33 protein-coding genes and 1 tRNA gene (1 of these 34 running past the window's edge) are annotated in these 57,671 nt (G+C 71.8%); 13 read left to right on the plus strand and 21 right to left on the minus strand.

Going from position 1 to position 57,671, the window contains the following annotated elements; translation table 11 throughout:
• Window positions 1-303 precede the first annotated feature (303 nt).
• The 6 genes from ACWCP6_RS25085 (at window position 304) to ACWCP6_RS25110 (ending at window position 7,119) form a co-directional block, all read left to right on the plus strand.
• Window positions 304-379 (plus strand) — tRNA-Arg (locus ACWCP6_RS25085).
• Between the two features lie 106 nt (window positions 380-485).
• Window positions 486-1,619: a gala protein gene (locus tag ACWCP6_RS25090; RefSeq protein WP_450934787.1), complete on the plus strand. Its 1,134-nt coding sequence runs from the start codon at window positions 486-488 to the stop codon at window positions 1,617-1,619.
• Window positions 1,616-3,418, plus strand: a complete 1,803-nt coding sequence (locus ACWCP6_RS25095; RefSeq protein WP_450934788.1) for an ankyrin repeat domain-containing protein — start codon at window positions 1,616-1,618, stop codon at window positions 3,416-3,418. Before ACWCP6_RS25090 ends, ACWCP6_RS25095 begins: the two co-directional genes overlap by 4 nt.
• Entirely contained in the window at window positions 3,415-4,620 is a 1,206-nt protein-coding gene (locus tag ACWCP6_RS25100) for an AAA family ATPase (protein WP_450934789.1), read from the plus strand. The genes ACWCP6_RS25095 and ACWCP6_RS25100 overlap by 4 nt, the downstream gene beginning before the upstream one ends.
• Before the next feature lie 11 nt (window positions 4,621-4,631).
• Window positions 4,632-5,816: a vWA domain-containing protein gene (locus ACWCP6_RS25105; protein WP_450934790.1), complete on the plus strand. Its 1,185-nt coding sequence runs from the start codon at window positions 4,632-4,634 to the stop codon at window positions 5,814-5,816.
• A 361-nt stretch (window positions 5,817-6,177) separates the two neighbouring features.
• The gene (locus tag ACWCP6_RS25110; RefSeq protein ID WP_450934791.1) at window positions 6,178-7,119 is read left to right on the plus strand and encodes a DUF2690 domain-containing protein; all 942 of its coding nucleotides are present in this window, start codon (window positions 6,178-6,180) and stop codon (window positions 7,117-7,119) included.
• Here the strand turns inward: ACWCP6_RS25110 and ACWCP6_RS25115 are convergent.
• Window positions 7,094-7,579, minus strand: a complete 486-nt coding sequence (locus ACWCP6_RS25115; protein WP_450934792.1) for a peptidoglycan-binding domain-containing protein — start codon at window positions 7,577-7,579, stop codon at window positions 7,094-7,096. The two genes, ACWCP6_RS25110 and ACWCP6_RS25115, sit on opposite strands and share 26 nt — an antisense overlap.
• 183 nt (window positions 7,580-7,762) lie before the next feature.
• On the opposite strand from ACWCP6_RS25115, the gene ACWCP6_RS25120 reads away from it, so the two are divergent.
• From ACWCP6_RS25120 to katG, 5 genes are all read left to right on the plus strand, one after another.
• Window positions 7,763-8,791, plus strand: a complete 1,029-nt coding sequence (locus ACWCP6_RS25120; RefSeq protein WP_450934793.1) for a DUF2690 domain-containing protein — start codon at window positions 7,763-7,765, stop codon at window positions 8,789-8,791.
• A gap of 599 nt (window positions 8,792-9,390) precedes the next feature.
• Complete coding sequence (locus ACWCP6_RS25125) at window positions 9,391-11,889, plus strand: SpoIIE family protein phosphatase (RefSeq protein ID WP_450934794.1); 2,499 nt, start codon at window positions 9,391-9,393, stop codon at window positions 11,887-11,889.
• Window positions 11,890-12,175: 286 nt separating this feature from the next.
• Window positions 12,176-13,621, plus strand: a complete 1,446-nt coding sequence (locus ACWCP6_RS25130) for a glyceraldehyde-3-phosphate dehydrogenase (RefSeq protein ID WP_450934795.1) — start codon at window positions 12,176-12,178, stop codon at window positions 13,619-13,621.
• A 693-nt stretch (window positions 13,622-14,314) separates the two neighbouring features.
• Window positions 14,315-14,752: a Fur family transcriptional regulator gene (locus ACWCP6_RS25135; RefSeq protein ID WP_450934796.1), complete on the plus strand. Its 438-nt coding sequence runs from the start codon at window positions 14,315-14,317 to the stop codon at window positions 14,750-14,752.
• A gap of 33 nt (window positions 14,753-14,785) precedes the next feature.
• On the plus strand, window positions 14,786-17,017 hold the full coding sequence (gene katG, locus ACWCP6_RS25140) for a catalase/peroxidase HPI (RefSeq protein ID WP_450934797.1): 2,232 nt from the start codon (window positions 14,786-14,788) through the stop codon (window positions 17,015-17,017).
• Between the two features lie 147 nt (window positions 17,018-17,164).
• Here the strand turns inward: katG and ACWCP6_RS25145 are convergent, their stop codons facing one another.
• The 5 genes from ACWCP6_RS25145 to ACWCP6_RS25165 all read right to left on the minus strand — a co-directional run bounded on the left by ACWCP6_RS25145 (window position 17,165) and on the right by ACWCP6_RS25165 (window position 22,707).
• Window positions 17,165-18,883: an acyl-CoA dehydrogenase family protein gene (locus ACWCP6_RS25145; RefSeq protein WP_450934798.1), complete on the minus strand. Its 1,719-nt coding sequence runs from the start codon at window positions 18,881-18,883 to the stop codon at window positions 17,165-17,167.
• Window positions 18,884-18,944: 61 nt separating this feature from the next.
• Window positions 18,945-19,511 (minus strand): PadR family transcriptional regulator, encoded by a 567-nt coding sequence (locus ACWCP6_RS25150; RefSeq protein ID WP_450934799.1) that lies wholly within the window; start codon window positions 19,509-19,511, stop codon window positions 18,945-18,947.
• A 248-nt stretch (window positions 19,512-19,759) separates the two neighbouring features.
• A complete protein-coding gene (locus tag ACWCP6_RS25155; RefSeq protein WP_450934800.1) occupies window positions 19,760-20,806 on the minus strand; it encodes a DUF2804 domain-containing protein in 1,047 nt (348 codons plus the stop codon).
• A gap of 49 nt (window positions 20,807-20,855) precedes the next feature.
• On the minus strand, window positions 20,856-21,962 hold the full coding sequence (locus ACWCP6_RS25160; protein ID WP_450934801.1) for a S8 family peptidase: 1,107 nt from the start codon (window positions 21,960-21,962) through the stop codon (window positions 20,856-20,858).
• A 319-nt stretch (window positions 21,963-22,281) separates the two neighbouring features.
• Window positions 22,282-22,707, minus strand: coding sequence for a contact-dependent growth inhibition system immunity protein (locus ACWCP6_RS25165; RefSeq protein ID WP_450934802.1), 426 nt, complete (start codon window positions 22,705-22,707; stop codon window positions 22,282-22,284).
• Between the two features lie 185 nt (window positions 22,708-22,892).
• On the opposite strand from ACWCP6_RS25165, the gene ACWCP6_RS25170 reads away from it, so the two are divergent.
• A complete protein-coding gene (locus ACWCP6_RS25170; RefSeq protein WP_450934803.1) occupies window positions 22,893-24,197 on the plus strand; it encodes an AMP-binding protein in 1,305 nt (434 codons plus the stop codon).
• Between the two features lie 79 nt (window positions 24,198-24,276).
• Here ACWCP6_RS25170 and ACWCP6_RS25175 read toward each other — a convergent pair whose 3' ends face one another.
• Entirely contained in the window at window positions 24,277-26,259 is a 1,983-nt protein-coding gene (locus ACWCP6_RS25175) for a BTAD domain-containing putative transcriptional regulator (RefSeq protein ID WP_450934804.1), read from the minus strand.
• A 55-nt stretch (window positions 26,260-26,314) separates the two neighbouring features.
• Window positions 26,315-27,676, minus strand: a complete 1,362-nt coding sequence (locus ACWCP6_RS25180; protein WP_450934805.1) for a salicylate synthase — start codon at window positions 27,674-27,676, stop codon at window positions 26,315-26,317.
• Between the two features lie 1,911 nt (window positions 27,677-29,587).
• On the opposite strand from ACWCP6_RS25180, the gene ACWCP6_RS25185 reads away from it, so the two are divergent.
• A complete protein-coding gene (locus ACWCP6_RS25185; protein ID WP_450934806.1) occupies window positions 29,588-30,253 on the plus strand; it encodes a TetR/AcrR family transcriptional regulator in 666 nt (221 codons plus the stop codon).
• Window positions 30,254-30,401: 148 nt separating this feature from the next.
• On the opposite strand, the gene ACWCP6_RS25190 is transcribed toward ACWCP6_RS25185, so the two are convergent.
• From ACWCP6_RS25190 to ACWCP6_RS25250, 13 genes are all read right to left on the minus strand, one after another.
• Window positions 30,402-31,211: a thioesterase II family protein gene (locus ACWCP6_RS25190; RefSeq protein ID WP_450934807.1), complete on the minus strand. Its 810-nt coding sequence runs from the start codon at window positions 31,209-31,211 to the stop codon at window positions 30,402-30,404.
• A gap of 7 nt (window positions 31,212-31,218) precedes the next feature.
• The gene (locus ACWCP6_RS25195; RefSeq protein WP_450934808.1) at window positions 31,219-32,934 is read right to left on the minus strand and encodes an ABC transporter ATP-binding protein; all 1,716 of its coding nucleotides are present in this window, start codon (window positions 32,932-32,934) and stop codon (window positions 31,219-31,221) included.
• On the minus strand, window positions 32,931-34,772 hold the full coding sequence (locus ACWCP6_RS25200; protein WP_450934809.1) for an ABC transporter ATP-binding protein: 1,842 nt from the start codon (window positions 34,770-34,772) through the stop codon (window positions 32,931-32,933). Before ACWCP6_RS25200 ends, ACWCP6_RS25195 begins: the two co-directional genes overlap by 4 nt.
• A 231-nt stretch (window positions 34,773-35,003) precedes the next feature.
• Window positions 35,004-36,104 (minus strand): Gfo/Idh/MocA family oxidoreductase, encoded by a 1,101-nt coding sequence (locus ACWCP6_RS25205; RefSeq protein ID WP_450934810.1) that lies wholly within the window; start codon window positions 36,102-36,104, stop codon window positions 35,004-35,006.
• Complete coding sequence (locus ACWCP6_RS25210; RefSeq protein WP_450934811.1) at window positions 36,101-41,632, minus strand: amino acid adenylation domain-containing protein; 5,532 nt, start codon at window positions 41,630-41,632, stop codon at window positions 36,101-36,103. Before ACWCP6_RS25210 ends, ACWCP6_RS25205 begins: the two co-directional genes overlap by 4 nt.
• Window positions 41,629-46,182, minus strand: coding sequence for an amino acid adenylation domain-containing protein (locus ACWCP6_RS25215; RefSeq protein WP_450934812.1), 4,554 nt, complete (start codon window positions 46,180-46,182; stop codon window positions 41,629-41,631). The genes ACWCP6_RS25210 and ACWCP6_RS25215 overlap by 4 nt, the downstream gene beginning before the upstream one ends.
• 888 nt (window positions 46,183-47,070) lie before the next feature.
• Window positions 47,071-48,912, minus strand: coding sequence for an asparagine synthase (glutamine-hydrolyzing) (gene asnB / locus ACWCP6_RS25220; RefSeq protein WP_450934813.1), 1,842 nt, complete (start codon window positions 48,910-48,912; stop codon window positions 47,071-47,073).
• 63 nt (window positions 48,913-48,975) lie between these two features.
• Complete coding sequence (locus tag ACWCP6_RS25225) at window positions 48,976-52,920, minus strand: amino acid adenylation domain-containing protein (RefSeq protein ID WP_450934814.1); 3,945 nt, start codon at window positions 52,918-52,920, stop codon at window positions 48,976-48,978.
• Between the two features lie 464 nt (window positions 52,921-53,384).
• Complete coding sequence (locus ACWCP6_RS25230) at window positions 53,385-54,866, minus strand: ABC transporter ATP-binding protein (protein ID WP_450934815.1); 1,482 nt, start codon at window positions 54,864-54,866, stop codon at window positions 53,385-53,387.
• Complete coding sequence (locus ACWCP6_RS25235) at window positions 54,863-55,633, minus strand: energy-coupling factor transporter transmembrane component T (RefSeq protein ID WP_450934816.1); 771 nt, start codon at window positions 55,631-55,633, stop codon at window positions 54,863-54,865. Before ACWCP6_RS25235 ends, ACWCP6_RS25230 begins: the two co-directional genes overlap by 4 nt.
• A gap of 5 nt (window positions 55,634-55,638) precedes the next feature.
• The gene (locus ACWCP6_RS25240; protein WP_450934817.1) at window positions 55,639-56,253 is read right to left on the minus strand and encodes an MptD family putative ECF transporter S component; all 615 of its coding nucleotides are present in this window, start codon (window positions 56,251-56,253) and stop codon (window positions 55,639-55,641) included.
• A gap of 105 nt (window positions 56,254-56,358) precedes the next feature.
• Window positions 56,359-57,159, minus strand: coding sequence for a thioesterase II family protein (locus ACWCP6_RS25245; RefSeq protein WP_450934818.1), 801 nt, complete (start codon window positions 57,157-57,159; stop codon window positions 56,359-56,361).
• A gap of 6 nt (window positions 57,160-57,165) precedes the next feature.
• Window positions 57,166-57,671 carry the end of an ABC transporter ATP-binding protein gene (locus ACWCP6_RS25250; RefSeq protein ID WP_450934819.1) on the minus strand. Its footprint extends 1,210 nt past the window's final position, so 506 of the gene's 1,716 nt are visible here — the last part of the coding sequence; the start codon falls outside the window, past its right edge — the gene reads right to left on this strand; its stop codon occupies window positions 57,166-57,168.

Consider the following 57,671-nt stretch of genomic DNA (forward strand, 5'->3'; position numbering starts at 1 on the left):
TGGTGGAGGTCATGAACCACTGCGCGGCCGCGCTGCATCGGGAGGCTGCTGTGCCGGGCGCGTTCGGGCCTGCTGGGCCCGGCCCTCGTCACGGGCCTTCGCCCCGGCCCGGGCCGTGTCGTTCCGGCCGCGGCCCCCACTTCGGGAGCAGGGCCCCCGCCCCGGGCTACGACCCCCGCCCCGGACCACGGCTTCCGCTGAGGGCCGTGCCCAACGCCGGAGCCGCGCCGTGCCGGTGACGCCGGGACGGCTTCGATGCGCTGATCGAACATACGGACGGAAGCCGCTATGATCTCCGGCGGCAAGGCTGTAGCGCAGAGGTCGTCGCGCCCTAGCATCGAGCTGGAGGACGTCGGTTCGAATCCGACCAGCCTTGCCACCCTTGTCGTGGAGGAAAGTCGATTGGTGTCGGTCCGTCCTGGGCGGGCGGGGGGCGATGCCGCCCTCGGCGAGCGGGACACCGGCGACGAACCGGTGGAGTGGTGATGACGCAGCCGACACCCGTGCGCTGCCCCGCGATCGAGCACCCGGACATCCCGCTCGGCGATCCCGCCGGCCTGGATCCGCTGCTGGACCGGCTGCGGTCGGCGCGCCGCGTCGAGGCCGACGAGGCCTTCCCCGTCGGCACCCTGCGCGCGGACGGGCGGATCGACCTGTGCAAGCAGGGCCTCGGGCCGGCCGGCGCCGCCCGTCTGATGCCCGTCGCGGCGGCGTCGCCGCACGCCACGCACGTCCTGCTGGGCACCAACTCCATCGGCGACGACGGCGCCGCCACGGTCGCCGCTGCACTCGTCGAGGGACACGGCCTGCGCACCCTCTACCTCGGCTGCAACCGCATCGGCGGCGCGGGCGTCACCGCGCTCGCCGACGCGCTGTCGACGGACGACACGGTCCGAGCCCTGTGGCTCAAGCGCAATCCGGTGGGCGACGACGGCGTCCGCGCCCTCGCCGCGATGCTCCGCCGCAACACCTCGCTGCGCACGCTCGATCTGGTCAACAGCGGCCTCACCGTCGACGGCCTGCGCACCCTGCTCGGCGCCCTCACGGGGCGGCCGCGCCCGGTGGAACGCCTCTTCCTCGGCGGCAACGGCCTCACCGCCGACGCGGCCCCACTGCTGGCGGCCCTGATCCGCGAGGCGGGCGTACGCGAGCTCTATCTGCCCGCCAACCGGCTCGGCGACGAAGGCGCCGCCGTACTCGCGGCCGCGGCCGACGCCGCACGGCCGGTGCGCCTCGGCCTCGGCGGCAACGGGATCGGCCCCACCGGCGCACGGGCCCTCGCGGACGCCCTGCCCGGGATCGAGGCGCTCGACCTGGGCCGGCCGCTGTCGGAGCGGAGCCTCGGTGCCCCCGCCAACGCCACCGGCGACGAGGGCGCACGCGCGCTCGCCGCCGCACTGCCGGGCAGCCCGCTGCGCCGGCTGGAGCTTCGGCACACCGGGCTCACCGGCCGGGGTGCGAAGTCCCTCCTGGCTGCCGTGCCCGACGGCTCGCCCCTGGAGTACGTCGGTCTGGGGCCCGGCCTGCCCCGCAAGGTCAAGCGGTCCTTCGCCGGGCGTCTGCGGCCGGCGGGCGGGGCCCACCCCGACCTGCGCGCGATAGGGAGTGTCTACCGTTGAGCTCCCCTGCCGAACGTGACTGCCTCCCGCCGGACGAGGCGGCGAGCCGACGACGGATCCGCCGCTACGCGGTGCCGCGGTGGATGATCGAGCGCGCGACCGAATGCCGTCTGGCGGGCGACTGGCGTGGCGCGTGCGCGGCGGCCCGCGTGGACGTCATCTTCGATCCGGCGGACGTCGCCGAGCGCTGCGGCCACGACGTCGCCGCGGCCCTGGCGGAGGACCTCCGCCACCTCGCCCCGGACCTGCTGCGCTGGCATCTGCCGCGGGTGCTGGGCGGCCGGACCACGCTCGACACCGGCAGGACCGTCGTCCTCGCGCGCTACCGCCGGACGGGCTCCGACGAGAGCCCGCGCGCGACGTCGTATCTGCACGTCACCACGCCCCCGATGCTCGAGGGCCCGCAGCGGATCGCCCTGCGTTTCAGGACGGTCCCCGACGAGGGGAGCGACAGCGCCCTCGAACTCTCCAGGGCGGACTGGAGCCACGCGCGGCACCTCTGGGACGCACGGCACACCGCCGAACTGCGGGAGCGCTGCGGCGGCGGCGCGGACCGGCCGCCGTTCTTCCACGCCGACGCCACCCCGCTCGGTACGGACGAACTGCCCGCGTGCGACCCCGGCGACGGTGACCCGGCGGCACGCGCCGAGTGGGTCACCCTCCTGCACCAACGGGGTGAGATCCAGGCCGCCTTCGCCGCGGCCGGGATCGAGCTCGACCCGACGCCGCCGACGGCCCCGGCCTGGTACCGGGCGGATCCGGAACGGCTCGTCGGCGGGCTCCCGCTCAATCTCACACGCCTGGAACCGGAGGTCCGGCGGCTGGCGGCCGCGGGGACCGGCGAGCGGTTCCTCATCGCGTGCGACTGGCGGGCCTCCCTTCTCCTCGAACCGACGGGCTCCGGCCCCGGCGGCGGGCTGAGGGCGAGGCTCGTCGGCCGGGACGAGGCCAAGGACGAGCCCCACCTCGCCGATGCCCTCTGGCGCAGGCTTCCGGACCTCGATCTGCTGCGCCTCGGCGGAGTCCGGCCCGAACACCTCCATCCACTCGTCCGGGAGGCGCTGTTCCCGGGGCTCGGGGCCGACGGCGGCCAGGCCGGCCCGCCCGGGCCCGAGGCTCCCGCACCCGTGCGGGTGCGGTGCCGGGGCGCCTGGCACGAGGTGTCCTTCCGCCCGGGCGGCCTGCTGCGGATGCCGCACAGCGACGAGGAGCAGCAGCGCGAACGCGCCCTGCGCGCCTTCGGCGGCGCCGTCACCGGCTGCTTCGCCGTGGAACAGACCTGGGCCTCGGGGTCCGGCCGGCTACCGAAGGCACTGCGCGCCCAGCGGCGGGACCTGTTCCTGCGGGCCCAGCACGGCGACCTGCCCGGAGTCCTCGAGCTCCTCGACGCGGGCGTCGACCCCCGGGTACGGGACGCCGGCGGGCGCAGCCTGCTGCATGTCCTGCACCTCATCGACCACGAGCAGCTGCTGCCGCGGCTGCTGTCGGAGGGGCTGGACCTCGAGGCCCGCGACCGCCGGGACCGTACACCGCTGTTCGTGGCGGTCAACGACGGCGGCTCGAAGGCTCTCGTGGAAGCGCTGCTCGCCGCCGGGGCGCGGATCGACGTGACCGACGAGTCGACGCTGTCGCTCGCCCAGGTCGTCCGCCGGTACAAGCGCACCGACCTCGCCTTCCTCCGCGAGCGCGTGGAGGAGGAACATCCGGACATCGGCTCCGACTGGTGGGACGAGTGGATGGACGAGAAGGACGAGTACGACCAGGACGACGACACCGCCGGCGAGGACGAGGACTCTTGAGCGCGACCCGCACCACCCGCACCGCGCCGGGCCCGCTGGCCGCGGCGGACGACCTGAACGGCAGGCTCCGCACCCGGCGGACCGAGCCCGCCGAGAACCCCCAGCTGGAGGCGCTCGCGCTCGCCGTGACGGCCAATCAGCCCGTGCTTCTGTGGGGCGAACCGGGTATCGGCAAGTCCGCCGGCCTGGAACAGCTCGCCACGGGGCTCGGCCTGCCGCTGGAGACGGTCATCGCCAGCGTTCACGAGCCGTCCGACTTCGCCGGCCTGCCGATCGTCGGTGACGACCCGGCGGTGACCGGTGTGCCGATGGCCCCGCCCGACTGGGCGGTCCGGCTGGCCCGCGCCGGAGAGGGCCTGCTCTTCTTCGACGAGCTGTCCTCCGCACCGCCCGCCGTGCAGGCGGCGCTGCTGCGGGTCGTACTCGAACGCCGGGTCGGCAGCCTGGTCCTGCCCGAAGCGATCCGTGTCGTCGCCGCCGCCAACCCTCCGTCGAGTGCGGCGGACGGCTGGCATCTCAGCCCGCCGCTCGCCAACCGCTTCGTCCACCTCGACTGGACCCACGATCCCCGCACCGTAGCCCGCGGCATGGCCGGCACCTGGCCGGAGGTGACCGTCCCGGTGGTCGATCCCGCCAGGGTGCCCGGTGCGGTCGCGCGCGCCCGGGGCGCCGTCTCCGGTTTCCTCACCGCCCGGCCGGGACTCGTCCACCACATCCCCGCCGACGCCGAGAGCCGGGGCCGGTCGTGGCCGTCCCCACGGACATGGGAGATGGCGCTGCGGCTCCTCGCGGCCGGGTACGCCACCGGGGCCGGCCGCGAGGCGGTCGCCGCCGCGCTCACCGGTGCCGTCGGCGACGGCGCGGGCATCGAACTGCTGTCGTACCTGGAACACCTCGATCTGCCGGACCCCGACCGGGTGCTCGCCGACCCCGACGCGTTCGCCCTGCCCGAACGCGGCGACCGTCAGCTGGCGTTCCTCATCGCTGTCGTCGCCGCCGTCCAGAGCGACCTCACCCGGTCCCGCTGGGAGGCCGGATGGGCGGTGCTGGCCAAGGCCGTGGACGCGGGTGTGCCGGACGTGGCCGCCCGGGCCGCCACGGACCTCGCGGCGATGCGCCAGGCGGACTGGCCGGTTCCGCCGGGCATCGACGCGTTCCTGGGCCTGCTCCAGTTGTCCGGGGCCCTGCCCGGCAGCCGGTGAGGCGTGCGGGCATGGCGGAATCCGCAGGTCCGCTCGACCGGACCAAACTGCTCGCCGCCCGCTACCGGGCGGCGGGCGAACGGCCGTATCTCGCCTCGGCGCTGTACGCCCTGACCATCGTGGAGTGCGCCGACGTGCCGACGATGGGAGTGGACCGGCACTGGCGCTGCTACGCCTCGCCCACCTTCGTCGACGCGACACCCGTGCCCGAACTCGCGGGGGTCTGGGTGCACGAGGTGGCGCACCTGCTGCGCGACCACCACGGCCGCGCCGGGCGGCTCCCCGCGGCCGCTCAGCGCGACTGGCACCGTGTGAACGTCGCCCAGGACTGCGAGATCAACGACGACCTCCTCTCCGACGGGTTGCGGCTGCCCGCCGGGCGGGTCGAGCCCCGCCTCTTCGGGCTGCCCGACGGGCAGTTCTTCGAGGTCTACCTGGACCGGCTGCCGCCCGAGGTGCGGTCACCGGACTGCGGATCGGGCGCGCACGGCCGGCCCGCCCCCTGGGAGCTGCCGGGATCCACCGGTCCTGCCCGGCTGGGCGAGGTCGAGGCACAGGCGCTGCGTCGGCAGACCGCCGAGGCCATGCGCGCGCACCGGCGCGGTCGCGGCACCCTGCCCGCCGGCTGGCAGCGCTGGGCCGAGGAGATCCTGGAACCCACGGTCGACTGGCGGCAGGCGCTCTCCGGTGCGGTGCGGGAAGCGGCCGCATGGGCCGGCGGGGCGGTCGACTACACCTACCGCCGGCCGTCGCGCCGCACCCCCGCGCTGCGCGGGGTCGTCCTGCCCAGCCTGCGGCGTCCGCTGCCCCGGGTGGCCGTCGTGATCGACACCTCCGGCTCCATGGGCGACGCCGAACTCGCCGCCGCCCTAGCAGAGGTGACGGGTGTCCTTCGTGAGGTCGGCGTCCGGGGCAACCGGGTCACCGTGCTGGCGTGCGACGCAGATGTGCACGCCGTGTCCCGGGTGACGGCCGCCGAGCAGATCACCCTCGGCGGCGGTGGCGGCACGGACATGCGCGTCGGCATCTCCTCCGCTCTCGCGGCGCCGGACCGCCCGAACGTCGTGATCGTCCTCACCGACGGTTTCACGCCCTGGCCCGACGAGGTCCCCTCCTGTCGTCTCGTCGCGGCTCTGATCGGCCAGGGCGCCCCCGAGCCGCCCGGCTGGGTGGAGACGGTACGCGTCGGCACCTGACGGCCGAGCGGCCGTACGGTCACGCGAGCGGGACGGCCGTACCGCTCCATCAGCCGGGGCACCGGAGGTGCGCTCGGAGTTCACCGGCGGAGGTGAGTCGGGTGAACTCGTCCTTGCCGACGCCGCCGAACTCCCGTCCGGCGGACCGGGGCCGTGTCGTCGGGCCCGGGCGGGACCGTGCAGTCGGGACGGGCCCGGTACGAGGGCTGTGCGGGAGGAGACACCACGGGGCGCCCAGCGCCCTGAACTGCGGGGACTTCGTGGAGGGTGCTGCACGGGCGGGACGCTGTCCGTAGCGTGGAGCGGGACAGGCCTGTGGCACACGCCGTCCGGCGGGCGGGCCTGACGGGAAGGGGGGCCGATGAGCCGCAGGCCGCCGTTGCCGGGCGAATTGCCCGTCCAGGTACGCCGATTCGTCGAGGAGTTACGGCTCCACAAGGACCGGTCGGGGCTGAGCCTTGCCGCGCTCGCCGCCAAGACCGCGTACAGCAGAGCCTCCTGGCACCGGTGCCTGAACGGGCGCGCTCTTCCGCCGTGGCCGCCCGTCGACACACTCGGCCGGCTCGTGGATGCGGACCGGGCACGGCTGCGGGTGCTGTGGGAGTCGGCGGCGGAGACCTGGAAGGCCGCGGAGCAGGACACCAAGTGCCGCACAGGCGGGGCGGGTCGGGGGACGGACGGTGCGGAGGACCGCAGCGGTCGAGGGGCGGCCGACGGCGGGCCGTCCGGCTTCGTCGGTCCGGCGCGCGGCGGGCGCGGCCCGCGCAGGGTGCGGGTGGCCGCCGTCGGCGCCGTCGTCGCCGCGGCGGCACTCGCGGTCGTGATGGTCGTACGTCCCTGGCAGGACGAATCGCGCACCGCTGCCGGGCCGCCGGGGGCACCGGCGGGCGATCCTCCGTGGCCGTGGGCGCTGCGGCCGGCCGGGACGAGGCCGGAAGGCGCCGACTGCCGCGGCCGGGCGTGCCGGGGGCGTGATCCGTTCCGGGAGGGCTGCGACCGCGACGGCACGACGGTGCACACGCTCACCGCGTTCGGCAGAACGCTGTCCTTGCACTACAGCCCGGCCTGCCGGGCGGTGTGGGCCGAGGTCAGTCCCGCCCGGGGGACGACGCGGCTGCTGGTCACCGGGTCGGGGTCCGGCGTCACGGTACGGACCGCGCACGACGGGCAGTCGCACACCGCGATGGCGGACGCCGGCCCGGACGCGGCGCGGGCCAGCGTGGGAGTGGCGGGCCATCAGCTCGGCGTGACCGCGCACGACAGCTGGGCCGATCCCGTCAACGACGGCAGCGGGCGAGCGTGACCGTGTCCGTGCGCAGCGGGTGGAAGCGGCCCACGTCCCACACCTCGTACACGCCGTCCCGGTCCCGGCGCAGCGGCAGGTCGTACCGCTCGCCGCGGTAGACCGTCCAGCCCGGGGTCGCGGTCAGGCGTCGTCCGGCGAACCCGTAGGTGGTGGGTCCGACGACGCCGTCGGCCGACAGCCCGTGGTTGCTCTGCCAGACCCGGGTGGCCGCGCGGGTGGCGGCGTCGTAGGTGCAGGTGATCGCCGACTGCGGAAGATAGCCGTCCGCCCAGAGCACGGCCTGCCACAGTCCGGGCAGGTCGCTGCGCACCTCCCGCCGGTCGCCGAGCCGGTCCAGGGTTCGCCAGTCGTCGGCGAGCGTGCCCGAGCCGGTGATGTAGGGCGCAGGGTGCGGCTGCGGCGCCGCAGCGGGTTCGCCGGCCGTGCAGGCAGCCGCACACAGCAGCGCGCACGCCATGGCCCTCACTGCCGTCCGGCCGCCCGCCCCGGTCCTCACGTCACCGTCATACCGCCGTGGTCCGGCCGGGGTGCCGCCGTGGCGCAAAAACCTCGCTTCCGCGACGTATATGGGCCTTTGGGGGACGACTACGGCCTCGGGTCGGGGAAACTGACAGGGCCACACATCATTCGGGGGACTGAGATGGCCGACCGGAAGTCGTTACCAGAGGGACTCGATCCGGATGTGGTCGACCTCGTCGAGCAACTGAGGCGGTTGAAGGACCGCAGCGGGATGAGCCTCGCGGCGCTGGCGGAACGCACGCTGCACAGCAAGTCGTCCTGGGAGCGGTACCTCAACGGCAAGGCACTCCCGCCGCGCCGGGCGGTGGCGGCACTGGCCTCGGTCACGGGCGCCGACGCGGCACGGCTGGACGCCCTGTGGGACCTGGCGGAACGGGCCTGGAGCGGCCGGGACGCACCGGAGGGCCCACGGCCGGCCGAGCCGGACCGAGGGGCCCCGGAACCCCACCGGCCGACGCAGCAGCCCGACCCGCAGACACCGGGACCCGGCCGAGGGGACCCGGGGTCGGAGCGGCAGGCGCCCCGGCGGGGCCATCGGCCGCCGGAGGGCGGCCGGCGCTCACCCGCTCCGCTCCTCGGAGCCCTGCACAAGCCGTCGAGGGCGGCCGTCCGCTGGAGCGCCGCCCTGGCCGTCGCACTGCTCCTGACCGTGGGCACCGTCGCGCTCGTGACCCGGTCGTCCTCCGACCGCTCCCCGTCGCGCTCCGTCGCGGACCACGGCGCCATGTCCCAGCCGACGACACAGCAGCTCGATACGCGCTGTTTCGCCGACAGCTGCACCGGCCAGGACCCCTCGGACGCGGGCTGTGCCGGGGATGCCTGGACCGCGGCCCTCACGCGCGCCGACGGCGTGTACGTCGAACTGCGCTACAGCGACTCGTGCAAGGCCGCCTGGGCCCGGATCAGTTGGGGCGACGTCGGCGACGTCGCCCGCGTGGTCGCGGCGAAAGGCGCAACCCGCCAGAACAAGGTGCACTACGACACCGACGTCTACAGTCCCATGGTCGCGGCGGACGCCCCGTCCGACGCCAGGGCCTGCACGCTGCTCGTGTCCGGGGCGCGCGGCTGTACGGGGCCGGGCGGCACCCAGCGGCTCACGGAGCCACCGGAGCCACCGGTTTCCGCGACACCGCCGCGCCGCGGCCGCTGACGCGACGGTCGTGTCGGCGCACGGCCGGGAGCGGGACCCGGCGCGTTCGTGTGCGCCGGGCGCGATGCCCGTGTGCCGGGCGCGACGCGCGTGCATCGTCAGGGCGGGAGCCGTCGTCCGACGGTCGGCCGTAGGCCGCGAGGGGTTCCGACCACGTGACGCGGTCCCCACGGCCTGCCCGTCCCCACCGCGTGACATGTCCCCGCGGCTCGGCCTGCCCCCACCGCTCGGCATGTCCTGGCCGTCCGGCATCTCTCGCCGGGGGCGAGCCCGCTGGAGAGCGGGTGAGGAGGCGGCCCGTAGGCGGCGAGCGCCCGTGGCCGGACCGTCGGCGCTCACAGAGCTCACGGGCCCCCCTGGGGTCGGCCGGTGGGAGGGGACGGCGACGGTGGGTCGACTGTGCCGATGGTGGGCAGCGGTGCCCGCACGGCCGAGCGCGGGGCGGCGGCGCCACGCCGCACCTCACGGAGCGTTTCCCGGCGCGACGAACGGTGACGACCTCACCTTGACACCTTCCGGCATACCGGGATACATGGGGATGCATGGGTCGGCGTGGGTCGACGGAGCATGCCGGGCGACGGGTCGCCGGTGACCGGCCGGTGAGTCACGACCTGCTCTCCGCCGCAGTGGCCGGTGCGGTCCGGGGGACCGACGCGCACGCCGCGAGCCTCTTCCTGCGCTCACGCGACCGCAGCTCGATCGTGCTCGTGGCGGTCTGCGGGACGCCCCCGTCCCTCCTCGGCGACTGGCGGCTCATCCCCGTGAGCAGCGGTATCCCGGTAGCGGTGGCCTACCGCTCGGGGCGCACCGTGCATCTGGCCGACGCGGCCGAGACCGCCCAACGGTTCCCGCAGCTGGCGATGGCGCTGCCGTACGCGTTCGGCTCGGCCTCGGTGCCCGTCCGTGCGGGCCCCGACGTCTTCGGCGCGCTGGCCGTCGTATGGCCCGCACCGCCCGGGACCACGGGGCTGCCGAGGACCCAGCTCCGGTATCTGCGCCGGATGGCCAACCGTCTCGGCGCGGCGCTCGCCGTGCTCGAAGCCCACGGCGAGCTCCCCGACCCGGACGGGCGGACGGTCGCCGTCGAGGTTCCGGCTCCGTCCCCGACAGGTGTGCGGGTCGGGCTGTTCGACTGGCATCTCGACAGCGGCGCGCTGGTGTGCGACGACGAGCTCTGCGCGATCTTCGGCCTCGCACCGGGCGAGTTCGACGGGCGGGCCGCCACGCTTGCGTCCCGGGTCCACCCAGCGGACCTCGGCGCCTTCCGCGGCGCGGCAAGGCAGGCGGCGCACGAGGGCCAGGTACTCGCGCAGCGCATCCGGGTCCGGGGGCGGGACGGCCGGGTGCGCCACGTGCAGTTGTGGGGCCGCGTACCGGCGACCGCGGACGAGGAGGCACGTAGGCACCTCATCGGCGCCGTCCTCGACCCCGGGGCCGGCGACCGGGCAGTCGCCGCCGTGGAGAGGCTCGGGGACGGCATGGGCTCGCTCGACCCGGACGGCAGGCTCATCTATGCCAACCGCGGCCTGGAACAGCTCCTCGGGGTCCACCGCGAGGACCTCCTCGGGCAGCGCCTGTGGGACGTCCTGCCGTGGCTGTCGGATCCCGCCTACGAGGACCGGCACCGGGCCGCCATGGTGTCGCAGCAGCCCGTCTCCTTCCTGGCCTGCTGCCCGCCCGACCACTGGCTCTCCTTCACGCTCCACCCGGCCGCGGACGGCGTGACCGTGAAGCTCGTCGGCACGGGACGTCCCTCCGCGGCCGGGGCGCGCCCCGGCGCACCGGTCCGGAACACGGTCCCCGCCCCGGCGGGGAACGCGGCACCGCCCTCCCCCACTCCCCCCGCCTCGGCCAGGCCCGCCCGCCTGGGCGCGATCTACCACGTCCTGCAGCTGAGCAGCGCGCTGACCGAGGCGGTGACCTCCCAGGAGGTCTGCACGGTCGTCGCGGATCAGCTGCTGCCGGCCTTCGGCGGCCAGCACCTGGCGATCTACGCGGTCCGGGAGGGGCGGATGCACCTGGTCCCCCACTCCGTCCGCCGGCCGGGTTTCCTGGACTGGCTGGAAGGGACACCGCTCTACGCCCACCTGCCCGGGACGGAGACACTGACCTCCGGCGTCCCGCTGTTCATCGAGTCGCAGCGAGACCTCTGCACCGACTATCCGGGGACGCCCGCGGACGGGGTGCAGTCCTGGGCGTACATCCCGCTGATCGCCTCCAGCCGGCCCGTCGGCACCTGTGCGCTGGGGTTCGACGACACCCACCAGTTCACCGCCGACGAACGGGGCATGCTCAGCGCACTCGGCAGCCTGATCGCCCAGGCACTGGAGCGGGCCCGGCTCTACGACGAGGAGTTCGCCGTCGCCCGCGGTCTCCAGCACGCCCTCCTCCCGCACCGGCTGCCCGCCGTACCGGGCGTCCGCATCACCGGCCGCTACCTGCCGGGCACCGGCGGCATGGACATCGGCGGCGACTGGTACGACGTGATCAGGACCCCGCAGGGGACGGCCCTCGTCATCGGGGACGTCGAGGGGCACAGCGTTGCCGCCGCCGCGACGATGGGACAACTGCGCAGCGCGGTACGGGCCTTCGCCATGGCGGGGCAGCGTCCCGGCGAGGTGGTCTCGGGCACCAACCGGCTGCTCGGCGACCTCGACGCCGAACTCCTCGCGAGCTGCTGCTACATCGAGCTCGACTCCGGCACCGGGACCGCTGTCGCGGTCCGCGCGGGGCACTGTCCGCCGCTCCTGCGCCGCACCGACGGAAGGACGCGGGTGCTCGGCCTGGAGGGCGGACCGCTGCTGGGCATCGACCCCACCGCCGACTACCCGGAAACCCGACTGCGCCTGGCGCCGGGCTCGGTGCTCGCCCTCTACACCGACGGCCTGGTCGAGGAACCCGGCATCGACGTCGACGTGGGAATCGACCGCCTCCGCACCAGCCTGGCCCACGGCCGCGCGGACACGCTCGACGAGCTCGCCGACCGCCTGCTCGGCGAGGCCCGCCACTCCACCCACCGCGCGGACGACATCGCCCTGCTGCTCACGGAGTACACACCCGGGGACGCCCCGCCGGGGACGTTGGGCCACCGGCACTGACGGTCATGGCACCGACTCCAGCCGCCGGCCTGCCCGTCCGTCGGCCGACTCCAGCCGCCGGCCTGCCCGTCCGTCGGCCGACTCCGGCCGCCCGCCTGCCCGTCCGTCGACCCGTCCACGAGAAACTTCGCCTCGAAAAAAGGGGACAAAATACCGCAGGACGCACATCTCAACCCGCACAGCGCCGCATCCTGCGCCCCGTCACAGCCGTGAGGTGACACCGACTGCATGATCGAAGTGACAGGGGTTTAGCATATGAGCACCGCCTAGCTCGAAAGATAATCCTGTGACTGTCAACGACGACTCGTTCACCAACTGGAAGAACCGCGAGGAGATCACGGAGTCGATGATCCCGCTCATCGGGAAGCTGCACCGGGAGCGGGACGTCACGGTCCTGCTGCACAGCCGCTCCTTGGTGAACAAGTCGGTGGTCAGCATCCTCAAGACCCACCGCTTCGCCCGGCAGATCGCCGGTGAGGAACTCTCGGTCACCGAGACGATGCCCTTCCTGCAGGCCCTCACCACGCTCGACCTCGGCCCCTCCCAGATCGACATCGGCATGCTCGCCGCGATGCACCGCAGCGACGACCGCGGCCTGTCGGTTGAGGAGTTCACCGCCGAGGCCGTCGTCGGAGCCACGGGCACCAACAAGATCGAGCGACGCGAGCCGCGCGACGTCGTCCTGTACGGCTTCGGCCGCATCGGCCGCCTCGTCGCCCGCCTGCTCATCGAGAAGGCCGGCTCGGGCAACGGTCTGCGGCTGCGTGCCATCGTCGTCCGCCAGGGCGGTGACCAGGACATCGTCAAGCGCGCCTCGCTGCTGCGCCGCGACTCCATCCACGGCCAGTTCCAGGGCACGATCACCGTCGACGAGGCGACGAACACGATCGTCGCCAACGGCAACGAGATCAAGGTGATCTACGCCAACGACCCCTCCGAGGTCGACTACACGGCGTACGGCATCCAGGACGCCATCCTGATCGACAACACGGGCAAGTGGCGCGACCGCGAGGGCCTGTCGAAGCACCTGCGCCCCGGCATCGACAAGGTCGTCCTGACCGCGCCGGGCAAGGGCGACGTCCCCAACATCGTGCACGGCGTCAACCACGACATGATCAAGCCGGACGAGCAGATCCTGTCCTGCGCGTCCTGCACCACCAACGCGATCGTCCCGCCGCTGAAGGCGATGGCGGACGAGTACGGCGTGCTGCGCGGCCACGTGGAGACCGTCCACTCGTTCACCAACGACCAGAACCTGCTGGACAACTACCACAAGGCCGACCGTCGCGGCCGCTCCGCGCCGCTCAACATGGTCATCACGGAGACGGGTGCCGCTTCCGCCGTCGCCAAGGCGCTGCCCGACCTGAAGGCGCCGATCACCGGCAGCTCGATCCGCGTCCCGGTGCCGGACGTCTCGATCGCGATCCTCAGCCTGCGGCTCGGCCGCGAGACCACCCGCGACGAGGTCCTCGACTACCTCCGCAACGTCTCGCTCACCTCGCCGCTGAAGCGCCAGATCGACTTCACCACGGCCCCCGACGCGGTCTCCAGCGACTTCATGGGCTCGCGCCACGCCTCGATCGTCGACGCCGGCGCCACCAAGGTCGACGGCGACAACGCGATCCTGTACCTCTGGTACGACAACGAGTTCGGCTACTCCTGCCAGGTCATCCGAGTCGTCCAGTACGTCTCGGGCGTGGAGTACCCGACCTACCCGGCCCCGGTGGCCTGACCCCGGCGGACCACGAAGGCGGATCCCGTCCGCCACCCTCCGTAGGCCAGAGGCTGTTCCTGACCTGACCTTCGGAGTCACCGGCGAGGCGCATACACGTTGAGGGCCGCCACCCAGCACCATGGGTGGCGGCCCTCAGTGGTCGTCCACAGGCTCGGACCCTTCCCAGAGGGTTTCGACAGCGGCTCGCCCGCAGTGCCCCCGGGACGCGAGCCGCGGCCTCGCGAGCCCACTGCTGCACTGGGGCCTTGCGATGCCCGTCTGGTCACTCGGCGCGCGGGGCCTTCCGCGCACACGGAACGGCGGCCCGCCCCCGGACTCTCCCCGGCCCGGCTCGCCACGACCGGCCCCTCCCCCGCCCGGATCTCCCCGGAGGCGTCCAGCGAGCCGGCCGTCGTGTCGGGCAGAGCCCGGGGCTCGTTCCGGGGCATCGTCATGCCATGCGCCGAAAGCCATGCCCCGCGGCCTCCGTGCCCTCCGCGCCCCCGCGCCCCCGCGCCCCCGCGCCCCCGCGCCCCCGCGCCGAAAATGCGGTACCACCTGGACGTATCCCGGATCACCGCCGAGCGGACCAGGCCGGGCGGGGTGCGGGCAGGGTGGACTGGAGCGGGGCGGATGTCTCCGACAGCGGCACGGGACTTTAGCCGTTCGTTTGCTTGAATCACTCCTGTTTACGGGAGTAGGTTCGGTGCCATGACCGCATCCCGGACTCCGAGCACGGCCGAGGAGCTGCGCGGCGTCGGCCTGAGGGTCACGGCGGCCCGCGTCGCGCTGCTGGAGACCGTACGGCGCGGTGACCACCTCGGCGTCGAAGCGATCGCCTCCGGAGTGCGCGATCGCGTGGGCCATATCTCCCTGCAAGCCGTGTACGACGCCCTCCACGCGCTCACCGCGGCGGGACTCATACGCCGCATCGAGCCGGCCGGCAGCCCGGCCCGGTTCGAAGGACGCGTCGGAGACAACCACCACCACGTCGTGTGCCGGTCCTGCAGCACCGTCGCCGACGTGGACTGCGCCGTCCACGAGGCGCCCTGCCTGACCGCATCCGACGACCACGGCTTCTCGATCGACGAGGCCGAGGTCATCTACTGGGGCCTGTGCCCCGACTGTTCCACCGCTCGAAGTTCCTGAGCTTGTAATCCGCCTATTTCCGGAAGGATTGCCATGTCCGAGAACCACGATGCAGTCGTCGTAGACCCGAAGACCGAAGAATCAGGTGGCTGCCCGGTCGCCCATGGGCGCGCCCCTCACCCGACGCAGGGCGGCGGAAACCGCCAGTGGTGGCCGGAGCGGCTCAATCTGAAGATCCTTGCCAAGAACCCCGCCGTGGCGAACCCCCTCGGCGAGGGTTTCGACTACGCCGAGGCATTCACCTCCCTCGACCTCCCGACGGTGAAGCGGGACATCGCCGAGGTGCTGACGACCTCGCAGGACTGGTGGCCTGCCGACTTCGGCCACTACGGCCCGTTCATCATCCGGATGGCCTGGCACAGCGCGGGTACGTACCGGATCAGCGACGGCCGCGGCGGTGCCGGGGCCGGCCAGCAGCGCTTCGCCCCCCTGAACAGCTGGCCGGACAACGGCAACCTCGACAAGGCCCGCCGACTGCTGTGGCCGGTCAAGAAGAAGTACGGCCAGAACCTGTCGTGGGCCGACCTCATGATTCTCGCGGGCAATGTCGCCCTGGAGTCGATGGGCTTCAAGACGTTCGGCTTCGCCGGCGGTCGTGAGGACGCGTGGGAGCCCGACGAGGACGTCTACTGGGGCCCCGAGACCACCTGGCTCGGCGACGAGCGCTACACCGGGGACCGGGAGCTCGAGAACCCGCTCGGCGCGGTCCAGATGGGCCTGATCTACGTCAACCCGGAAGGCCCCAACGGCAATCCGGACCCGCTCGCCGCGGCCCGCGACATCCGTGAGACGTTCCGCCGGATGGCGATGAACGACGAGGAGACGGTCGCCCTGATCGCGGGCGGTCACACCTTCGGCAAGACCCACGGTGCGGGTCCGGCGGAGAACGTGGGCGCCGACCCCGAGGCCGCCCCGATGGAGCAGCAGGGCTTCGGCTGGAAGAACAGTTTCGGCACCGGCAAGGGCGCCGACGCGATCACCAGCGGTCTCGAGGGCATCTGGACGAACACCCCGGTCACGTGGGACAACAGCTTCCTCGAGATCCTCTTCGGCTACGAGTGGGAGCAGTTCAAGAGCCCCGCGGGTGCGTACCAGTGGCGGCCGAAGAACGGCGCAGGGGCGGGTACCGTCCCCGACGCCCACGACTCCTCGAAGAGCCACGCCCCGACGATGCTGACGACCGACCTCTCGCTCCGGTTCGACCCGGCCTACGAGCAGATCTCGCGCCGCTTCCTCGAGAACCCCGACGAGTTCGCGGACGCCTTCGCCCGTGCCTGGTTCAAGCTGACGCACCGCGACATGGGCCCGATCGCGCGCTACCTGGGCCCGGAGGTCCCGGCCGAGACGCTGCTGTGGCAGGACCCCCTGCCCGAGGTGACGCACGAGCTCGTCGACGCGGACGACATCGCCTCCCTCAAGGAGCGGATCCTTTCCTCGGGCCTGTCCGTGTCGCAGCTCGTGTCCACCGCGTGGGCGTCGGCGTCGTCCTTCCGCGGCAGCGACAAGCGCGGCGGCGCCAACGGCGCCCGCATCCGCCTCCAGCCGCAGAGCGGCTGGGAGGTCAACGACCCCGACGAGCTGGCGACGGTGCTGCGCACACTGGAAGGCATCCAGGAGTCCTTCAACTCCGCCCAGACCGGGGACAAGCGGATCTCGCTCGCCGACCTGATCGTGCTCGCCGGCGGTGCGGGCGTCGAGCAGGCCGCGAAGGACGCCGGCCACGACATCGAGGTGCCCTTCACGCCGGGCCGCGCCGACGCGTCGCAGGAGCAGACCGACGTGGAGTCGTTCGCCGCGCTCGAGCCGAACGCCGACGGATTCCGCAACTACCTCGGGAAGGGCAACCGGCTGCCGGCCGAGTACCTGCTGCTCGACCGGGCGAACCTGCTGACCCTCAGCGCTCCCGAGCTGACGGTCCTCGTCGGTGGCCTCCGCGTCCTGGGCGCGAACCACCAGCAGTCGCCGCACGGCGTCCTCACCTCGACGCCCGGGTCGCTGACCAACGACTTCTTCGTCAACCTGCTCGACCTGGGCACGACGTGGAAGGCGACGTCCGAGGACGCGCACACCTTCGAGGGTCGCGACGCCGCCACGGGTGAGGTCAAGTGGACCGGCAGCCGTGCCGACCTCGTCTTCGGGTCGAACTCCGAGCTGCGCGCGCTCGCGGAGGTGTACGCGAGCGACGACGCGAAGGAGAAGTTCGTGAACGACTTCGTCGCGGCATGGGTCAAGGTCATGAACCTCGACCGGTTCGACCTCGTCTGATCCGGTCCCGCACGTCCGGGTCGGCCCGTGCGGGCCGGCCCGGACGTCCTCGTCCCGGCGGCTCCCGGCCTGCCGGGCCGGATGGGCGCATCGACGCCGGAGGTCCGGCTGGCCGCCGGTGGTCCGGCGGCCACGGCGGTGCCTCGGTTACGGCGCCATCTCGTACGATCCGGACAGGGCCTCGACGCGCTCCCACACCCGGGCCGAGCGCGCTTCGTCGACGACGGGGCGGCGGACCGCGTCCAGCGCCCAGCGCTGCTGTGCCTCGGTGGCCGAGTCCTTGCCGTGCAGGTCGACCGCGTACGCCGAGAAGTCGCGGACGAGCACGGAGAACAGCTCGTCGAGGATGTCCTCGCCCAGGCCCGTCAGGCGCGCCTGCTCAAGGATCAGCTGACCGTGCACCACGAGCGCGAAGAGCTGGCCGACGGCGAGGAGGAGGTCGAGGTCGCGGCTCTGCTCCTCGTCGGGGGCGACGGTGGTCACGAAGGTGCACAGGGCGTCGGCCTGCTCGCGGAAGCGGGCGACGTTGGGCACCTCGGCGTAGGCGTCGAAGGCGGGCCGCCAGTCGTGGAAGCGCACGGAGCCCAGACCGCGCGCGGGTCCCTGACGGAAGAGGAACGCGTCGTCGGCGGCGTCGAGCCTGGAGGGCACCGCCGGGTACGCGGCCGGGTCCAGGAGGTGGTTGCGCATGAACTTGAGGATCAGCGCGAGATTGACGTGCACCGTGCCCTCGAGCTTGGGCAGCCCGCGGATCTCGACGGCGGCCTGGGCGAAGTAGGTGTCCTTCTCGAAGCCCTTGGCCGCGATGACGTCCCACATCAGGTCGATGACCTTCTCGCCCTCGGTGGTGACCTTCATCTTCGTCATCGGGTTGAACAGCAGGTAGCGGCGGTCGTCCGGGCCCGCGGAGCGGAAGTAGTCGACGGCGCGGTCGCTGAACAGCTTCATGCCGACGAGCCGGACGTACGCGTCCGTCAGTTCCCGCCGCACATGCGGGAAGGCGGTGACGGGACGCCCGTAGAGGATGCGGTTGTGCGCGTGGGTGACGGCCTCGTACATCGCGTGCTCGCAGATGCCGATCGACGCGGTGCAGAGGTTGAACTTGCCGACGTTGACGGTGTTGAGGGCGGCGTCGAAGGCGGCACGGCCGGTGTGCAGGATGTCGTCGGCGGCGACCGGGTAGTCGTCGAGGCGGAACTCGCTGACGTACTTCGAGGAGTCGACGACGTTCTTCACCAGGTGGTACGCGGGATGGCGGCTGTCGGCGGCGAAGAAGACGTAGCCGTCAGGACCCTCGACGTCGGTGCGGCGTCCGAACACCGACACCAGACCGGCGGCGTTGCCGTTGCCGATGTAGTACTTGGAGCCGCTGGCGCGGAAGCCGCCGTCGCCGTCGGGCTCGAGCAGCATGTCGGTCGAGTAGATGTCGGCGCCGTGGCTCTTCTCGGAGAGACCGAAGGCGAACACCTCGCCCTGGGTGAGGAGTTCGGCCGCACGGGTGCGGGCCGCGGCGTTCTCGCTCTGCCAGACCGGGCCGAGGCCCAGGATGGTCACCTGCCAGGCGTACCAGTAGTCGAGCCCGTAGAAGCCGAAGATCTCGTTGAGTGCGGCGATCCGGGCGGTGTCCCACCGCTGGTCCTCGTTTCCGGCGGCGGAGGCCGGGGTGAGGAAGGTGGCGAAGAGCCCTTCCTTGGCGGAGAAGTCGAGGAAGTCCGCGAGCCAGGCCCGGGACCGGTAGTCCTCGATCAGCCTGCGCTTGCCGCGCTGCTCGAACCAGTCGACGGTGGCGCGCAGCAGCCTGCGGGTCTCGGGGTCGAAGTGTGCCGGGTCGTAGCTGCGGGGGTTGAAGAGGAGCGGATCAGCCATGGAGGTACGCCTTCCTGGGGGTCGGAGGTGGAGCGACGGGCGTGGGAGCAGCGGTGGCGGCTCAGCTGCCCGGCCGCGGTGCTTCGAGTCTGTGGAGGGTGGCGAGGACGTCGTCGAGCCAGGCGATCGTCATCCGCTCGTATGCGACGCCGCCGCGCAGCACCGCGTGCTGGAGCTCCTGGCCGGCGTCCAGTGACGCGGGGGCCTCCGGGCCTGTGAAGTCGCGCTCCTGCCCGGCGAGATAGTGCGCGAGGCGCTCGCTGTGGGCCTTCCGGTGCCGCTCGACCTCGCGGATCAGCGCGCTCGGGTCGTCGAAGGCCGCGCCGCGGATCTTGACGGCCAGGTCGTGCCGGACGCTCTCCGGTTCGCTCGGTTCGTGCAGCCAGCGGGAGAGCACGGACCGGCCGGGTGCGGCGACGGAGTACTCCCGCTTGTCCGGCCTGCCCTGCTGCTGCACCTCGCGGACGTGGAGGAGACCCTCGCCCTCCATGCGCTTGAGCACGCGGTAGATCTGCTGGTGGGTGGCGGTCCAGAAGTATCCGATGGACCGGTCGAACCGCCGGGCCAGCTCATAGCCGGTCCCCGGCTGCTCCAGCAGCGAGACGAGGATCGCGTGTTCGAGCGCCATGCCCCGATCCTTCTATGCAACAAGTTGCATAGACAAGGGCGGGTGCCCTGATGAGACGGGGCTCACCCTGACCGATTGCGGCAGCATCCGGTCCGGGTGGAGCGGGCCCGACGCCCTTCCCGTCGGCAGGACGCAGCTCCCGCGGCAGTGCGCGACCCCAAGCAGTACGCGGCTCCCCGTGGCAGTGCACGGCCCCACGGAAGTGCGCGGCTCCCCGCGGCAGCACGTGACCCCATGGCCGTACCCGGCTACCAGCGCATGGAGACGTCCTCCGCCCACCCCAGCAGCCCGTCCACCGCGATGCGTTCACCGTCGTCGGTGACGACCCGGCCGCTGTAGCGGCCGAAGCACTGGTCGGTGCGGTTGGCGATCGGCCCGGCATTGATGCGGGAGGACCGCTTGTGGAAGGGGGTGAAGACCAGGTCCACCACTCCGGGGGCGGCGCTGCGCACCGTCCAGGGTGCCAGGGGGTCCGCGGCCGACCACGTCCACAGCAGCTCCTCGCCGATCTTGGTGATCCTGCCGTCCACGCAGAGCGCGTTCTCGGTGCTGCCGGTGCCCCGGGTCCATCGGCCGCCGAACTGCAGTCCCACGGTGCGGCCGTCCGTGCGGCCCGAGGCGGCGCCCCAGTTCCACGTCACGGAGCGGGGCCATCGTCCGCGCCCGTGGTCGAGCGTGCCCCAGGCGTCGCCTTCGAACTCCAGGACGTCACCGCCGACGCGCACGGAACCCGATGCCGGACGGGCGGTGTGCTTGGAGGTGTACTGGAAGCGCCGGCTGCTCCAGGGCACCACGACGGACAGTGTCTCCTGACCGTCGGGCAGCGAGACCAGCAGATCCACCTCGACCGGAAGGCGGTCCGGGCTCAGACACCGGGCGCGCAGCCGGGTGGCCGCGCCTTCGTCGCGGATCTCGATCCTCACCTGTCCCCGCACCGGCCGGTCGGGGCCGACGACCAGCGGGGGCACTCCCGGGCTGCCGGCCACGCTGTCGGGCAGGCGCACCCCGCGGCCGCCCGGGACGACCGCGGTGCGCTCGAACTCCAGCCCCCCGGGGGCGTACTCGAGGACGTAGACGGAGTTCAGGGCCAGATAGTCGAGATCGGACACGGTGAGGGCGACCAGATGGGTGGGCGTGGTCACGCACCAGTACTCCCACCGCTTCGTGCGCCCCCAGCCGGGTATCCGGGAACGGTGCACGGGGTGCCGCGACCAGCCGACGGCAGCGGGGTTGAGAGACCCGTCGGGGAAGCACAGTTCGACCGGAGCGGTGATCTCGCGTTCCTGCGTGGCCACGGCCCGACCTTACCGGCCGGACCGAGGCCGAGGAGATGCGTTCCGGCTCTTACAGACCGCCTGTGTTGAGCAGCCGGTTGGGCGTGTCCGAGCGGACGCCGCTCAGGACCCCCCGGGTGGCCTGGTGGTCGAGCCAGACGTGGACCTGGGACTGCGTGGCGGTGGGGTGGGCGGAGAGGTAGAGGGCGATCACGCCGGTGGCGTGCGGCGCTGCCCATGAGGTGGCCCCGCTCGGGTCGGTGGTGGTTCCACCGCCCGCCAAAGCGGAAGTGATCTTCTGGCCGGGCGCATACAGGTCCACGCACCGGCCGTAGTCCGAACCGTAGGACGAGGTGTCGTTCCAGGGCCGGTCGCCGGGTGTGGAGGCGGCGACGACGATCGTGCCGGGAACCCCCGCCGGGGAGTGCCGACACGCGTCGTCGCGGAAGTTGCCCGCAGCCACCACCGTGGGGAGACCGGCGGCGATCATCCGCTTCACGGCTGCGTCCAGAGCGGGCGACGGCCGGTCGAGGCTGAGGGACATGTTGACCACCGCGGGTCGGCGCGCATGGGCGGTGACCCACTGCACGGCCTTGACGAGCGCGGCGTCCTGGGCCGCGGACCCTCCGGACTCCCCCTCCTCGCTCTCGCAGCGGATCGCCTGGACCCTGACGACCTGCGCCTTCGGTGCGACCCCGTACCTGGCGCCGGCGATGGCGCCCGCGACGAAGGTGCCGTGCCCCAGTCCGTCCTCGTTGAGGCAGTCCCCGCTGTCCGCCCTGCCGACGAAGTCCGCACCGAGCGAAGCGCGCCCCGCGAACTCCTTGTGGGAGACGTCCAGTCCGGTGTCGATCACATAGACGTGGACACCCTGGCCGGTGGCCCGGGTGGTGAGCTTGCCGTCGAGCGGCCGGGTCCGCTGGTCCAGCCGGTCCAGGCTCCACGGCACACGCCGGGTCACGGGGCGCAGCGGCCGGGCGGAACCGGCGGCGGCGAGTCCCTCGGTGGTGACGCGCTCCCCGGACGGGGTGGCGGCGGAGCGGCCGGCCGACCCTGCACCGGACGCCCCGGGCCCGGACGCCGCGGATGCCCCGGCCCCGGACGCACACCCGGACACCCCCAACACCACGGCCATCCCGGCCGCGGCGATCCACCCCCTGGTGGTTCTCCGCTTCACGTCGTCTCCCCCTGGTCCTTCACCGATCCCACACAGCGTCGAGGCTTAGGACGCTCACCGATCGGCGTTCGTTGCATCCCTTGCCGGATTTCTCCGGGCCCACGCGGCAGGGGCCGTCCCGGGCGCTGTGCCGGGCGTCAGGCAGCGACCGACCACCCACCCGCGCTTCCCTCCGCTTTCCCTCCGCCCTTCACCCCGACCGGCTCGTCCTGGCCGGACATGGCCGAGCGGTGGTTCGTCGAACTCACGCGGAAGAAACACCGCCGTGGCGTCCACCGCTGCGTCCAGGCCTCGGTCCGCCCGCCGGAATCTCCCCGGGTCAGCCAGGTGTTCCGGGCTCCGCGGCGAAACGGGTGAGTTCCTCGGCGGCTCCGTGCGGCAGGCGGGCGGCCTCCGCCGCCGGCAGAGTCGTGATCACGGCACGCAGCAGCGCGGCGAGGTCCGGCAGCACGGCCCAGGCCGAGGCCGGGGCCTCGACGGCCGCGAGCAGTAGGTCCCCCTCGTAGAAATACGCGTCCAGCAGCGGCTCATCGAGGAGCAGGCGCACCGCGAGCGGGAGGACGTACGGCAGGGCCACCCGCTGGGTGACCAGCGTGCGCAAGTCCGCCGGGCGGAGTTCGCCCAGTGGCTTGCACCGCAGCTCATGCACCGTGCGGACCAGGCGAGTCGCGTCGGCGGCCGGAGCCGCCCAGCGGGGCGGGTCCAGCTCGTCCAGGGTGCGGTCGAGGTGCAGCAGACGGTCCATGGGGCTCATTCTCCGCCCTGGGGGGACACCGTCCGTCGTCGCCCGACTCGGGGTCCCGCGCCCCCTGTTGAACGCACCGCTTCACCACGCCTCGCGCCCACCGCGCGAGGGGGCGCGGACTTTTCATCAAGAACTTCCCCAGAGGGTGGCGCCAGGCTGGGTTCGTCCCCGACCCGGAGAGAACAGTGATCACTGACGATGCCATGGCGGCACGCCGGGCGCACGCCGTGCGGACGCCTCGCACCGCACCCGCCCTCGCCTCGGCGCGTGCCGCGGGCCCCGGCACGCGCACCACGACCGCAGGGAGGCCGCCTTCGCCGTCGGAGGACACGCTCGACGCCCTGTTCAGCCGGACGGCCCGGCGCCGCCCCGGCGCCGTCGCCGTGCAGGACGCCCGCGGCGAACTGCCTTTCGCCAAGGCCGAGCTGCGGGCCGCACAGCTGGCATCGGTGCTGCTGTACGGCGGAGTCCAGCTCGGCGACCCTGTGATCGTGCACTGCGACGACCACCAGCAGGCACTGGTGGCGCAGCTGGCCGTGCTCAAGGCGGGAGGGGTGTGCGTGCCCGCCGCGCACGGTCTCGGCAGGCCCGAGCTCCATACGATCGCCGCGGTCAGCGGTGCCTCGACCGTCCTGTGCAGCCGTTCCACTCGGGAAGCCTGGCCGCGGCGGTTCGCCACGCTGTCGCTGGACGACGAGGACACCTGGCGGCGGATCGCCGCTCACCGGGTGGAGCCGACGCTTCCGCGGTCCCACCCGAGGGAAGCCGCCCACCTGCTGGTCTCCGACGGCGGACCCGATGGGCCCACCGGGCACCTGGTCGACCACCGCGCCTGGCAACTCGCCCTCGCCGAGCGGATCCGGACGGCGGGCTCCGCTCCGCACCGGGTCTTCGTGGCCGGCCCTCCGGCGGGCCCGCGCGCGCTGTCCGCGATGTGGTGGGCGTTCGCCTGCGGGGGGTCGCTGCGCACGCTGCCCGGCACCGGGGCGTCGGCGGAACGCAACGGGAGGGCGTGCGCCGCCGTGTTCAGTCCCGAGGAGTACGACGCCGTCGTGGACGCACTCCCGATCCGGCCGCGGCTCGTGCAGCTCGTCGGCGGCCCCGTGCCGGACGGGCTGGTCGCCCGGCACTTCGCCGCGCTCCCGGGCACCCGGCTGCGGGCCGACTTCGCCCCCACGGACGGCGTCCTGCCCTGGACGTCCCGGGAGTTCACGTCGGCAGGGGCGGCGGAGTCGCCGTCGGGGGCACTCGGCACTCCGGTGCCCCAGATCCGGGTGCGGGTGGTGGACGGCCTGGGCCGCCCTCTGGCAGCCGGTCAGACGGGTGAGTTGTGCGCCGTCGGTCCCGCGCTCCCCTTCGACGCCGTCCGCCGCCCCGGGCGCGCGGTGCCGAGCTGGGAGGGCGGTCCGCTGCTGCGTTCCGGGGTGTCCGGGCGGCGCCTGGCCGACGGCGGCCTGGAACTGGCCGAACCGCCGGCGGCACTCGCCTGATCCTGGGGCGCCCTTCCGGCCCCCGGCACGACGCGAAGGGGCGGGGCCTCGTCGGCCCCGCCCCTTCCATCCCGGCAGATCAGCTCGCGGTGACGTGCGCCACCCTGTTGTCCTCCAGCGCCGCCGTGCGGCGCGGCACGAAGCCCTGCTCCCGCCCGAGCATCCGGATCACCGCCAGATCACGGTTGTTCTTCGGTTCACGCTGGGCGCACTCGGCGGCGTAGATCCCGATCAGGCCGTGGAACCGGTAGTGGTGCCTGGACACCCTGTCCAGCAGGTGGCTGTTGACGAGCAGGTCGAGGAGATGCCGGGCCGTCGCACGACTCGTGCCCGCCAGGGTGGCGGCCTCGTGCACCGTGATCGGGCTGCCGGAGTACAGGCCCAGGTACCGGAACATCCGGGCCGCATCCGTGGGCAACGCCTGGTACGACGCCTCGAACACCGTGCGCAGATTCGCGGCCGCATCCCCCTCCACGGTGAGACGGTCCAGCAACCCGCGCTTGTCGACGTAGCGCTCCACCGCTGCGGTCGGCGGGACGTCACGTGCCGCGATCAGCCCTTCGACGGCGCTGCGCAGCGCCAGCGGCAGCCCTCCGCAGATGCGCGCCAGGCGCATCATGACCGCCTTCTCCTCGCGAAGCCGTTCCCCGCCGAGGTAGGTGAGCAGCTCCGCCGACTCGGGATCGGAGAGCGGCCCGACCCTGATCAGGTGGGCCCCGTCGCGGATCGCGAGTCCGGTGAGCCGCTGCCGGCTGGTGGCGAGCACACTCGATGCGCCTCGGGGAATCAGCGGACGCAACTGCTCGGCGCTGATCGCGTCGTCGAGCACCAGCAGCATGCGCCGCCCGTGCAGCAGGCTGCGGTAGAGGCTGACTCGCCCCGCCGGGTCGTCAGGGATACGCGCGTCGTCGACGCCGAGGCTGCGCAGCAGCTGGGCGAGCGCCTCGGCCGCCGTGAGCGGACTCCCCTGAAGTCCGGTGCCGCCGAGGTCGACGAACAGCTGGCCGTCCGGGAAGCGGTCCCTCATCCGGTGCGCCAGCTCCAGGGCGACCGCCGTCTTGCCCACGCCCGCCAGGCCGTCCACCACGGCCACCCGTGTGCTGGCGCTGAGCCGTGACCCCTCCTCGGTCAGTACCCGTTCCAGCTGGGCCAGTTCCTCCCTGCGACCGACGAACCCTCGGGCCAGCGGAGGCAGCTGGGCGGGGAGCGGGGTGTCCGCCAGAGCGATCTCGGCAAGGTCACCGGCCGGCGCCGGCGCCGGTACAGGGGTGCGGTCCCGGCCGGCGGCGACCGCACGCCCCGCCAGTATCTCCTGGTGCAGATTGCGCAGCTCCGCGCCGGGTTCGATGCCCAGCTCCCGGTTGAGCAGCCGCCGGGTCTCGGTGTAGACGGCGAGAGCATGAGCCTGCCGGTCGCAGCGGTACAGGGCGAGCATCAGCAACCAGCGCAGCTTCTCGCGCAACGGCTCCTCGGCCACGGCCGCGGACAGGTCGGCGACCACTTCGCCGTGCCGTCCCGCCTCCAGCATGTCCGACGCCCACTCCTCGACGGCCGTCATCCTCAGGTCCTGCAGCCGAGTCCGTTCCACGGCCGCGAACGGTCCGGGGATGCCCGCGAAGGGCTCGCCGTGCCAGAGCGCCAGGGCGTCCTCGTACTGCTCGAGGGCTGCGCGGGTGTCGGACTCTGCGCGTGCTCGGCGCGCCTGTGCATGGCGCTGCGCGAACCGCCTGACGTCCACGGCGTCGGGGCTGACGCGCAGGCAGTAGCCGCCCGCCGCGGAAGCGAGGACGGAGCTGGTGCCTCGCCTGCTGCGGCCCGGCTCCAGCACGCGGCGCAGCCCGGCCACATAGGTGTGGACGCCATTGGCGGCGGTCCGCGGGATGTCGCTCCCCCAGACGGCGTCGATGATGTGCTCGATCCCTACGACATCGCCGGCCCGGCTGGCCAGCAGTGCCAGGACGGCGCGCTGTTTCGGAGGGCCGAGGACGACCTCCCTGCCGTCTCTCCAGGCCCGTATCGGACCCAGTAACTGAATACGTATGCAATCCCCCGTCGTCAGCACGGTGCCATTGCCTCCAGGAGTGGGTGTGTGGTCGCCATCAACGCTGGTGTCCTGATCAGTGGTGCGACGCGGTACGGACGGGCGCGGCACCGGGCGCCCCGCCCTCGACGCCCTCGGAGCACGCCAGCAGCGACGTGGCCACGGTGCGCAGCTTCTCCCGGGTCTCCTCGAGTTCACGGTCCGGCCGGGAGTGTTCGACGATCCCGGCGCCGGCCCGCAGCCAGGTCCTGCCGCCCTGCGCATAGACGCTGCGCAGCACCAGGGCAGCGTCCATGGTGCCGTCCTCGGCGACCTTCAGCACGGTGCCCGCATACGGCCCTCGGCGGCTCTGCTCGTGCCTGCGGATGACCTCGTAGGCGGCGTGCTTGGGCACCCCGGAAGCCGTGACGGCCGGGAAGACGGCGGCGAACGCGTCCCAGGGGCTGGTTCCTTCGGGCATCCGGCCCACCACCCTCGAGGCCAGGTGCTGGACGGACCCGCGCTCCTTGACGGACATGTACTCCTCGACGACGACGGAGTCCGGCTTGCACGGCCCGGCCAGTTCGTCGACCGCGAGCTTCACCGAGATGGCGTGCTCGTGGAGCTCCTTGGGGTCCGAGAGGAGGTCCTCGCGGAGCTTGCGGTTGAGGTCGGGGTCGTCGGTCAGGGCGCGGGTGCCGGCGAGCGGCTGGCTGGCCACCCGGCGGTCGGCTAACACCTCGACGACGGTCTCGGGACTGAACCCGAAGCAGCGGAGCCCGCCCATGTCCAGGAGGAAGGACCTGGCCGGGGTGTTCTCCCGGCGGCCCCTGCGATAACTGGCGGGGAAGTCGATCTCGGTCTCGACGGGTATCTCACGGGAGAGGATGGCCTTCTGCAACCTGCCGGCGCGGATTTCGTCGACGAGCGACGCCACGCCCCGGCGGTAGTCGTCGGCACCGGCCTCAAGGCCCACCTGAACGGGCACCGGCTCGACCGGTGCCGTGCCCCCTGCCGTGTCCGCCGCGATCCGGGCCAGCGCGTCCTCCACCGCGGTCAGCGCGGCGCCGTCCAGGCCGCGCAGCAGGACCCGGGACCCGGTCAGCCGGAGCTCAGTCTCGGGGACCACGAGGTGGAGCAGTGTTCCCGCCTCCACCGTCATCCCTGCGATGGCGTGGGAGAGTTCGAAGGCGCACCAGCCGTACGCGGTCCAGTCGGCGATGGGCAGGTCGGACAGGAACTCCTGCACCGCGGTCAGGGGATCGCCGACCCATGGTTCCTCATGGGTCGCACCGAGCCTCGTACATCGTATGTTCTCGGCGTCGACGACCACTTCGGCTGCCACGCCGCCGGCCATGGACCACCCGTCGGGGCCCTCGTAGACCACGGATGTGTCGAAGAGGCCCGAGGCGGCGAGGCCGACGGCGATATCCAGCGGTTCACATGTGGTTTCCACCACGGCAGTGCGATAATGAGCCTTCATTTCACTTCCTCCAAGTGAAGGGCGACGCCGCGCCTCGCCGAGCCGGGTACGGCTCGTGGACGACGACAGTCCCGCCCCCTGCGGGAAATCCATGACAGATCGAGCAGACCGCACAGGACGCACAGGGTATGCGCGCAGGGGAACGGCAGAGCCCTTCGATCGAGAAATGCACCGCCGCCTGTGCACACCATTGTCAGTGCGACGCACGCCGCGTTGACGCGACGGCTGCACTCACCGAGAAAGACGGAATTCAGACAGAAAGTAGATCGCGCCCCCTGCATGCTGCAGAATGAAACGCAGTTCCACGCACCTCATGCCGGTGAGCAGGCAGCTCTACGGCGAGGCACCCGGCTCTCACCCTTGCCGCTCAGGCAACGCGCACCACAGAATTGGCTGATCGCTCAGGTCGCGATTGGCTGAAATTCGTCATCGATACACGCCGACCAGGCATCGATACCCCCGTGTCAATGAACCGTCATGCCGATACGAATGGACAACCGCATCGACCGAACCAGTTGGCGATTGTACCTAATCGGTTACCGCTGATCAACATAATTACACGCGGCCATCCGGTGAAGGGAAAACATTCATCCCCCCATTCGAGCAGCTCATCGCCGGAATCCTGAATTCCCAATATCGGAAGCAGGGCCGCACACAGAGCGGGAAAGGGTCGGCGACCCTACGGGGGATGACGGCACCGGATGCCGCGGCCCATTACTCCGCACTCGGAGCGGCCCGAGTGGAGTCGGCGCCGGCGGGCGTCGGACGCCGCACCGACGGATCGCGCGGCCGGTGCGGGAGCAACTGACGTCGGACCGCACTCCGGGCCGCGGGCCCGCACCGGGAGGGCGAGGACCACCTCCGGCACTGCGAGCCCCGACACACCGCCGGCCGGACAGAACCCGGTGGGGGCCGTCGGCGCCGGCCGGGGCCGGGAGGGCGCCGGCACTCTCGGGCCGACCGCGCTCTTCGCCGCGCATGCCGTGCGGCGCGCCGCGCATGGCGAGAACCGTCGCGCCGAGCACCCTCGGCAGGTTCACGAGCAACATCCGGCGCCGGTCTGCGTGTTCGGTGAGCAGCGCGCCGATCGCGACACCCGCACCGCCGTCGACCGCGGACACCGCGGCGTACACGCCGAGCCCCTCCGTACGGTCCGCGCCCTCACACCGGAGGGCGGCTCGGGTGCCCGACAACAGGAAGCCCCCGAACACGAGGGCGTGGAGGGTGACGACACGTGGCGGCCGGACCAGGCCGGACCCGACCCCCGCCCCGGGGAGCGCCACGCTCACCATCGCCACGTCCGCAGTCACCTCGAACCGGGCCAGGGCCACCGCAAACAGCGCCCCACCCGGTTCAGCCCCGCCTGAGACATCCACTCCCCCAGAGTTTTTGTACCCGTACGTTGTACACGTATGATAACTATAACTGGAGGCCGGTCGGTTGTCACCCCCCGCACCGACCCCGACACCCAGAGACAGGGTCCGACCAGGCCGAACACCCCGCGGTCCGGCCGGGCGCCCGCCGGGACCCGCCGGGGGACGGAGCCACCGCGGGAATCCATCGGCCTGGTGCTACGGTGTCGCCCAAGCGTCCCGGGGGCCAACTCTCCGTATTCCCCGAGGTGTTCGGGACTCCCTGGAGTCTCTCCGAGCACTTCGTGAGGTCAGGGGGCCAGGGCGGCCGGTAGCGGATGCCGCCCGGGCAGGTCCCCGCTCAGTCTCCGGGCCGCGCGGCTCCGGTCGCCCGCCACAGGGCGACGGCAGGTGGGACCCGCCGAGCCACCTGCGAGGACAGGGCCCCGCCCCCACAGAAGTCACGGACACCTACCGCGCCCGCTCAGCAGCGGGCCGCGGCAGCGCCCGCCGAGACGTGAAGGAAGATGGATGGATGCAGCCCCGAACTAAGCGCACTGGAAGAACCGGTCGTCCTCCCCGGCTGTCGCAGGAGGCGATCATCACGGCCGCACAGCGTCTGCTGGCGACGGAAGGCGCCGACGGCCTGTCGATGAGGCGCCTGGCGAAAGAGCTCGACAGCACACCGATGGCGCTCTACCACCATGTGCGCGACAAGGACGAGCTGCTGCTCCTCCTCCTGGAGGCGCACGCCCAGAGCATCCCCCGGCCCGAACTGCCGAAGGAGCCGCGCGAGCGAATGATCGCCGCGGGCCAGTTGCTGCACGACGTGCTCGCGGGCTGGCCCTGGATCGTCGAAGTGCTCGCCTCGGACGACCTCATGGCCGTCTCCGCGCTGTGGATCGTCGAGGCGATGGTGGACGCCGCCGTCGACTGCGGCCTCACCCCCGAGCAGGCCGTCGAGGCCTACCGCGTCGTCTGGTACTACACCGTGGGCGAGTTGATGATCCGCGTGACCCGCGAGCGTCGGCAGGCCCAGAGCGACCGGCCCTCGCACCGCAACCAGGCGTTCGCCGCCCTGTCGGCGGACTCCTACCCCCGGCTCGCCTCCCTCTCCGACCAGTGGGCCGAGCTCACCGGCCGGGACTCCTACCGCCAGGGTCTCGAAGCGGTGGTCGACGGGCTCATCGCCCGCGCCTGATCCGGCTCCTGTTGCCGCGCGGCGCGGTGGGGTCCGCATCCTCACAGGACCGCGCGGCACAGGGAGCCGGCCGGTGTCATGCCCCGACGGGATGCCGGAGCGGGCACCGCCCGGCACCTGCTCCGTCCCCGCGACGGAGCAGCACGCCTCACGGCATGGCGGACCACGCGGCGGGTGTGCCGGCCGATCCCTCCCGGGCCCGTGCCACGACCCGGTCGAGCACCTGTCGGCGGTGTGCCTCGAGGTAGAAGTGGTCTCCCGGGAGGACGTGCACTTCGCAGGGGCCCTCGGTCGCCCCACGCCACGCCTCGGCCTCCCGCTCGTCGACCTCCGGGTCCCGGTCCCCGTACAGGACGGTGACCGGGGCCCGCAGCGGAACACCGGGCAGCGACCGATACGTCTCGATGAGCCGGTAGTCACGGCGGATGGTGGGCAGTACGGCCGTCATCAGGGACTCGTTGTCCAGGATGCCGCTGCCGGTGCCACCGAGGCGGCGCAGGTCGGCCACCAGGTCGTCGTCGCTGCCGAGGTGCACGGTGCCCGGGCGCGACAGCTTCGGCGCAGGCCGGCCGGACACCACCAGGGCGGCGGGCGCACGGTCGGCGGCGGTCAGTCCCCGGGCGACCTCGTACGCCACGGCGGCACCCATGCTGTGCCCGAACAGCACCGTCGGCAGGGATGCCCTCTCCTGCCGGTCGGCCAGGAGTTCGCCGGTGATCGCGCCGGCCAGGGCCGCCATGTCGGTGGGCGCCGGTTCCTCGTACCTGTCCTCACGGCCCGGGTACTGGATCAGCGCGAACTCGACGTCCCAGGGGGCGTCCACGGCCCATCTGCGGTAGTGGCTCGCTGCGCCGCCGGCGTGCGGGAAGCACAGCACCCGGGCTCTTGCGCACACGCGGGGCACCGGGCAGCGGACCGCCGTCCCCACGCGGGCCGGTATCGGGGGTTCGGAGATCATGTCTGCCTCACTCACTGGGTACGGGTGCCAGGGAGACCTGCCAGAACTGGGCGTAGCGGCCCTCCCTGAGCAGCAACTCGTCGTGCGTTCCCTCCTCGACGACTTGTCCGCCGTCCAGGAAGGCGATGCGGTCCGCCTGCCGGACGGTCCGCAGCCGGTGGGCGACCACGACCACCGTCCGCCCCTCCAGCAGCCGGTCGATGCCGTCCTGGACGGCTCGTTCGTTCTCCGGGTCCAGCGCGGAGGTCGCCTCGTCCAGCAGGACGACGGGGGCGTCCTTCAGCAACGCCCGTGCGATGGAGACGCGTTGGCGCTCTCCGCCGGAGAGCACCGCACCGCCCTCGCCCACCCTGGTCGACCAACCGTCCGGGAGCCGGGCCACCACCTCGTCCAGGCGGGCGGCCGCCGCGGCGGCACGGACCTCGGCGTCGTCGGCACCGGGGCGGCCGAGACGTACGTTCTCCTCGATGGTGCCGTCGAAGAGGTAGACGTTCTGGAAGACGACGGAGATGCGGCGCATCAGGTTCTCGGTGGCGATGTCGCGTACGTCCACGCCGCCCAACCGCACGGCGCCGGCGTCCACGTCGTGGAACCGCGCAAGCAGTTGCAGCAACGTGCTCTTGCCCGCACCCGAGGGGCCGACCACCGCGAGGTGCTCGCCCTCGGGCACGGTCAGGGACAGTCCGTCGAACACCGTGCGGCCGCCTCGGCGGAATTCCACCGAGTCCAGGGCGAGGTCGCCGCCCCGTGGTTCGACCGGTTCCTCGGCTTCCGGCAGCGGCCGTTCGCCGAGCACGGCGTCGAGCCGCTCCATCTCGCCGCGCGACGCCCGCATCTGACCGCCCAGGTCGGAGAGCGACAGCAGCGGGTCCACGCAGCGGGCGGCCAGCACCAGCAGCGCCAGCACCTCGGCGGGCTGGACCCGTCCGCCCAGTGCGAGCCAGGTGCCCAGCACCAGCAGCACGGTGAACACGGCCTGCACGGTGAAGGACAGTCCCAGTACGCCGGGCAGCGCCGACAGCGCGGAGCGTCGTACTGCACGTCGCTGGCCGTCGAGCGCGTCGTCCAGCAGCCGGAACCCGTCGGTGGTCCGGCCTCCCACGCGCAGCACGGGCTGAGCTCGGACGTACTCGATGACGCGTCCGGCTGCTTCGTCGCCGCGGCGTGCGCGTTCCGCGTCCTGGGCCGCCGTTGCCCGGCCGGTCCAGATCTGCGTCGCCGCGACGACGGGTACGGCCACGAGGGCGGCCAGGCCCATCCGCCAGTCGTAGCAGAGCATCACGGCCACCACGGCGAGCGGGGTGACGCAGGCACCGATGAGGGGCTGGAGGCGGTGGGCCGGGACAGCCATCACCTGGAGCACGCTTCGGCCGGCGAGAACGGACACGTCGCCAACCCGCCGCGGGGTGAACCAGCCCAGCGGCAGCCGCGCCAGATGGTCACCGAGGCGGTGGTGCAGGCCCCGGGAGAGCGCGGCCCCGACACGGAAGCCGGAGACGTCCGAGCGGTAGCGCAGCACGGCGCAGACGGCCGCGGCGGACGCGAAGGCGCCCAGCCAGGGCCAGGCGTCCCGGGGCTCGCCGCCGAAGACGGCGTCCAGCATCGGGACCAGCAGCGCGTAGGACAGGCCCTCGGCGACCGCGGTCGCGGTCATCAGGGAGAGCGTGCGGCGCAGCGGGCGGGCGTGCTCGTCACCGAGCACGCGCAGCAACAGACGGATCACCGGCACTCATCTCCCTGCACGATCGTTCCTCGGTCCTGCGGCGCAAGGTCGGGCCAGGCCTGCTGGGCCTCCCACATCGCCGCGAACTTCCCGTCCGTCGCGAGGAGTTCGGCAGGCGTGCCGCGCTCCGACACGGCTCCGTCCTCCAGGACGACGACGGTGTCGGCCTCGGCGATGGTCTCCAGGCGGTGGGCGATGACCAGTTGTGTGCGGTTCTCCCTGAGCGTGTCCAGGGCGCGCCTCACGTCGTACTCGGTGCGGGGGTCGGCGAACGCGGTGGCCTCGTCGAGTACCAGCACCGGGGCGTCGGTGAGCAGGGCACGGGCGATGGAGATCCGCTGGGCCTCTCCGCCGGAGAGCCCCGCGTCCTCGCCGATCACGGAGTCGTAGCCACGGGGCAGTTCGAGGATCCGGTCGTGGATGCGGGCGAGCCGGGCCGCGCGGACCACGTCGTCACGGTCGGCGTGCGGCACCGCGAGGGCGATGTTGTCGGCGACGCTGGCGCGCAGCAGCCGTACGTCCTGGAAGACGAAGGAGACCAGGCCGTACAGGTCCCGTGAGGCGATGTCCCGCAGGTCGACTCCGCCGATCAGCACGCTTCCCTGCGTCGGGTCGAAGAACCGCGGCAACAGCTGCGCCAGGGTGGACTTGCCACTGCCCGAGGGTCCCACCAGTGCTGTGACGGTGCCCTGTTCGAGGACCAGGTCGATGCCGCGCAGGACCTCGTGTCCCGGTTCGTAGGCGAAGCGGACGTCACGCAGTTCCACGCGGTGACCGTGCGGGGTCATGGGGTGGGGCGGCTCGGGCAGCGGTGTGACCCGGAGCAGGGCGCGGATCCGGCCGGCCGCCCGCTGGGCCGCCTGTACGTCGTCGAGGCCGTGTCCGAGGGCGGCGACCGGTGCGGTCAGCCCGAGCGCGAGCAACAGGAAGGGCAGCAGGTCGGCGGGCGGCATCGCGTCGGAGGTGATGAGCGCCATGCCGCCGGTGAGGACGAGCACGAGGACGAACGGCGGTGACAGCACCAGGGAGGCCAGGGCGCCGAGGCCCGCCACGCCGAGCACCCAGCCCAGGAAGTAGTCGGCGAAGTCGTCCGCCGCCTTGATGAAGGCGCGGTGCGCGCGACCCGATCCACCGAAGGCCTTCACCACCGAAATGCCCTCGACGAACTCGACTGCGGAGCCGGCGATCCGGCCCATGGCGGCGTCCAGGGCGAGTTGGTCGCGGCGTCGGCCGGCCGACATGAGCATGAGGTTCAGCAGCAGGCCGAGCAGCACCGGGACCAGCGCGACCAGGGTGAGCCGCCAGTCGATGACGGACAGGTACACCAGGGAGGCCAGCGGCACGACCACCGCCGAGGTGATCTCCCCGGGGGTGTGGGCGGTCAGCGGGTGCAGATCGCCGACGTCGTTCTGCACGACCTGGCCCAACTCGCCGGAGCTGCGCCGCGCGTACCAGCCGAGGGGCACCCGGCCGAGGTGTTCGGCGAGCAGCCGTCGCAGGGACAGCTGGAGCTCGCCGTCGACGACGTGTCCGATCCCCGAGGACAGGGCCGCGAACAGGACGCGGACGAGGAGCCCGATCGCGCCGACGGTGACGACGGCCCACACGTGACCCTCGTCCACCGGGCCGGGCAGGAGCAGCGCACGTCCCAGCTCCACGACGGCGATGAGGGGGGCGAGGCCCCCGAGGGCGCTGACGACCTGGAGGACCAGGACGGCGGTCAGACGGAGCCGGTACGGCCGCAGCAGCCCGGTGAGCGCCTGCCGTCCCGAGACCTCGGCGCCCGGCTGCACGGCGGGGGCGTCGGTCCGCTCGGCGGTTTCGGCTTCGGTGGTCACTGCCGCGCCTCTTTCGCCGCCGTGCCGGCGGCGTCGTGCGGTAAGGCCACCTCGAGGAGCACCCGTCCTCTGTTCAGACCTGCCTCGTTCACCGCTCCTCCGATCTCCCTCACGCGACTATCTGTACGCGTACAATAAGTCTACAAGGAGCCGACGCCCCGTGTCACCCGGCTCACCCCGCCCGGCCCTCCGGCCGGGCGGGGTGAGGCACGGACGACTCGGTGCGAGGCGTCAGAAGCCCGGGGCGGGCAGGAGATCGGCGGCCGTCACCGGAGGTCCCGGCCGGGGGCCGGACGCCTGGGGGAACCCGAGGGCCTCGGTGAGCTCCTGCCAGGCGTGAGCCACCGTCAGATGCCGTTGGGCGCCGCGCAGGGGATCGCCGCCCGCGTCGATCCGTGCGCGCAGCTCGTCCAGGGCGCGCAGCACTCCGTCCGGCCACACCTCCTCCAGCACCGCCTTCCACGAGGGGCCTTCCGCGGGCCCGAGCACCTCGGGGCCGGTGTCCTGGTCGTCGTCCGTCCCGGGGCCGGCCCCGCGCGAGCCGATGACGAACCGGCCGGCCGAGTCCTGCGCGGTGCGCAGCACAGGGCTCCAGATCACCGGGCCGTGCGTGTTGACCAGCGTCAGGTTTCCGGCGTCCGTGCCGACGGTGATGCGGTGCAGGAAGAGACTGCTGCTGTCGTCCCCGGGCTCCATCCGGTTCTCCACCCGCAGGGTCAGCGGGACTCCGGCGACCGTCGCGTCCACGGCCGTGAGCGGGCGGCCGTCGGCAGCGGCGGGCGCGGTCAGCGACCAGGGACGCACCCCGTCGAAGATCTCGCCGAGGATGTCCAGCAGGTCGAAGGAGACCTGGACGGCGCACATCGCGTCGACGAACACGGGGGTCCGCAGCTGCACCAGCCGCCGCGCCGCGGCGACGAAGCGCCGCACGGGTTCCAGATGCGGATAGAAGGTGTTCAGCAGGTACTGCGTCCCGGTGCTGCGGGCCGTGCGCAGACAGTCCGCCAGCTCCTTGGGGTGCACCGGATGCTCCTGAAGCACATGCACCCCGCGCTCCATCAGCCCCCGGGCCAGTTCGGCCCCCTGGCCGCCGCCGACCGAGCTGGAGACCGCGACACAGGCGGCGTCCACGTCGTCGGGCAGCTGGTCGACGGAGAGGTACAGCGGGACGCCGTACTCCTCGGCGAGGGCCACGGACCGGGCACTGCCGCGCGCGACGATGCCGGCGAGGCGGTACCGCTCAGGACACCGGCGCAGCGCCGAGAGATAGACCTGACCGAAACGGGTACCGCACACCACCACGTTCAGCGGGGCACGCTCCGGGCCGCTCATCGCGTGCCTCCTGCCTGGTTCGTGATCGCCGCGGCGGTCCGCGCCACGTGCGGCGGCTGGATACAGGTGAAGTGGTCGCCGGGGACGTCGACGACCGTCAGCTCGCCCAGGCAGAGCTCCCGCCAGAAACCTGTCATGTCGTCCTGGAATCCGGGGATGAAGTGCGTGGGCTCGAGCGGGCGGAGGAAGGTGATGTCGCCCGCGTACGGCAGTGGCTCGTACTGCGTGACCGCCTGGACGGTGTGCTCGAAGACCCGGTGCAGAGCGGCCACCTGGCCGGCGTCGCCCAGGCCCGATTCGGTGCGGGCCAGCGCCTCGTACAGGGCGTCCCGGCGCTCCTGGGAGGGCCGCTCGCCCAGCAGGCGGAAGCGTTCGGCGACGGATGCCAGCCGTTCGTCCCCGTCGAGCAGAGCGAACGCGCCGGGCTCCAGCGCCTTCGGGGAGCGCGCCAGGGCCGCGGCGAGTGCGCGCCCCATGTCGCCCTCGTCGGCGGGCCAGCCGAGTGCCTCCAGGTCCCCGCCCATGACCCGGGCGAAGGCGTAGTCGACCATGAGGTCGTCGTGCAGCCGGTAGGGGATGCGGTAGCTGGACACCACGGTCAGCCGTCGCACCTCGGCCCCGCCCTCGCCGAGCGCGCGGGCCAGCTCGGCGGCGATCAGACCGCCGGAGCAGTAGCCCACCACCTCGACCTCGCGGTGTCCTGCGGCGAGTACTTCGCGGGCGTACCGGGTGGCGAGGTCCTCGACGAGCCGGTGCGCGGCGAGTTCGAGGTAGCGGTCGCTGTCGGCCACGGCGAGCCCCACCAAGGGCCCGTCGGCCGCGAGTTGAGCGATCAGCGGGCGGTAGGGCGCGAGGGTGCCCAGCCCCTCGTGCACCAGCAGCCGCACCGGGCCCGTCCCGGAACCGCCCAGGTCGACCAGCGCGGACGGCCGGTCGGCCGCGGCGGTCCGGCGCCCGCCGGCTCCGGCGTCCGTGGCGGCCGGCGCGGCGAGCCTGGCGGCCAGGCCGGCGACCGTCGGGGTGTGCAGGAGCGTGCGCAGCAGGACGTCGAAGGTGACGGCAGCCGCCTCGGGCACGCACTCGCGCACCTGCCCCACGAGTCGCGCCGCCAGCAGCGAGTCGCCGCCCGCGTCGAAGAACCCCTGTTCCCGGGAGGGGAGTTCACCGCCGAGCAGTTCCGCCCAGAGCTCGGCCACCCGCTGCTCCACTCCGGGTCGCGGCGGCTCCGCCTCCCCGCCCGCTGCTCGGTCGCCGCGCCGCGGCACCCAGCCGAGCAGCCGTTTGCGGTCGACCTTGCCGTTGGAGGTCAGCGGCAGCGCATCGACGACCTGGATGTGCGCGGGAACCATGTGGGCGGGCAGCCGCTCGGCCGCCCACCGGGTGACCCCGTCGGCGTCGACCACGGCGCGGTCCTGCTTGAACGACGCGGCGAACACGCCCTGTCCGAGCGCGGCGAACGGGTCGTCCGCGCCCGGGAGGCCCAGCACATCGCAGGCTCCGGCGTTCATGAGCAGTTCGCGCCACTGGTCGTCGTGGACGAAGAGGTTCCCGAGACCGTGCCGCAGATCCTCGGGCTCCTCCATCATGAACGCCTGGGTGGCCGTGATCTCCGGGTGTTCCCGGGTCATCTCCAGCAGGCAGAGCCACCCCTGGGGGGCGAGCAGCGTCCGCAGCCGGTCGATCACCTGCACGGTGTCGCGCGCGTTGTTGAGTGCTCCGGCGCTCAGCACGATGTCGAAGGAGTTGGGCAGCAGGCCCTGCTCACGCGGGTCCCGGTTCATGTCGAACAGGCCGAAACGCATCCCGGGCCGCGCGCCGAACCGCTCCCTGGCGTCGGCGAGGAAGTACTCCGAGACGTCGGTGAACAGGTAGTCCACCGGACGGTCCCCGAGCGCGTCCAGGACGGGTCCGGTGGCCGCCCCGATGCCGCCCCCGACCTCGAGCACCCGCAACGGCCGCCCCTGCACCCCGCTCGCCGCGCCGCGTACGGCGGCCCCGAGCGTGGCGAGCAGGCGCTGTGCGGCCAGGTTGTCGGCGTACCAGGAGCGCGCGATCTCCTGACTTCCTCCGGGGAAGAACAGCCGGACCGCTTCCTCCTCGCCGCGCAGCAGGGCGGGAAGGGTGTCGGCGTGGGCACGGAAGTACGCCAGCAGTCCGGGCGGGCAGACCTCGTCGCGGGCCCGGGCGGCGAGATCGGCCCAGGCGCGGTCCACCTCGGCCCTCTCGGGTGCGGCGACCCCCCACCAGGTGCCGGTGCCGGGATCGTGCCGCACGTGTCCGGCCCGCTCCAGTGCCACCAGCCAGCGGCGCAGCAGCCCGCGGTGCCGTTCGGCGACCCGGAGCCGGGCGGCCAGCTCCTCCTCGGAGCATCCCGCGGCCCCGCCCGTGAAGATCCCCGACGCCGCCACCGCGTCGGCCATGGACAGCAGGAACGCGCGGTCGAGGTGGTGTACGTACGCGGCGACGCTCCCGGCGTCGGGGGCGTCCGCCGCGAGCGGGGCGGAGCACACCGCGGCTGCTTCGGCCGCGACGGCCTCGGCCGCCGATGACGGCGGTTCGTCCGTGCGGGCCGCCGGTTCCACGAAGGCGACGAGTGAGCGCTCCAGCGCATCGGTGCCGTCCACGAGGACGGCGCTGGAGCCCACCGCCGGATGTTCGCCGAGGACCGCGTCGATCTCGCCGAGTTCGATGCGGTGTCCACGGATCTTGACCTGCTGGTCGGCACGGCCGAGGAACTCGATCTCACCGTCCGGCAGATAGCGCCCCAGGTCGCCCGTCCGGTAGAGGCGTTCCTCGGACCCGGGGTGCCGTGGGAAGCGCTCGGCGGTGCGCTCGGGGTCGTTGAGATAGCCCTCCGCGAGCCCGGTGCCCGCGATGTAGAGCTCACCGGCGACCAGGTCGGGCCGGTCGCGCATGGCGCCGTCGAGCACGTGGAAACGCTGGTTGGCGAGCGGGGCACCGTACGGAATGCTGCTCCAGTGCGGCTCGACACCGCGGATGCGGTGGTGGATCGACCAGATCGCGGCCTCGGTCGCCCCGCCCAGGCTGACCAGTTCGGCGGCGGGCAGGTGCCGCCCCGCGTGGCCGGGCAGCGCGAGCGGGATCCAGTCGCCCGACAGCAGCGCGAGCCGCAGCCGGTCGAGCGTGCGGGGTTCGGTGTCGAGGTAGTGGAGGAGCATCTGCAACTGGGCGGGGACGGAGTTCCACAGCGTGATGCCGTGACGTTCCGCCAGTTCCGCCCAGTGCGAGGGATCACCGCGGCGGACGGGGTCCGGCAGCACCAGGGCCGCACCGACGGCGGGCGGCCCGAACAGGTCGTACACGGACAGGTCGAAGCCGAGGGAGGCGAGACCGAGGACCCGGTCCGAATCGCCCACCGCGAAGCGCTCGTTGATGTCGTGCACGGTGTTCGTGGCGGCCCGGTGGCTGATCATCACGCCCTTGGGCTCACCGGTCGAACCCGATGTGTGGATCACATAGGCGAGCTCCCCCTGTGCCACGGACGCCGGGTCGGGCACGGCCGACCGCTCGAACCGGCCGCCGGCGGTCACGTCCACGGGCCGGACTCCGGACGGCAGTGTCCGCGCCAGGCCGGCGTCCGACAGGACGGCGTAACGGGCCCGGCAGCCGGTGAGGATGCGGTCCCGGCGCAGCTGCGGCTGGCCGATGTCCACGGGAACGTACACACCGCCCGCGAGGAGGGCGCCCAGGACACCGACGACCTGGTCCCGCCCCTTGTCCATGAGGACGGCGACGAAGTCCCCGGGACGGCATCCCGCAGCTCGCAGTTCCCGGGCCACCCAGGCGGCCCGTCCCAGCCACTCCTCGTAGGTCATCGACCCGGTCGCGTCGATCACGGCGGTCTCGGCGGGGAACTTCCGCGCGTACTCGACCAGGGGCGCGTGCAGCAGTCCGCCGGGCACCGCGGCGGCGGTGTCGTTGACGGCGTCCCTGCGGGCCCTCTGCCGCTCAGGCAGGCCCAGCGGATCGGCCTCGCTCCAGGGGGTGTCCTCCTCGGCCAGACGGTGCAGCAGCCGCGCGAACGCGGCGAACATGTCGTCCACCAGGCCCTCGGGGAACACCCCCTCCCGCAGGTCCCAGTTCACCTCCAGGTCGCCGAACTGGTCGGTGGCCTGGCAGTCGATCCACACCTGCGGTGTCTGACTGATCCCGTACACCGGCCGGAGGTTCTCGGCGGTGCCGCCGAGCGCACGGCCCACGACACCGATGCCGCCGGTGAACACCACGGGCATCAGGGCGGCTTCCCGTCCACGGCGCCGGGCGAGTTCGCGCAGTACCTCGACACCGCCGCACAGCCGGTGGTCCAGGTCCTCGAACAGGCGCTCGCCCAGGCTTCGGGCCCGCTCGGCGAAGCCCGCCCGGGCCGACTGGTCCACGGCGAGCAGGCTGACCGAGGTGAAGTCGCCGAGCAACCGGTCCACATGCGGGTGCAGGGGCATGCGGTTGAGCACGGTCAGCCCCAGACAGAACCGCTCCGCGGCGCTCCACCGGCCGATCGTCTCGGCGTACGCGGCGAGCACGGCGTTGGCCGCTGTGATGCCGTGGCCGGCCGCACGGGTCTTCAGCGCCTGCCAGGCCGCCTCGCTCAGCGAGGTGCTGAGACGGCGGAAGCGGGGCGGCACGTCGGCCGGGTCGTGGCCGTCGGCGAGGGGCAGGGCCGGTGCGGCGGGCAGGTCGTCGACCCGGTTCCACCAGTAGGCGCGGTCACGCGCGTAGCGCTCGGTGCCGCGCAGCCGGCGTTCCGCGGCGACGTAGTCGCGGAAGGTCGCCTCGACGGGCGGCAGCGGGCAGCCGGGCTGCTCGTAGCGGCTGTCCAGTTCCGAGAGCAGCAGATGGATGCTGATCCAGTCCAGCACCATGAAGTCCATCGAAAGGTGCAGCAGGCTGTGGTCCGGCAGACGCGTCAGCCTCAGTTCGTACAGGGGGCGTTCGCCCGCCGGATGCACCCGGTGGGACAGCTCCTCACGGACGGCGGCCAGCGCGGCGGCCGTGGCATCGGTGGGCGCGTCCCGCAGGTCGGTGACGTGGATGCGGGTGTCCGGGAGGGTCGGTGCGATGCGCTGGGTGCCGTCCTGCGAGATGACCGAGCGCAGCATGCCGTGGCGCTCGACGAGGCCGTCCCAGGCCTGTTGCAGCCGCTGCGGGTCGAGGTCGGCGGGGCGGCGGAACTCGAGGTAGATGTGACAGGAGACGCCGCCGTAGTCGAAGGCCTCGTCGCGGCCCAGCAGATAGGCGGACTGGATGTCCGTCAGCGGGAAGGGCTCGTGACGGGCCTCCGGCTCGGCCGCCCATCCGGTCCCGGGTGCGTCCGGGCCGCCAGTACCCGGCACGTCCTGCGCGGCCTGGTCGGGCAGTCCGGCGAGGAGTTCCTCCTTGCGGCCGCGCAGGAGCGCGAGACGCTCGTCCGTCATGACGCCGCGAGGGGCGCGGAACCGCAGCTGCTCCCCCTCCCGCCAGACACGGATCCCCGCGCTCTCGAACTCCCTGATCAGATCGCTGACGTTCACAGCACACCTTCCTCGAAGTCTCCACCGGCGGCCGCGGCCTCCGGCGTCCCGTCGCGGTCCGCCGACCGCAGTGCCTCGATCAGCGCGCTCAGACCGGCGACGGTCGGGGCACGCATCACGTCCCGCATGGGCAGCTCGACGCCGAGAGCCGTGTGCACCTCCGTCACCAGGCGCGTGGCGAGGAGGCTGTCACCGCCCAGCGTGAAGAAGTTCTCGTCACGACCCACCGAGACGAGGCCCAGCAGCTTGGTCCACAGTCCGGCGACGGTCCGTTCCATGGAGCCCTGCGGCGGCTCGGCCGCCTCCCGGGGCCGGGTCGCCATCGAGTCGAGCAGGCCCTGCACGCGACGCCGGTCGACCTTGCCGTTGGCGCTGAGCGGCAGGGCGGGCAGCGCCGCGATGCCCGCCGGGACCATGTGGGCGGGCAGCCGGTCGGCGACCCAGCGGAGGAGTTCCTCCGGGTCGAGTCCGCCTGCCCCGTGGGGCCGTTGCGCGGTCACGAGGACCTCGCCGGTGGCCTCCGTGCGCACCACACGGGTGTCGACGAGTCCGGCGGCGGCGCACGCCCGCACCCACTGCGGCCCGGAGTGCAGCCAGGACCCGCTCGGCCCGCCCGGCCGGAGCCGGCCCGCCTGTGCCTCGAGCGGAAGGGCGATCAGCAGGGCGAGCGGGGAGAGCCGGGTGCGTTCCAGCAGATGGAGCCGGCCACCCGGCTTGAGCAGCAGCGCCATGGTCGCCACCGCGTCGTCCGGGGCGGGCATCCGGTGCAGCACGTTGTTGGCCACCACGGCGTCGAAGGCGTGCACATGCTCGCCCGGTACGGCTGAGGTGCCCTGATGGACGGTGTGCACCCGGTGCCCGGAGTCCGCCAGCCGTGCGTCGGCGGTGGCCAGCAACGTGCCGGAGGAGCCGAACAGTGTGTAGTCGACGCTGCCCGGTTCGAGCGCGGCGAGGAGCCGTGCGGCGCCGAGCCCGCTCGTCGCGTCCCAGTCGGCGACCGCCGGGATGCTGTCCCCGGCAGCAGCCCGCAGCTCGGCCGCGACGACCGCGAGGCACTCCCTGGTACCCGGCATCGCATCGCCGAGCCCTTCCGGCGACAGCACCGGATCGTCCAGGAGTACGGAGGCGTGGGCCTCGCCGGAGAGTACGGCCGCGAGCACGGGGCCCGCCCAGGCCAGTGCGGTCGCCACCGGCTCCAGATGGGTGTCGCGTGCCTGGTCACGCAGCCGCTCCGCCCGTTCCGGGTCGCGGGCCTGCGTCCACCGCCTGCCCGGCAGGACGGCAGGGCCGTCGCGCCGCACCACCTCGTGCCGCGCGAGGTGTTCCAACCAGGCGTCCAGGACGGGACGCTGTTCCTCGCTCACGGGGATGGTCCGTGCGGGGCCTGAGCCGGACGCCACCAGAGGAGCGACGAGTTCGGCCAGCAGCGTCTCGACGAGGTGGAGTTCGAGGACGTCCGCGTCCGACCCCGGCGCTTCCTCGGCGGCCGGGGATGTCGCCGCGTCCTCGGCAGGCTCCTCGCCCGTCGTCCCGCCCTCGGCGTCCGTGTGCCGCGGAGCGCGCTCGACCACGGCGGCGATCAGCTCGCGGCGGCGCTCCCCGACGGTGACGACGACGGCGCCGGAGACCTCGGGGTGGGCCTGGAGGCCGGCTTCGATCTCGCCGAGCTCGACCCGGAAGCCGTTGATCTTCACCTGGTGGTCCAGCCGCCCCAGGAACTCCAGGTTTCCGTCGGGCCAGTAGCGGCCGAGGTCACCGGTGCGGTACCAGCGCTCGCCCTCCACCTCGGGGAAGCGTTCCGCCGTCAGCTCCGGCTCCCCGCGGTAGCCGAGGGCGACGCCGGCGCCGCCGATCCACAGTTCGCCCGGCACCCAGTCGGGGCAGTCACGGCCCCGTGCGTCGACGACGCGGAACTTCTGGTTGCGCAGGGGTGTTCCGTACGGAATGGACCGCCAGTGCTCGGGGACGTCGTCGATCTCGTAGGCGTTGGACCAGATCGCGGCCTCGGTGGCGCCGCCCAGGCCCACGAGCCGGCATCGCCCGCCCGTCGCGGAGGCCAGCCGTCCCGGCAGGTCCAGGCCTATCCAGTCGCCCGACAGCATGGCCAGGCGCAGCGAAGGAGGCAGCGGGGCGCCGTCCGCGGCGGTGAGCAGCATGTCCATCAGGGCCGGCACGCTGTTCCACACCGTCACCTCGTGCCGGGAGCACAGGGTCAGCCACCGGTTCGCGTCCCGCCGGTCGGACTCGTCCACCAGGACCAGCGCGCCGCCCTCGGCCAGGGGTCCGAAGATGTCCCACACCGACAGGTCGAAGTCCAGGGCGGAGACGGCCAGTACACGGTCCGCCGGACCGATGCCGAACCGCTCGTCCACGTCCTCGACGGTGTTGACCGCGGCCCGGTGGCCGACCTCGACGCCCTTCGGCGTGCCGGTGGATCCCGAGGTGAAGATGACGTAGGCGGTGTCGTCCGGCTCGGCGGCCACCGGAGCGTCGAGCGGCTCCTCCCGCAGTGCCTCGGTGACGGACAGCACCTCGTACTCCGGCCCGGGCGGCTGCGGGCTTTCCGTGCCGTCCAGGACGAGCCGGGCACCGCTGAGGTCCAGGATGCGGGCGCGGCGCGCCGCCGGCTGGTCCACACCGATGGGTATGTACGCGGCGCCTGCGGCGAGAACGCCGAGCACCGCGGTGATCTGATCCGGGCCCTTGGGCGCGGTGACGACCACCGACGAGCCGCGGCCGATGCCCCGTCGCGCCAGGGCGGCAGCGATACGCAGCGCCCGTTCGGCGAGTTCCTCGTGGGTGAGCCTGCCGTTGGTGCCCCACAGCACCGCGGGTCGTGCGGCACGGTCCCGCGCGCGCTCGAAGAAGGCGGTGTGCAGCAGGGCTCCGCTCTCCGTCCGGGCCGCGGAGTTCACTTCGGCACGGCGGCTGCGCTGCTCTGCCGGCAGAGCGGGTTCCGGCGTGGTCCGCCGGTCTTCCGCCGTGAGGTCCCCGAGCAGCGTGGCGTACGCGGCCATCATCGCGTCCAGCACACCCGTGGGGAAGAGTTCCTCCACGGCGTCCCAGGCGAGCAGCAGTCCCCCGGCGCGGGTGCGGTAGACCTGGTGGTCGAGCCAGACCTGCGGGGTCTGGGAGACCATCCACGCGAGTTCCCCGAACTGTGCGGCGCAGGCGTCGGGCACCAGCGGCGCGTCGAGGTTGCAGGCGAAGACGACCGGTGCGGCGCGTGGTGCGTCCACGTCGGCTCGTACCATGTCGCGCAGCACGTCCACGCCGGTGTACGCGGCGTGTCCCACGTCCTCGTGCAGCTGCTTCTGCACGGCCAGGGCACGCTCGGCGAAGTCGCGGCCGAGGGTCAGGTCGACCTCCAGCAGCACCAGGCTCGTGAAGTCCGCGACGATGCGCCCGATGTGCGGGTGCACCTCCAGGTCCCGGTCGAAGAGGGGCAGGTTGAGCAGGAACCGTTCCTCTCCGCTCCAACGGGCGAGGACTTCGGAGAAGGCCGTGGCCAGCAGCACGGCGGGAGTGACGCCGACCTTCGCGGCCCGCCGCTGCAGGGCGCTCCACTCGGCGGGTGTCAGCTGATGGGTGCGCCGCACGAAGCGGGTGGCCGCGACCTCCGCGGGCTCGGCCGCCAGCGGCAGCCGGGGACCGCCCGGCAGGTCCGGCAGCCGCCGCTGCCAGTAGGCGCGCGCCGTCTCGCGCTCGCCCTTCCTGGTGTCGGCCCGATCGGCCAGATACTGCGCGAACGTGTAGGTCGGCTCGGGCACCGACGAAGGGTCTTCGTACAGCGCGGCCAGGTCCGCCAGGAGCAGCCGGATGCTGTGCACATCGGCGACGAGCAGGTCCGCGTTGAGGTGGAGCCGGTGACCGCCTCCGGGCAGTCGGCTCAGCTGCAGGTCCAGGACTTCGCCGGCGGCCACGTCCAGGCGGCGGTGCGAGAGCCGGCCGCGCAGCTCCTCCAGGTCGCGGGAGGCCGCCTCCTCGGGCCGGTCGCCGAAGTCGTGCACGGTCAGTCCGGGCCAGGGGGACCGGGGCAGCACACGCTGGGTCCCGTCGGCCTCGAACCTGGCGCGCAGCATGGGGTGCAGGTCCAGCAGGGCGCGCACGGCCGTCTCCAGCCGGGCCGGGTCGACCTCCTCGGCGTCGATCTCCAGATAGGCGTGGCATCCGACCCCGCCCAGGGGCTGGTCGTCGCCACGCCCGATCCAGTACGCCTGCTGCACCGCGGTGAGCGGGAAGGCTCTCCCCTCGTCGACGGGGGCAGCCGGGGCGGAGCTGCGGGTCGCGTCCACTGCGGGCGTCGGCTCGGTCGCGCTCTTCAGCAGCTCGTACCACGCCGACAGACGGGGGTCCGCGGACAGACTCACGAAGTCGACGCGGGCACCTGCGCGGTTGAGCCGATTGGTGAGCCGCATCAGCTCCAACGACTGCAGGCCGAGTTCGAAGAGGTTGACGTCGTCGTGCGCGGGGTGCAGTTCCATGTCCAGGACGCGGGAGACCTCCTGCCGCAGGGTCTCCGGTTCCCACGCGGGAACTGCCGTGCTCACGGCCACGGCCTGGGGCGACACAAACTCCTGTGACATCCGTTAACTCCGGTTCGTCGGTCTCATGCGAGCGGCTCTGCGCCCCTCCCCCGGTGATGGGCCGACTCAGGAGCGACCGGAAGCCCGGCTCAGCCTCACAGGTGCGACTGGCCAGAATCTGGATGCCTTCTGGGAGCCTGCCGAGGCGGCGGACGGCGACCGGCGCGCTCCGCTGCGGACTGGACATCAACTGGATGTGCGATGCGGGCGCCGATCGACCGGCCCGAGGCGTCGGCCGGTTGTCCCGCGCGCGGAATGCGCCGTTGCTGCGTTCGCGGCTGATATGTCGATCGCGCCTGGCCGGCGAGCTCCGGGGCGCGCAACACGGCCGTACGGACGGTCGGCCGGCGCGGGGCGTCACCCCGGGACGGGGCCCGGCGGCTGCGATGTGCATCGGCGTCGTGGCGAAGGACGCTCTCTTGAACTCCCGCGAGCCTTGGCGGGGTTGTCCACGGAAATACGTGCCCGCCCGGGGAGAGCGACTTCGCGCGGGGCAAGGTCGACTCGTAAGCCGCGGTCCTCCAGACGTCGAGGGCCGCCGGGCCCGTGGACGTGCCGCACGGGCGGGGGCACCGAGGCGCCTGCGTCCTCGGTACGCGGACACACCGCTGTCGAGTGGTCCGTCGCGAACGGACGGGCAGCGCCCCGAGCGGAGCTCCGGGGACGACGGTGCACATGGCGGACGCCTGGGCATCGGCCTCAGCAGTACGGCACGTCCCGTGTCCTGGACTCGGGACGTGCCGTCTTATCAACCCTGTGGGGCCCGGACCGGGTTGAGGGTCGCGCGACCGGGATCAAAAACCGGTGAACCGGCCCTGCCGGCTTCCGGCCCGAGCCGAGCCGCCGTGATCACTACAGCTGCAGTTCGGGCGAGTGCAGGTCAAGCCAGGTGTGCAGGTCGAGCACACGCTCCAGGCCGGCCCGGACGGCCACTGGCATGCGCGCCGGGTCCTGCGCCACGACCTGTTGCGCCCAGGTCCGGTCGACCAGCGCGAACACCTGGGCATCCGAGTCCGCGACAAGCTCCTTCACCTGCTGCTGGAGCATCGCCGCGTACCCGGGGTTCTGCGGCGACGGGTACGGGCTCTTGACCCGCTCCACCACGGATCGCGGCAGCACATGTGCCGCGGCCTGCCGCAGCAGGCTCTTCTCCCGGCCGTCGAACGTCTTCATCGCCCAGGGCGTGTTGTACACGTACTGGACGAGCTCGTGGTTGCAGAAGGGCACCCGCACCTCGAGCCCGACCGCCATCGACAGCCGGTCCTTGCGGTCCAGCAGTGCACGCACGAAGCGCGTCAGATGCAGGTGGCACATGGTGCGCATGCGCCGGTCCAGCTCGGATTCCCCGTCGAGATGCTCGACCTCGGCGAGCGCCGTCGCGTACTGGTCGGCGGTGTAGGTCCGCACATCGAGTTGCTTCCGCAGCCCGGGCTCGATGTGCTCGGACCGTGCCGCGACGCTCAGCGCGGGAACGACCGTCATCCACGGAAAGGTGTCGGCGTGCAGCGCCGCTTCGCTGTGGAACCAGGGGTAGCCGCCGAACACCTCGTCCGCCGACTCGCCGGACAGCGCCACCGTCGACTGTTCACGGATCGCCTTGAAGAGCAGATACAGCGAGCTGTCGAGATCACCGAACCCGTTCGGGATGTCCCGGGCGGCGACGGTCGCGCGCCGCACCGAAGGGTCCGAGAGGTCGGCGGGGTTCAGCACCACGTCGTGGTGCGCGGATCCCACGTGCGCCGCGACATCGCGGACGAACGGCGAGTCGGGGGTGTCGCGCATCTCGTCGGGGACGAAGTTCTCCTCCTGGCCGACGAAATCCACCGAGAACGTGCGCACCTGCTCGCCCCGCAGGGCCAGCCGGTCTGCCGCCAGGCCGGTGATCGCGCTGGAGTCGAGCCCGCCCGAGAGCAGGACGCACTGCGGCACGTCCGAAATCAGCTGCCGGTCGACGATGCCGGTGAGTATGTCCCGCACCCTCGCGACGGTGTCATCACGGCTCTCGGTGTGCTCGGTCGCCCGCAGGCGCCAGTAGGTCCGCTGCCGGATCCCGCTGCGGTCCACGCTGATCAGCGTGCCCGGGAGCATCTCGTGCATGCCCTTCCACAGGGCCCAGCCCGGGGTCTTGGTCTGCGCGAACAGCTCCCGCAGTCCGTCCGTGTCGACCGCCTTGCGCACCAGCGGGTTCGCCAGGATCGCCTTCGGTTCGGAGCCGAACAGCACACCGTCCGGCGTCGGGTAGTAGTAGAGCGGCTTGATCCCCATGCGGTCGCGCACGAGGAGCAGCTTCTGGTCGCGCTCGTCCCAGATCGCGAACGCGTACATACCGTCGAGGTGTTCGACGACGCTCTCGCCCCACTCCAGGTAACTACGGAGCACCACCTCGGTGTCACTGTCCGTCCGGAACGTGTGCCCCAGGGACGCGAGGCGAAGACGCAGTTCCTGGAAGTTGTAGGCCTCACCGGAGTACACCATGGCGACGTCGCCGGCCGGTGTGCTCACGCTCATCGGCTGCACCCCGCCGGGCAGATCGATGACGGCAAGACGCCGGTGCCCGAGACCGACGTGTGTCCGCACATAGGTGCCACGTCCGTCCGGCCCGCGACAGGCCATCGTCTCGGTCATCGCATCGAGCGCATCACTCCGGTGCGTCAGATCGGCGTCGAACGACACCCAGCCTGCAATCCCGCACATCTCGCAACCCCATTTCCCTTACTTTTCCGTACATGTGTCAAGCAGTCAGATACGCAACGGCGATCAGCCCCACGTCGAGGTGGCGGTGGACGACTTCAGCTCCTCGAAGCGTTCGAAGACGAGTGCGGCAAGCATTTTTGGCTGGTCAGTGAGAAAATAATGCCCACCTCCGTTGATTTCCATCAGTTCGACGTGTTCCGCGTAGCGCTCCCACTTCACGTAATCCCGCTCGTACCCCTGGGTGACGCTGTCCGAGTCGCCGATCACGACAATGAGTGGAGTGGTCAACCGCTCATACCGACCCTTCTCCGCCTCGGCCTGAAAGAGCAGGCCCTGTTTCATGTCATGCCGAAGCACGTTCAGGACGGTCTCCACATCGGATTCGTCCAACGCCCCGTCGAAGCCCCCGATCGACTTCATAAAGGCGTAAAGAGATTCCGCGCTCCACTCCGTGACCCGCTCCAGTTGGGCCTGGGGAGCGGCTTCGGGGAGCGCGGCACCGATGTACAGGGCGACCGGTTTCCGGCCCTCCCGCTCCAACCGTTGTGCCACCGCCACCGCGAGAGCGGAACCTGCACAGTGGCCGTACAGGGCGAATGGGCCGCTCATAGAACGGCATATTTCGTCTGCGATCGCATCAGCGCTGTCGTCCAGGGCCAGTAGGGCTTGCCCGGACTGGGTCGGATCGTGTCCCGGCAAGGCGGCCGCCCAGATCTCCACATCGGGTGCCAGCTCTGCGGCCAGGTTCCGGTAGGCCGCGGCGGTGCCACCTCCGTAGGGGATGCAGACGAGCTTGAAGTCCGCGTTCTCCTCGCTCTTCAAGCACTTCAGAATCAGCTGCTCTTCATCCGCGTGACCCGATTCCAGGATGCGGAGGGCGAGCTTTCCCGGTGTGGGATTCTGGAACACATCCAGTACCGAGATCCCCTGACCCAGCCCACGAGCGAGACGTACGGCCTTGAAGGAGTCTCCGCCCAGATCGAAGAAGTTGTCGTCGGTGGAGATGTCCGAGACTCCCAGCGCATGGCTGAACGCGTAGATGACGTCGCGCTCGAGAGGAGATGCCTCGGCCGTGTTCTGCGGAGCGCGCAGATACACCGGGTCGGGCAGGGCGCGACGGTCGAGTTTGCCATTGGCCGTCAGAGGGATCTCGTCGATCGCCACGATGGCGGCCGGCACCATGTGGGGAGGCAGACGTCGTGCGAGGCGCGTACGCAGGTCAGCCGGATCCGTGCCCGAGGTGTCCGCCAGCACTGCGTATGCGATCAGGGCATGGTCTCCGACGGAGTCCGTCCGGACCACCGCACGGGCAGCCGTGACTCCCGGACACGCGCGCAACTCCGCCTCGACTTCCCCCAGTTCGATTCGGTAGCCCCGGATCTTCACCTGGTCGTCCGCACGGCCCCGGTACTGAAGGAGCCCGTCGGCTTGCCGACGGGCAAGATCTCCGGACCGATACATCCTTGAGCCGGGCGGTCCGAACGGGTCGGCGACGAAGCGGCAGGACGTGAGTCCCGGCCGGTCCATGTACCCGCGGGCGACTTGATCGCCGGCTACGTAGATCTCACCTGTGACACCGGGAGGGACAGGGCGCAGGTTGTCGTCGAGGAGATAGAGAGCCAGACCCGGCAGGGCCTGGCCGATCAAACTCCCGACCCGGGACGGACGAAGGGACCTGTCGAGCGCCATATGACTCGCGTGGACCGTGGTCTCCGTGATCCCGTACATGTTGACCAGTACGGGAGCGTCATCGGCGTGCAGCTCGTACCATTCCTCCAGCCGCCCGAGATCGAGTGCCTCACCGCCGAAGACCACGTAGCGCAGAGCCAGATGTCCTCCGGCCTCCGGATCGTCCCTGTCCGACTGCAGCAGCTGGTAGAACGCCGAGGGCGTCTGACTGAGCACGCTGACATGCTCAGTCACCAACAGCCGGATGAACTCGTCCGGCGAACGCCTCGTTGCGGCGGGGACCACGATGAGAGAGGCCCCGTGCAGCAATGCTCCCCATAGTTCCCACACCGAGAAGTCGAATGAGTACGAATGGGCCATGGTCCACACGTCATCGGCACGGAAATCGAAGAGTTCCCGGGCACCGGCGAACAGGGAGAGGACGTTTCGGTGTGGTACGACCGCTCCCTTGGGACGTCCGGTGGAGCCCGATGTGTAGATGACGTAGGCCGCGTTGTCCTGCGACAGGGAGTGCATGCGTTCCTCAGGCCTCAGATCGTCCTGAGGAAGACCGGCCAGGCGCTGCTGTGTTGACGCCGCATCAAGCATGATGGCGAGACCGTCGGCCTGGGGGAATGTGGCCGCCACGCCGGACATCGTGACCAGCAGCAAGGGCTCCGCATCCTGGAGCAGGAAATCGATACGGTCCTGGGGATAGTCGGGATCGACGGGAAGGTATGCGGCTCCTGATTTCAGCACTGCCAGGAGCGCCACTACAAGGTGGACTCCTTGCGGCATGGAAACCGCCACCAGTCGTTCCGGCCCAGCGCCATGCTCCACGAGCAGCCGGGCCAGTCGATTCGCCTGTGCGTTCAGTTCGCCATAGGACAGGGTCGATGTTCCATACTTCACCGCCGGCGCGTCCGGAGTTTTGATGACCTGGATCTCGAAGGCTTCTACCAGAGTGCGCGGCTGATCATCCACTGCGACCGAACGGCGAGGACGCATGGCCAGAAAGCGGCGGCGCTCCGCTGCACTGATGATGTCGACGTCACCAAGGGGGCGCCCAGCGTCCCTGACGACCTGGCGCAGGAATGCATCGAACCTCGACCTGTGGTTCTCGAGGTCCTCGGCACTGTAGAGTGCCGCGTTGGCATCAATCGTGAAAGACATTCTCTGCGGCGTCAGGTAGACACCCAACATGAAGTCTTCAATCGGGCCTGGCGTGAGATTTTGGTGCCGCGCGGGGCATCCTCCGAAGGTCAACTCGGAGTCGAGTGCGAGTACGTTGACTATGGGCCCGAATACACGGGCGCTTCCGTCCTTGTCGCCGATTTCACGCCGAATGTCTTCGAAACGGTACCGCCGGTGAGCGCGGGTCTCTCCAATCTTCTCGGAGACCTGCTCGAGTAATTCTGCGAAGCTCATGGAGCGAGAAATGTTCAGACGTAGCGGTACGACGTTCGAAACCATTCCGGGTGTGGTTACGGCAGCGCCTGCGTGGCGATTCGCCACCGGCAGTCCCACTATGGTCTCGACTGAGCCCGTCAGTCGGCTCACATATGCACTGAACGCCGCAATCACCACGTGCGGCCATTTCACCTCATGGGCACGTGAGAAGTCGTGAAGGAGAGTCTCGAGTTCTGCGTCGGCGTACCAGGTTTCCCTGAGCGGAACCCCTGCCGGCAGCAGCGAGCCGTCGGCTAGGCCGACCACACGCTCGACTTCCGCGAATTCGTTGAGCCAGTACCGGCGGTCGTCCGTGAACTCTGCGGACGAGCGGTAGCGCTGGTTCTCCTCCACCAGAGAGTGCAGGCTGCCGAAGGGCGTGACGGACACAGTACGGTCGGAAATCAGAGCATCATAGACGCCGGCGGCGCGGCGGGCGATGAACTGCGTGCTCATACCGTCGGCCGCGATGTGGTGCAGCTGCCAGAACCAGATATGCCTTTCCGGTGAAACTCGTAGAATCGCGTGGCGCTGGATATCCCCCACCGTCGAGTCCAGTGGGCTGTTGACCCTCTCGCTCATCCAGCGCTGTGCCGTTTCCCACGGCTCCGTCTCGCTGCTGAAGTCGACGAGAGGCACGGCCACTTCTACGCCGGTTTCCACCTGCTGCCAGGGGCCGTCGGCGTCCTCGCCGCAGGATATGCACAGCGCCTCCGCCTCCCGTACCGTGCGGCAGACCGCTTCCTGAAGCGCTTCAGGCAATACGGGACCGACAATGTCAAGAAATTCGGTAATCGTATGAGCGAGCTTGGAATCATCCAGCTGCTGGCCGTACCAAATTCCAGCCTGGCCATCAGTCAGTGGCAGCCTGAGTGTGGACCGATTCGCCATGGTTCAAAGAACTCCTGATTCGCAAGCAGGCAGGCCGGGGAAGGTTCCGGTCGGCTGCGGGAGACAGCAGCCGAGGAATCGAGATGACAGCAGCCCGTCGCACCGCGAACACACCTACGTGCCTGCAAAGCGCATAACCCGGCCGTTCCACCTCACTGCGTCAGCCTGCACCGGTACCGGAAGCGTAGTAATCGGGTCGTTCGCGTCGCAACGTTCACTGCAACCCTGTGCACGTGAATTTTGCACAGGGTTTAAGGATTGCACGGCGTCCGGAATGAGTTCGGAATGAGCCATTCACTCGTCACCGCTCAGGACTTCACTGACCGATGGTCATCGGAAGACGCTCGATGTTCCTCACATGTCGACCCGATTCCACAAAGCCTGCGGCGGTCCCGCTCGCCCCCCAAGGGAGGTCCGCCGGTCCGGGACCGCCATCGCCCTTCTGCCGACCAGCGGCTGCGCAGTCACCGGATCGGGCGCAGGCGCAGCTCCTGGTCCGCGGCGAGGGCGAGCAGGTCGGCGTCATGGCTGATGAGGACGACCACCGCACCGCCCTCGGCGACGTCACGCATGTTCCGCGTCATCGACTGCAGGTGGCGGCGGTCCACACCGGAGCTGGGCTCGTCGAAGATGACGATGCGACGGCCGCTCAGGCGGGCCGTGGCGACGACCAGACGCTGCTGCTGGCCGCCGGACAGCGACAGTGGATGCCGCTCGCCGAAACCGTCCAGGTCGAGATCGGCGAGCACCGTGGCGGCGTGTTGCGCCTGGTCCGGAACCGCACCGAGGCGCAGTTCGGCGGTGACGCTGTCGGTGAACAGCTGCCGCTGCACATCCTGCATGACGATCGCGGACTCGCGCTGACGCCGTGCGCGGGACAGCGGGCGGCCGTCGAGCAGCACCTCGCCGGCGTGGCGTTGCAGCCCGGCGAGGATCCGGGCCAGGGTGCTCTTGCCCGCGCCATTGGGGCCGGTGACGGCGGTGATGGCACCGGCGGGCAGATGCGCCTCCTCGATGTCGAGCGCAGGGCGGCCGCGGAACGCGCAGCGAATCCCGCGCAGAACGACACCGCCACCGTCCGCGTCCTGCCCGGGAGCCGCTGCGACGGCGGCCTTCTCACCGGCCTTGCCCGCCCACGCCGTTTCCCGGGGTCGGGTTCCTCCCGGCCCGACGCTGGGACCGTGCGCGAAAGCCGGTGCCACTCGGGTTCTTTCGGGTGCGTCGAGGCTGCGCAGTCCCTCCCCGCGCAGGATCTCCTCGGTCAGACCGGCGAAATCGGCTCTGGTCCACTCCCGTGCGACGCGCCCGTCCTGGAGCACCACGATGCGGTCGGCGAGCTCGCGCAGGTAGTGCAGGCGGTGTTCGGCGATGACAAGGGTCGCGCCCAGTTCCCGGAGGTGACGCAGTATCGCGGTGAGATCCACGATGCCTTCCGGAGACAGGTTGGAGGTGGGTTCGTCCAGCAGAACCAGGGGCGGCCCGTGCGTGACGGCTGCCGCGCACGCCACCCGCTGCTGCTGACCGCCCGACAGCTCCCGCAACCGACCGGAGAGCACGGTCAGCCCGAACTCTGCCATGACCTCGCCGACACGGTCCCGGATGCACTGCGACGGTGCACCGAAATTCTCCAGCGCGAAGGCGAGTTCGGTGTCGATGGCATCGGTGAAGAACTGGCGCCGCGGATGCTGCAGCACCGTCCCCGTCACCCGCCCGACCTGCGCGAGATCGGTGATCGGTTCCCCGTCGACGCGGACCTCCCCGTCAAGGGTCCCCTCGTGGAAGTGCGGGATGAGGCCGTTCATCAGCCGCAGCGCCGAGCTCTTGCCCGATCCGCTCGGCCCGCACACCACCACCGTCTCGCCGCGCCGGACGTGCAGGTCCAGCCCGTCGAGTACGGCGGTGTCACCGCCCTGATACACCCACCGGACATCCTTCAGACGGATCATCGCCCGGACCTCCACAGCAGTGTCGCCGACGCGAGGAGCGCCACCATGACCACGGCCACCGCGTCGGCGGGGCCGAACCGCGGCGGGTGCATCGACGTCGGCCGCGCTTGCGAGCCCAGCCCGCGGAGCAGCGCCGACGCCGAAAGATCCTCCGCCGCACGCAGACTCGACGCCATGAGCGGTACCGTGAAGTACTCGATGGCGCGGACGGGGTGCCGCAGCATCGCCAACCAGCCGCCGAGCCCGCGCAGCCGCATGGCGTCGCGCACCGCCCGCGCCTCGGCGACGATGGTGGGCACGAACCGCAGGAGCACCGCACCGGACACGGTGAACGCCGACGGTACCCGCGCCGCCCGCAGCGCGGCGGTCAACCGGGTCGGCGAGATGGTCCGGATCAGGTGTGCGGCTACGCCTCCCACGGCGACCATGCGCAGCCCGAACCCGCCCATGGCCCCGACCAGGCCGAGCGCCGGCCACGGGGCGGCCAGCGGCAGCAGATAGGTCACCGCGCCGGCCGCCCCCGCGGCGACCGGCAGTCCGATCGCGCGCTGCCATGCCCGCTCGGAGAGCGCCAGCAGGACACCGGCGGTCAGGGCCGCCGGAACGAACCACACTCCGCCGGGCGCCATGATGGTGATGCTCGTGGCCAGCAGGATCACCACGGCGGTGCGTGGGTCGAGCGCCGACCGTACGGCGGTCCCATCGGGCGCGGCGGGGCCGGCCTCGTCCAGGGCGAGCGGGCGCAGTTGCTGACTGGTGCCGGTCATGCCGGTCACACCAGCCCGGCTTTCCGGAAGTGCTTGTCCAGCAGCCGAAGACCCAGCGCACCGCCGATCAGGCCGAACACCAGCGTCGACAGGTCGAACGCGATCAGCACGGCCGGTGAGAGCAGCGTGTCCAGCTGCGCCACGTAGTCCGCGCCCATCTCCTTCATGTACGGGCTGGACAGGAAGTCCGCGCGGGCATAGAACATCGGCAGGAACAGCCCCGCGAACCAGGTGCTGAACACGGCATAGGCGAGCACGCTCAGCTGCCGCGAGCGGTAGCGGCCGAGATACAGCAGCACCTCGGCGACCAGCGCCGCCGCCACCCCGATGCCGAAAGCGATGGCCGGACTGCCGATGAGCAGCATGAAGCCGCTCACGATGACGGCGAACACGGTGACCATGCCGGCGTGCCGCACCCGGGTGAGGAACAGCATGAACGGCACGCCGGCCCCGATGATGCTGAGCGCGCTGGTCACCAGCGTCATCACCGGATTGATGAATTCGAGCAGGTTGAATACCCCCACCGTCACGATGTAGAGCGCACCGAAGACTCCGATATTGATGAGATCCCTCGGGCTCATCCGGACATCGATGCGGTGTTCGGCGACTTCGACGGTCACGGTGTCACTGTCCTCGTCTGGGCTGTAGGAATGTGTGCGGACTGCCGACCGGACGACGCCGGGCCCCACGGGCCGGCGGCGTCGTCCTGTCCGGTCGGCGGGCGATCACGGAGCGGACGGCCACGGGACCGCCGCCGCGTCGGACGCCGTACGTGCGTGTGCCGTGAGGAGTTCGACGACCGGCTCGCGGTGCTCCTCCAGGTAGAAGTGACCGCCCTCGAAGGTGCGGAACTCGCACGAGCCGTCGGTGACCTCGCGCCACTCCTCGGCTTCCCACGGATGGATCTCGGAGTCGCGGTCGCCGTACAGCACCGTGACCGGGATGTGCAGCCGCGCACCGGGCAGGGGCCGATAGGTCTCGCTCAGCCGGTAGTCGCCCCTGATGACGGGCAGGAATGCCTGGACGAGCGAGGAGTTGTCGAGGAGGTCGCGGTGCGTCGCCTCGGTGCGGCGCAGTTCCTGGACCAGCTCGTCGTCGCTGCCGAGATGTACCCGGCCCGGCCGTGTCAGCGTCGGGGCGGGATGCCCCGACACGACCAGTCGCTTCGGCGGTTCGCCCGCCGCCGAGAGACGGCGGGCGAACTCGTAGGCGACGAGGGCCCCCATGCTGTGCCCGAACACCACGGTCGGAAGTGGCGGCCCGTCCTCCGGCAGATCGGCCGCCAATGAGGTGGCAAGGCCCTGTATGTCCGCCGGCACCGGTTCGGAGTAGCGGTCCTCCCGGCCCGGATACTGAACGGCCAGGAACTCGATGTCCCAGGGTGCGGCCGCGGCCCACGACCGGTAGTGGCTCGCGCTGCCGCCGCCGTGCGGAAACAACAGCACGCGGGCTCGGGCGTACGGCCGCGGCGCGAGGCGGCGGATCGCGCCGGCGCGAGTGTCCCTCGACGAAGGATCGACAGACATTGCGGCCTATTCCCTCGCTGCCGGTGCCATGGAGATGTTCCAGAAATCGGCGTAGCGGCCGCCGCGGCTCAGCAGCGCGTCGTGGCTGCCCTCCTCCACGATCCGGCCGTCGTCCAGGAAGACGACACGATCGGCGCGTCGGACGGTACGCATCCGGTGCGCGACCATCACCACCGTCCGGCCCGCCATCAGGCGCTCGATTCCCTCGTGGACGGCCGCCTCGTTCACCGGATCCAGTGCGGAGGTCACCTCGTCCAGCAGCACGATGGGCGCGTTCTTCAGCAGCGCTCGCGCGATGGAGACGCGCTGGCGCTCACCGCCCGACAGCAGTGCGCCGCCCTCGCCGACATTCGCCGCCCATCCGCCGGGCAGTCGCTCGATCACCTCGTCCAGCCGTGCCGCGGTCGCTGCCGCCCGCACTTCGGCCTCGGTGGCGTCGGGACGGCCGAGGCGCACGTTCTCCTCGATCGTGCCGTCGAAGAGATAGACGTTCTGGAAGACGATGGCGATCT

This window comes from Streptomyces sp. NPDC002004 (assembly GCF_053593975.1).

Excerpts from the sequence above, each read along its gene's own strand:
- ACWCP6_RS25090 (WP_450934787.1), top strand. The coding sequence starts at position 486 with ATGACGCAGCCGACACCCGTGCGCTGCCCCGCGATCGAGCACCCGGAC.
- ACWCP6_RS25105 (WP_450934790.1), top strand. The coding sequence starts at position 4,632 with ATGGCGGAATCCGCAGGTCCGCTCGACCGGACCAAACTGCTCGCCGCC.
- ACWCP6_RS25110 (WP_450934791.1), top strand. The coding sequence starts at position 6,178 with ATGAGCCGCAGGCCGCCGTTGCCGGGCGAATTGCCCGTCCAGGTACGC.
- ACWCP6_RS25115 (WP_450934792.1), bottom strand. The coding sequence starts at position 7,579 with ATGGCGTGCGCGCTGCTGTGTGCGGCTGCCTGCACGGCCGGCGAACCC.
- ACWCP6_RS25120 (WP_450934793.1), top strand. The coding sequence starts at position 7,763 with ATGGCCGACCGGAAGTCGTTACCAGAGGGACTCGATCCGGATGTGGTC.
- ACWCP6_RS25135 (WP_450934796.1), top strand. The coding sequence starts at position 14,315 with ATGACCGCATCCCGGACTCCGAGCACGGCCGAGGAGCTGCGCGGCGTC.
- katG (WP_450934797.1), top strand. The coding sequence starts at position 14,786 with ATGTCCGAGAACCACGATGCAGTCGTCGTAGACCCGAAGACCGAAGAA.
- ACWCP6_RS25145 (WP_450934798.1), bottom strand. The coding sequence starts at position 18,883 with ATGGCTGATCCGCTCCTCTTCAACCCCCGCAGCTACGACCCGGCACAC.
- ACWCP6_RS25150 (WP_450934799.1), bottom strand. The coding sequence starts at position 19,511 with ATGGCGCTCGAACACGCGATCCTCGTCTCGCTGCTGGAGCAGCCGGGG.
- ACWCP6_RS25165 (WP_450934802.1), bottom strand. The coding sequence starts at position 22,707 with ATGGACCGTCTGCTGCACCTCGACCGCACCCTGGACGAGCTGGACCCG.
- ACWCP6_RS25185 (WP_450934806.1), top strand. The coding sequence starts at position 29,588 with ATGCAGCCCCGAACTAAGCGCACTGGAAGAACCGGTCGTCCTCCCCGG.
- ACWCP6_RS25190 (WP_450934807.1), bottom strand. The coding sequence starts at position 31,211 with ATGATCTCCGAACCCCCGATACCGGCCCGCGTGGGGACGGCGGTCCGC.
- ACWCP6_RS25205 (WP_450934810.1), bottom strand. The coding sequence starts at position 36,104 with ATGAGCGGCCCGGAGCGTGCCCCGCTGAACGTGGTGGTGTGCGGTACC.
- asnB (WP_450934813.1), bottom strand. The coding sequence starts at position 48,912 with ATGTGCGGGATTGCAGGCTGGGTGTCGTTCGACGCCGATCTGACGCAC.
- ACWCP6_RS25225 (WP_450934814.1), bottom strand. The coding sequence starts at position 52,920 with ATGGCGAATCGGTCCACACTCAGGCTGCCACTGACTGATGGCCAGGCT.
- ACWCP6_RS25230 (WP_450934815.1), bottom strand. The coding sequence starts at position 54,866 with ATGATCCGTCTGAAGGATGTCCGGTGGGTGTATCAGGGCGGTGACACC.
- ACWCP6_RS25235 (WP_450934816.1), bottom strand. The coding sequence starts at position 55,633 with ATGACCGGCACCAGTCAGCAACTGCGCCCGCTCGCCCTGGACGAGGCC.
- ACWCP6_RS25245 (WP_450934818.1), bottom strand. The coding sequence starts at position 57,159 with ATGTCTGTCGATCCTTCGTCGAGGGACACTCGCGCCGGCGCGATCCGC.